Source organism: Zavarzinia aquatilis (assembly GCF_003173035.1).
Lineage (GTDB): Bacteria > Pseudomonadota > Alphaproteobacteria > Zavarziniales > Zavarziniaceae > Zavarzinia > Zavarzinia aquatilis.
On the sequence record NZ_QGLE01000005.1, the window covers coordinates 1 to 54052 of the forward strand.

Consider the following 54052-nt stretch of genomic DNA (forward strand, 5'->3'; position numbering starts at 1 on the left):
CTATAATCGACCATTCCTTGTCCGACAGATCGAAGCGGGCCATGAGCGAACTCCCTTGTATCAGGAAGTTTGAATCACGGCTCCGCTTCTTTGGGAATCCCGTTTATGGGTACAGAACCTAGGGCGACGCCTGCGCCCGCGACATGCGGGCATGACGTTTGGCCGGCTTGTGCCCGCGCTGCCCCGATGGGTTCATGGACCCAAGAACAGATCGGGAGGACGGTGATGACGGATCGGCGAGCGATCGGCCCCGCGGGGCGGCGGCGGTGATGCGGGGCGGCCGGCTGCCCTATCTCGCGACCCTGGTCGCGGCGACCTTCCTGATGGGATCGAGCTTCGTCGCCGGCAAGATCCTGCTGATCCACGGCGTGCCGGCGATCCTGCTGGTCGGCTGGCGCTTCCTGCTGGCGGCTGTCGCCACCCTGCCGCTGCTCGCCCTGTCCGACGGCGGTCTGTGGCAGAACCTGTTTCCCAAGGGGCTGGGCGCGCGGCGCTGGGCGCTGGCGGCCCTGATCGGCGTGTTGCAGACGGCGCTGACCATGGGCCTGCTGTTCCTCGCCATGGAGCATGTCTCGGCCTCGACCGCGGCGATCCTGCTGTTCACCAATCCGGTCTGGGTCGCCCTGCTCGGCCGGGTGTTCCTGGGCGAGCCCCTGCATGGGGTGCGGGTGGTCGGCCTCGTGCTCGGCCTGTGCGGGGCGGCGCTGGCCATCGGGGTCAGCGGCATGGGCGGCGGCGACGATGCCCTGATCGGCGCGCTGATCGGCCTTGGCTCCGCCCTTGCGTGGGCGACCTCGACCATCGTCAACAAGCGCAGCAACCTGCCCATGCCGGCCTGGAGCCTCAGCTTCTGGCAGATGTTCTCGGGTTCGGTCGCGCTGCTGCTCTTCGCTGCTTTGCGCGGACAGGAATGGCCGCCGGGGACGACGCCGGTGCAATGGCTGTGGTTCCTGTGGCTGGCGATTCCGGGGTCCACCGCGTCCTTCGGCCTGTGGTTCATCGCCCTGCGCAAGGGCGGTGCCACGCGGTCGAGCGGTTACCTGTTCCTCGCGCCGCTGTTCGCCACGCTGGTGTCCTGGGCCGTGCTCGATACCGGCATCGGCTGGCTGCAGGGGCTGGGCGGCGTGCTGGTCGGCACCGGCCTGTGGCTGGTCAACCGCGAATTGCCGGCGCGCAGCGACGCCGAACGCTTCCGCGAGGCGCTGGCGGAAGGTCGGCCCTGACCCGGGTCTGATACGCTCGTCGCCCCGGCGCAGGCCGGGGCCTCCTCACGGAGGGGGCGCCTTTGCCGGAGAAAGATGCCGGCCTGCGCCAGCATGACGAGAGAGGGGCATCAGAGACCGAGCCGGACCAAGACCTCGTCGGCGACGGCGAGGCAGGCGGTGAGGCCCGGACTCTCGATCCCGAACAGGGCGACGAGGCCGGGCCGGCCATGCGCTTCCGGCCCGTCGATGCGGAAATCGGCGGCCGGCGCGCCCGGGCCGGTCAGCTTCGGCCTTATGCCGGCGTAATCGGGCACCAGCGATCCGGGCGGCAGGCCGGGAAAATAGCGGCGGATGCCGGCCTCGAAGCCGGCCGCCCGGGCGGGATCGACCCGGTAATCCACCGCGTCCAGCCATTCGACGTCCGGCCCGAAGCGCATCCGACCGCCGAGGTCGAGAGTGACATGGACACCGAGCCCGCCATCGACCGGCGCCGGATAGATCAGGTGCCGGAACACGGGCGCGTGGCCATAGGCGAAATAATGGCCCTTGGCGAGGACGAGGGGCGGGATAAGGGCCGCCGGATACCCCTCGATCGCCCCCGCCAGGGCCTGCGCGCCGAGGCCGGCGGCATTGATCAGGATATCGGCCTCGATCGCGCCCGGCTCGCGCCCGCCGAAGCCGATCAGCCAGCGCCCGTCTTTCCGGCTCGCCCGCTCGATGGGGGTGGCGAGGGCGATGGCGCCGCCCGCGTCCTCGATCTCGCCCTGAAGCGAGAGCATGAGGCCGTGGCTGTCGAGAATGCCGGTCCCGGGACTGAACAGGGCGGCGACGCAGGCCAGCGAAGGCTCCAGCGCGCGGGCTTCCGCCCCGGTCAGCAGGCGCAGCCCTTCGACACCGTTGCAGGTGGCGAGGCCGGCGATGGCCTCGATCTTCGCGATCTCCACGTCATCGGTCGCCACCACCAGCTTGCCGCAGCGCCGGTGGCCGATGCCGTGGTCGGCCAGATAGGGATAGAGCGCGCGGCGTCCCGACATGCAGAGGCGGTGGCGCAGGCTGCCCGTCGGGTAATAGAGCCCGGCGTGGATCACCTCGCTGTTGCGGGCGGAGATGCCGGAGCCGATGGCCGCGGCGGCTTCCGCCACGATGACCTCGATTCCCTTGCGGGCGAGGGCGCGGCCGATGGCGAGGCCGATCACGCCGGCCCCCGCGATCAGTGCCCGCATGGCCTTGCCGTCAGCAGCGCCGCTGGGCGCATCGGTCGCATGTCATCCCTCTCGCCAATGGCGGAAACCGCTTCATTATGCATTCTGGTCCAGCAATAAGAACCCGGGGAGAAGACATGAGCGAAGCCCATCGTCACGAAGTGTCGGTCAGCGAGAGCGGCAACGGCCCCTATGGTCAGGTCGTGACCATCGGTCACCATGTCTTCGGCGCGGACGAGCCGGAAGCCCTGGGCGGCAAGGACACGGGGCCCGATCCGTTCGAGCTGGTGATGGCCGGGCTCGGCGCCTGCACCTGCATGACCCTGCGCATGTATGCCGGGCGCAAGAAGCTTCCCCTCGATCATGTCTCGGTGGTGATCCGCCATGTCGTCGCGGCAAGCGCCGATGGCAAGGGCACGCGCGACCGTTTCGAGCGCCGCATCACCCTGACGGGCGCCCTCGACGAGGCGCAGCGCGCCCAGCTCATTTCCATCGCCGACCGCTGCCCGGTCAGCCGCACCCTGTCGGCCGGCGCCGACGTGACCGCGACCGAAGCGGCCGGGGCCAGCGAGGCCGCCTGATGCCCGACAGCCTGCAGGACATGGTCGGCTTCGGCGGGATGCACCCGGCGCGCCAGCGTCTCGCCGACGAATTGCACGCCCGGCCGACCATGGCCGTCCATGCGCCGGCGCGCATCCTGCATGTGGCGCGCCATGGCGCCGTCGATCCCTCGGCCGACCTTGGCTACCTGATCGGTCTGTGCGACAGCCTCGGCCTGCAGGCGCCCCGGGCGGGGGCGCGGCAATATCGCTTCAGCCTCGACGGCGCCACGGTCAAATGGGAGCGCTACACCGAATGCTGCGCCTGGACCGTGGTCGTGCCCGGGGCGGGCATGGCGCCGGTCGAGCAGCGCATCCGCGACATGATCGCGGGCGCGCCGGGCAGCAATCTCGCCGTGGTCGATTTCGAAGTGCATCAGGGCACGGTCGCGGCGGAAGCGGCGGCCATGGCCCATTTCGATCCGGGCAACCTCGTCGCCAGCAACCTCGGTCAGGGGCGGGCGGAAATCTGGTCGGACTTCCGCCTCGGCATGGATGGCGAGGTGAAGCTGATCATGGGCGTGCGCGAGGATCTGGTGCCGCGCACCATCGGCAATGTCGTGCAGCGTTTCCTCGATATCGAAACCTACCGGATGCTGGCGCTGCTGGCGCTGCCGCTGGCGCAGCGGGTGAACCAGCGCACCACCGTGCTCGACCGGCGGCTGGCGGAGTTGACCGGGGCCTTCACCCCGTCGAAGGCGGAAGGGGAGCGGGCGGATGACGCCGCGCTCCTGACCGAACTCGGCTCCATCGCCGCCGAGGTCGAGAATCTGGTGGCGGAAAGCGCCTGGCGCTTCGGCGCCGCGCGGGCCTATTACGCCCTGGTCGAGGACCGCATCGCCGAGAACCGGGAAACCCCGATCGGCGGGTTCGAGACCGTCGGCTATTTCATGAACCGGCGCCTGACCCCGGCCATGCGCACCTGCGAATCCGCCGCCGCGCGGCAGGAAAGCCTGTCCCAGCGCGTCGCCCGGTCGAGCCAGATCCTGCGCGCCCGGGTCGAGATCGCGCTGCAGGCCCAGAACCAGGAATTGCTGCGCTCGATGGAAAAGCGCGCGGGCCTTCAACTGCGGCTGCAGGAAACGGTCGAGGGCCTGTCGGTCGTCGTCATCAGCTATTACGTCGTCGGGCTGATCAGCTATTTCCTGAAGGGTGTCGAAGAGGTCGTGCCCGGCCTGCCCCACGCGACCCAGGTGGTCGCCTTCGCTTTGCCGCTGGTGCTCGGCGCCGTGTGGATGGGGATGCGCCGGATGAAGCGCCGCCTGCACGGGGAGCATTGAGTTTTTCCCGGCCTGCGCCGGGGTGACGAGTCCCGAGGTCAGGCGCCCAGGACTTTCCAGACCGAATTGGCGGTCGCGACCAGGCGGCTGCCGATGGTGATTTCGCCCCGGACGAAGAGGACGGAGCGGGCCTTCCGCGTCACCGTCGGCCGGCAGATCAGCAGATCGCCGGGGCGCGACGGGGACAGGAATTCCGAGGTCAGGGTCAGGGTGACCGCCGGGCTGCGGTCGACCGCGTCCCAGGCGGCGGAGCCGAGCGAGGCATCGAAAAAGGTCATGATCGCGCCGCCATGGACGATGCCGAGGCCATTGGCGTGACGGGTTTCGGGCCGGAAGGCGAAGATGCGCCTGCCGTCCTCGATCCGGTCGTAGAAGGCGAAGGTGACCGTGCCGCCCTCGGCCCCCGGGCCGCGTTCGCCGAAGACGTCCTTTTCGAACGGGTCGTGGGTGACGATCGGGGCCCAGCCTTCGGGCGTGTCGAGATCGCTCACGCGCCCAGTACCTTCCAGATGCCGGTCGCCTGCATCACGATGGCGCCCCGGCAGGTCAGCACGCCGTTGACGAAGATGAGCGAGCGGGTGGAGCGGGTGATGCGCGCCTCGCCCTCGACGAGGTCGCCCGGCTTGGCCGCCGTCGCGAAATCGCAGTTCAGGGTGATGGTCGAACACGGCTTGTAGCCGATGGATTCCCAGACGACGGTGCCGAGCACGTGGTCGGCGAAGCTCATCAACATGCCGCCGTGGCAAACGCCGCCCGGATTCAGGTGCTGCTCGCCCACGGTGAAGGAGAAGGTCCAGGGCGCCCCTTCCGTCTTCTCGGTGCGGACCGGCCCGATCAGGCCGAGGAAGCCGGGAAAATCGAAGAAAGGCTGGGGCAGGGCCATGGGTTCGCGTCCTCGTGAACATGACAGTTTGTTCATTTTTCTTAGCGATGCCATCCGCCGTTGTGAACCGCCAATTTCGCATTGCCACATGAAGCGGTGCCGACAAATGCCGCCCCGGCCACAGAAATCTGTTTCGGCGGGTTTTGGAGCGCGCTATCAAGGCCCCGCGCATCCAGAGACCCACAAGGGTCCAAGTCATTGAGGAGAGCTCCATCATGAGAGAAGCCGTCATCGTCTCGACCGCCCGCACCCCCATCGGCAAGGCGTTCCGCGGTGCGTTCAACGCGACCCATGGCGCCACCCTGGGCGGTCACGCGATTCAGCACGCCGTCGCCCGCGCCGGCATCGAGGGCGCGGAAATCGACGACGTCTATATTGGCGTCGGCCTGCCGGAAGGCGCGGCCGGTCATAACGTCGCCCGCAATGCGGCGATCCGCGCTGGCCTGCCGGTTTCGGTCCCGGGCGCGACGCTGAACCGTTTCTGTTCGTCGGGCCTCAACGCCATCGCCCTTGCCGCCCAGCAGATCGTGGCCGGCAACGCGGACGTGATGGTTGGCGGCGGGCTCGAGTCCATCTCGCTCGTCCAGAACAACCTGAACGTCAATTACTTCACCGAAGACTGGCTGATGGAGCACAAGCCGTCCCTGTGGATGCCGATGCTCGACACCGCCGATCTCGTCGGCGCACGCTACAATGTCTCGCGCGACGTGCAGGACGAATATTCGCTGTCGAGCCAGCAGCGCACCGCCGCGGCCCAGGCGGCCGGCGCCTTCAACGATGAAATCGTGCCGCTGAAGTCGGTCATGAAGGTGATGGACAAGGCGACCGGCCAGGTTTCCGACGTCGAGACCGAACTGAAGAAGGACGAAGGCAACCGGCCCGAGACCACCCTCGAGGGTCTGCAGAAGCTGCAGCCGGTGAAGGGCGGCGGCGTCGTCACCGCCGGCAATGCCTCGCAGCTGTCGGACGGTGCCTCGGCCTGCGTGCTGATGGAAGCCAAGATCGCCGAGAAGAAGGGCCTGAAGCCGCTCGGCGTGTTCCGCGGTTTCGCCGTCGCCGGCTGCGAGCCGGACGAGATGGGCATCGGCCCGGTGTTCGCCGTGCCGAAGCTGCTCGCCCGTCATGGCCTGAAGGTCGATGACATCGACATCTGGGAGCTGAACGAAGCCTTCGCGGTGCAGGTCGTCTATTGCCGCGACCGTCTCGGCATTCCGATGGAAAAGCTGAACGTCTCGGGCGGCGCGATCTCCATCGGCCATCCCTATGGCATGTCGGGTGCCCGCATGACCGGCCATCTGCTGATCGAGGGCAAGCGCCGCGGCGCCAAATACGGCGTCGTCACCATGTGCATCGGCGGCGGCATGGGCGCGGCCGGCCTGTTCGAAATCCTCTGAGCCCTTTCGGGGAGGCGGTTTTCCGCCTCCCCGTATTTCTTCCGGCGAGGCGATCCCGATGCTCTCCGTTCCGCTGCTCGGCCCCCGGGGCGACGGGCTCGACACCCTGCGCTATGGCCTGTTCGTTCTCTCGCTGGTGACCTCGGTCGTCTATCTCGGCCGGACCGGGGGCGAATGGTATCCGCTGATGCCCTGGCTGAAGGCGGTGCCCATTGGCGCGCTCGTCCTTCTTGTCGCCATTTCCATTCCGGGCGGGCCGCTGCTCGGCATCCTGCTGGTCGCCGCGCTGGCGCTGTCGACCGCGGGCGATGTCTTCCTGGCGCTTCGCGACGAGAAGCGCTGGTTCATCTTCGGGCTGGGCTCCTTCCTGCTCGCCCATCTCGCCTATATCGCCATTTTCGCCTGGGTGATCGGCCATTTCGGCCTGCGGGCCGAGCCTTTGCGCCTCGTCATGCTCGTCGTCTGCGTCGCCCTCGCGTTCGGCCTTTTCGCCAGCCTGCGGCAGGGCCTTGGCGAGATGGTGGTGCCGGTCGCCGTCTATATGTCGGTGATCGTCGTCATGGTGGCGGGGGCTTTGGTCCTGCCGGCGAGCACGGTCTTCGTCGCCCTGGGCGCGCTGCTGTTCATGGGCTCGGACGCGATGATCGCCGTCTCGCGTTTCGGCTCGCCCTTCGCCGGGGTCCATCACCTCATCTGGGCGACTTACTACCTGGGGCAATATTTCCTGATGGTCGGGATTCTGCGAGGCTGACCGCCGCCCCGCCGGCCCGGCCGAGAGCGAGGATCGACAACACGGCCAGCAGCAGGCCGAGGGCGCCGAAGCCGGCCGCCATCGCCCGCGCGCCGCGCTCGTGTCCGCCGACGCGCACGTCCCGTGGCTGGTCCGGCCGATAATAGACGAGGGCGGTGGGTTTGCCCCCCGCCGTCTTCTGCGCGGCTTCGCGCAGGATCGCCACCTGCGCCTCGCCGATGGGGTCGCGCGTCACCGCGTCGACCGGGCCATGGCCCCGGGGCATGAAGCGGACATGCAGGCGAAAGCCGGCGGCGGCATCTTCGGTGATGTCGAGGACCTCGGCGGTCGCGGCCGGCCAGTCCGGCTCCTGCCAGAGCACGGATGCCCGCTCGAAACTGGCCGTCGTCGCCCAGGCCCCGGCTATACCGGCGGCGGCGAGGACAAGGGGGCTGGCGATACGGCCGAGGGGCGACATGGCGGCATGATCCACGGCCGCGCGCCCGCCCGCAACAGATGAAGCCCCCGGCCCTTATTTCGGCCGGGGGGCGTGGGTGCAATTGGCGCCGGGGGTCAGAGGCCGGCGATGAACTCGTCAAGCTTGGCGACCGCCGTCTCGCGGGCGTCCTGCGCTTCGGCGAGGCTGGCCTGCAGTTTCTCGATCGCGGTTTCCTGCTCGTCGAGCTTCTTCAGATAGCGGCGATAAAGGTCGGTGTCCTTGGGCACGCTGGCGAGATTCTCGCGCAGGCGCGCCTGCTCCTCGCCGAGGCGGGCGAGCTTGTCGTTCGCGCCCTCGATCACGGCGTCGCGGCTGCTGATCGCCCGGCGCAACTCCGCCAGCTTGGCGAAAGCGGCCTTGGTCTTGGCGTCGATGGCGCCGCTGGCGCCGTAATAGGCGATCTGGGCATCGTTCAGATTGGCGATGGCGAGTCCAGAGGCGCCTTTACGCTCGGCCACCACCTTCACCTCGACGGTCTTGCCGGCGTCCAGCGTCGCCGGCACGCGCCAGTAGCGGTCGGTCTCCTCCACCCCTGAAGCCGGCGCGACCACCGTGTAGCCGGAGAGTTTCGGCAATTCGAGGATCATGCTGCGGGCTTCGCGCGCCGGGGCGGCGATGCGGTAGGTCATGGTCCGCCGCTCCACCGTCTCGTAGCGGAACACGCCGCCAGCGATGCTGCCCGCGGTCAGGGTCGAATCGCTGGTTTCGGCATGGTCGACGCGCAGTTTCTGGTCGAGGGCGTAGGAGACCATCCGCTCCTCCCCCGCGGGCAGCACGGCGAGGCGGGCGTCGCCGACATAGGCAAAGCCGGTCGGCCCCTGTTCGTAGAGGGTGAGGATGCCCGGCGGCAGGCCGGTCTCGCCGTCGTTGGTCAGACGGACGGCGGCCAGCGGGTGCCGGTCGTGCACGCCGGGCTGATAGAGCGCGAGACGGGCGGCCGGCACGTCGCGGTCGACGATCGGCACCGAGAGCGAGCGGCCGGAGGCGACGGACACCGGCTTTTCCAGACGGAAGACCACCTGGGTCAGGGCTTCGGTCGAGGCGACCTCGGTCGTGCCTTCCGCGAGGCCTGGCCCCGCGCCCGCGGCCATGGGGGCCGGGGCCGCGACCGGCATGGGCGGGGCGGCACCCACGGCGCCGGCGGCGAAGGCCCGGGAACGGTCCTGCAGCTCGTAGTCCTTGGGCGCGGCATCGGCCATCTCGGCCAAGGCGCTGCCGCCCGTGTCGACATTGGGCAGGATGCGGCCCACCACCTCGACCGGGACTTCCGGCCGGTCGACGTAATAGGAGGCATAGAGCGCCTGGCGGAAGGTGACCGGGCTGCCCGAGACGAGGGTCAGCTCGACATTCTTCCAGTCCTGGCCGCTGGTGTTTTCCAGCACCGCCCAGCCCTGAAGATTGGCCTTGGCCGAGGCCGTGTCGGCGGGCAGGGACAGGCGATAGGACGTCTTCCACAGGGGCGTCCCGGTGACATAGGCGACCCGCAGGGTGCGGCTGCCGCTGCCCGTCGCGGTGATGGTCAGCGAGCGGCGGTCGCGCGCGTGAGCCTGCGCGATGCCGGCCAGCGCCTTGTCGACCTGACCTTGCAGGACGGGATCGGCGAATTTGATCGACTCGGCGTCTTCCAGCACCAGTTGCTGGATGCCTTCGCCCGTCAGCAGGGTGATGCGGTTGCGGGTGACGGTGCCCTGATCGCCCGGCAGGTCGCGGGTCTCCGCCTCGACCTTCAACAGGCGGCCGCGCAGCATCCGGCTGCCACCGGTCACGACCTCGCTGCCCTGGAGCGCGTTGAGGAGGGCGACCGGCGATTCCAGCGCCTCCGGCCCGAAGGGCAGATCGCGGAACATCTGGGCGATCGGTTCGCGCCCGGCGAGTTCCACCCCGCCGACCCCGCCCTTGTCGTCGAAGACGACGAGGCTTTTCAGGACGTCGTCGACCTGATCGAGCGGAACGTCGAGCGTGAGGGTGGCGTTACCGCTCACCTTGGCCTCATACTCGAAATAGCCGACGCCGCCGGTCGAGAGCATGACACGGTCGAGTTCGAGGCCGTCGGCGAGGGCGGGCGTGCTCACCCAGACACCATAGCCGGCCGTGGCGGCGAGCATCAGAGAGCGCGTTTTTTTCAGGCGCAGGTTCAGGCGCATGGTCACTTTCCCCCCGGGAACGCTTCATCCCCGGTCTTGTATCGCGCAATCCGGGTGGGATTGCGACATGAGGGTGGCCGGGACAAGGCGAGGGAGCAAGCGTCAGGGAGCGGATTGGTGACGCATCTCACATCGTTTCTGGCGGGCGAAGAGCCCGATACCGCCGGGCGGATGATCGGCGACATCTGGCGCAAGCCCGAAACCTGGCTGGAAAGCCGTCACGATTTCATCCAATGGCTGTTCCCGCTGCCCGAGCCGAGCGGCGCCAACCTCGACGCGCCCTTGCTGACCCCCGACGACGCGGCGCGGATCGCGGCAAGCGTGGCCTTGCGCCAGGCACTGCTGACCTCGACCGATACCATGATGCGGCTTTACGGCATCCGGCGGGTCGGTGACATGTTCAGCCGGGGCGAAGGGTTCCCCGGGCCGTTCAGCGATTGGCTCGGCCCGATCGACCACAATCACCTGCGCTTTACCCGCATGTTGCGCTGCCTCGCACTCTGCGGCCTTGGCGATACTGCGCAGGGCTTGCGGGGGCTGCTGTTCAATATCGCCGCCACGGAAGCCCTCGGCGCCTGGAGCACCGCGCTTCGTTATTGGCGTGACGCGGGATTGGCGCCACCGGGCTGGCCGGTCGGGGCTTGAACCGGCAATAGTAGCGGTGTATGTTTCATAACAACTTTTAGTAGGTTGCTGACATGGGCCGTAGTACCTCCCCCGTGGAGTTGCCTTGCGACGATACGGTAGCCGCGGCCAAGCTGCGGGCGGTTGTCCATGCCATCGCGTCTTCGCTCGGCGATGGCGTGCTGCGCCATCTCCTCGAAGAGGAGTGGCGGCAATCGACCGAGCGTGGCCGAAACCGCCGGCCCATGCCGATCGGCGATCTCGAAGCCATGCTGATCTTCGTCATCGAGCGCATCCGCCGCGATCATGGCATGGAAGCCCTCAATCGTTTGCTGGATGATGCACGGGCACTTGGCGAAATGCGCGAAGCGGTGGACAATTGTCGCGGGCATTGAGCGGGGTGGGGCGCGCGCGTGATCAATCTTCTGGATGTGGCGGACCGGATCGACCGGGCTGAGACTGCGATAGGGGCTTTCGACGTGCTCGCCGGGGTGGCGGGGGTTCACGGCTATGGGCATTCCGCCTGCATGGAAATTCCCAAGACCAACAAACTGCATCCCGAGGCGCTGGCCATCGTCAAAATGCCGGAGGCCTGGGTCGAACATTACGTCACGCGAGAATTCGCCCTGATCGACCCGGTGTTTCGCCGGGCGGCTTCCGATGTGCTGCCCTTCACCTGGGCGGAGGCCTCGGCGCACTCGACGACGGCGCAACGCAAGATCATGAACGAGGCGACGAGTTTTGGCCTGCGCAACGGTCTGACCATCCCGATTCATGGCCCGGCCGGATATTGCGCCGAGGTGACCTTCGCCGGCGGCAAGGTGGATGACGATCCGCGCGTGCTGATGTCGCTGCGCTTTCTCGCCACCGTCGCCCATGACCGTGCCCGGCTGCTGGTGCGCCGGGGTTGGGTCGAGGATATGCCGAACCTGACCAAGCGTGAGCGGGATTGCCTGCATTGGGTCGCCGCCGGCAAGTCCGACTGGGCGATCGCGCAGATCCTGAACATCAGCGAGACCACCGTGCACTGGCATGTCGAGGGCGCGAAGCGGAAATTCGGCGCCTCGACACGTATTCAGGCCATCGTCGCGGCCATTCGCCTCGGGTTGCTCTACCCTTAAGCCCGCTCAGGCGGCGATGGCGGCGTCGGTGAAGCGCAGGCTCAGCACCGGATCGGGCACGCCACGCTGCCGGCGCACGGTTTGCAGCGCGATCTCGTCGATCGGCATGGTGACGCCGACGACACCGATTCCGCCCATCTCGATTTCAGGCCCGAGGACGTTCAGGTGCCAGTCGGCGGCCTGCGCCATGCCGACCATGCGCCGGTCCATGACCGCGGTGATGAAATCGAGTTCGCGCAGCATGGCGTATTCGATCATGCCGCAGGACAGGGCGCCCCAGACCGTGCCCCTGCGGTCGGTTTCGCGCACCCGGCGCGACACACAGCTGCGGCTGCTCTCGAAAATCGCCGGACCGCGCGGGACGGGCCCATTGCACAGCCCGGGGAAGACATCGCCCAGCAGATGCGGCAGCACCGAAGGGATGAGCCGCATCGAACCGGCGATGTCGCCATCGTCCCCGCGACAGACCAGATAGATGGTGCGCGCGGTGTCGAACTGGTCGATTTCCAGGCCGTCCTTCGCCAAGGGCAGCTGCCAGCCCATTTCCTCGACAAAAACCTGATGCCTCAGGCGGAACATCGCCTCAAGCGTGCGCGTGTGGTTCGCCCGATTCCAGGGGCCGATAACCTCGATCATTGCCTGCCTCCAAGTTGTGGTAGGCAATGAAACAATTAAAGGTGTATTAACCGCGCCTGGCTGATCAGAGGGGTATTTTTTGTCCCCGGGTGCGACTAAGCGTGGTAGTGGCGAATGGTCGTGCCCGCGATGGTCTCGACCAGGTCGGCGACCGCATCCCTTGTCGCGACCGAGGTCACGCCGCCAAAGGCCGCGACCAGCCGGCTGGCCAGATGCGACAGGTCGCAGGCATCGCCGATGCTGTTGGAAGCAGCGCCGAGGTTGCTGGCGAATTCGACCAGCCTGCAGAGCAGGGCGGGGTCGATGGCATGAAGCAACTCGCCCAATTCGTCGATCCCGGCTGGCCGGCCGAGGCCCTTCTCGACTTCAACGACCCGTTCGGGGCGAAGGCCCGAACGGGTCGCCAGGTCGTCGACCGTCAGGCCGCGCACGGCGCGCAGCCCATAGAGCCAGCGCCCGATGCGAGGTCCGAAAATGGAAGTGTCCACCGTTGTGCCGATCATCTGCCCCAGCCTGCATTTGCTTGTGTTCTTGCCCACAGGCTGCGCCGAGGCCCCGAATCCGGCACCCCTCTGATCAGAGGGGATTTGGCGGAGATCGGCCCGGCAGGGAGGGATCGGCGCGGGCGGCGCGAAAGGGAATGCACGCAGGGCGGTCGTGACGATACGTCAGTCCCTGTGGCCGTGCGCTTGGCGCCGTCGGGCGATGCAGACGGGAAAGTCGGTCGGTCAGGCCGCGGCCGGGGCGGCGTTACCGGCCATGATCCGCGCCAGGAAGTCCGCGATCGTCCTCTCCAGCTCCGCGCGGGAGAGGTGGGGCGGGCAATGCAATGCCGTCTCGACGATGGACGCCCGGATCATCAGCAGGAGCACATGGTAGGCGGCATCGGGCCGGGTGAAGTGCAGGCGGTCGCGGATCGAGAGCTGGGCGTGGGCCGACATCGTCGCGAGGGTGCGCGGCAGACTGGCGACCGCCGGGATCTGTAACGCGAAGGGGATCACTTCGAGGATGAGGTGGACCTTGTTCCGATGCCGGTCTGCCACCCGAAAAAGCGCCGAAATCACCTCGAAGGCCGCGTCTTCGAGAGGCAGCTGTTCGGATGTCGACAGGGCGTTGCCGACTTCTTCCAGCATGTCCTGCACCCAATAGGTGACGACCCGCGCGACGATCGCCTCCTTGTTCGGGAAATACTGATAGAGCGAGCCGATGCCGACCCCGGCGCGTTCCGCGATCCGGTTGGTGGTGACGCTGTCATAGGGCTGGGTGGCGAGCAACTCGGATGCGGCATCAATCATCGCCTCGACCGTGACTTCGGCGCGGCGCTGACGCGGCATCTTCTTCATCGAAAGATCGACGGTTCTGATCATCCCCCGGGCGCTCCCTATTTCTGCGAGCTTGGGCGCGATTGTGCTCGCGTCGGACAGGCAGGCCAAGCGCAAAGGCGCTGGTCTCTATCGGACGAAAGTCGAGGTATCGGGGGGGGATCTGAACTGGTGCTGCCGGACAGGATTGAACTGTCGACCTCTCCCTTACCAAGGGAGTGCTCTACCACTGAGCTACGGCAGCGCCTGCGTTCAGGGCGCGGAAACTGCCACAGGGCGGCGGGATGTGCAAGCCGTGTGTGGTTTTTTTTCCGCGCGGGCGAAAACGGCTATTTGACCGGCTTCATCCCCGACGGCGCCTGCAGCACGCCGGGCGCGCTGGAGGTCGGGCGCGGCTTCGAGGTTCCCTGCGGCTCCGGCGCGGAATGGGCCGAGGGGCGAGTGCCGACGTCGCCGCCCTGGGCCGGGCTGCTGAGCGAATAGCCGCTGCCATCGGCGGCTGCGGGCGGCGGGGCGCCGGCCGTGCTGCCCGGCTTGGTCGAACCGGTGGGGGTCAGGATCGGCGCGCCGCCCTGGCCCGAATCGGGAATCACCGTGTCCGGCCGGCCGGCGATGATTCGCGTCTCGCCCGCGGCCAGCGATTCGCCCTTCCGGCTCATGTAGCCGAAATAGACAAGCCCGGCGGCCCCGCCCAGAAATGCGGCGGTGATGAGGACAAGGCCCCAGTCCGGCCCGCGCCGGCCGCGCGGCGGTGGTCCGACCACCGGCTCCACCCGGCCGATGTGACCGGGACGCGAGGTTTCCGCGGCGACACCGCGGGTGAGCAGGGGTTCATCGGTCAGGCGGCGTACCATGTCGGAACCAGACACTTCATTTGTGGCGGGAAGATGATGCCGTGAGTCTATCGCATCGCAGCACGGCCTGTCGATGGACGGCCGTGTCATTCCTGCCGCAGGATGGGAGGGAAAAAGAAGGAAATACCCCCTTTGTCGCTGCTTCACCGTATCGAGATCCCGGCCGGGGACGGTCACTTCTCCTGCCTGGCCGGCGGCCCTGAGCTGGGCCGCGCGCCGCTCGTCCATCTTGCCCATGCGACCGGCATGAACGCCGAGACCTATCGGGCGCTGCTGGAAGTGCTGGCCGAGCGCTACACGGTTCGCGCGGTCGACCTGCGCGGCCATGGACTGTCGACGGTGCCGGCGCAGGCGTCGCGCCTCAAGTCCTGGGCCCGCTATGTCCACGATCTGGTGCCCATCCTTCAGGGCTTCGGCCAGAAGGCGATTCTGGTCGGCCATTCCATGGGCGGGGCGGTCAGCGCCGAACTGGCGGCGCTGCATCCCGAACTTGCCGCCGGTCTGTTGCTGATCGACCCGGCGGTCGTGCCGCGCGTCGCCGCGCCGGCCTTCGCCCTGGCCCGGCTCGCTGGCCTTTCGCACCGTCTGCCGCTGGCCGAGCGGGCGTCGAAGCGCAAGGACGTCTGGCCGTCCCGCGCGGTGATGGTGAAGGCCTATGGCGGCAAGGGGGCCTTCAAGACCTGGGGGCCGGGCTTTCTCGAAGCCTATGTCGAGGGCGGCACCTTCGACAATCCGGATGGCAGCGTGCGTTTGTCCTGCAGCCCGGCCTGGGAGGCCAAGACCTTTTCCACCATCGGCCTGTCGTTCTGGCGCCGCGTTGCCCGGGTGAAATGCCCGGTCTCGGTACTTTATGCCGAGCATCAGTCGACCCTGGGGGCCAAGGGCGCCGCCGCCCTGCAGGCCCTGCAGCCGAAAGCCGCGATTGCCCGGGTGCCCGGCTCCAGCCATTTCATCCCGATGGAGTTTCCGGCGGCGGTGATCGAGGCGATCGACGCCCTGCGTGCGCGGGTGGCGACAGAATCCGCTTGACTTCTGTGCGCATTGTGCACATTATGGGTACATAATCACTACATTCCGGAATTGGCGATGATCCAGAGCGATGTCATCGACTGGTTGGCCGTGGAGCGGGAATACCGCCTCGGCCAGCTGTTCCTGTCGGAAATCGCCGCCACCTACGGCCTGACGGACTACGCGCTGCGCAAGCGCGCGGCGGCCGAAGGCTGGGTGCGCGGCGACCCGCGCGAGGACGAAAGGCAATTGGCCGCCCGGCGCGGGCTGGAAGTGGCGCGGGAACACCGCCGCCTGCTCGGCGACCTGCGCGAGACGCTCGGCCTCGTGCAGCAGTCGCTGCGCGATCACCTCTCGGCCGCCGGGCCGCCGGGCGAGGGGCCTTTCGCCGCCGGGGCGGAGACCGTGGCCGGTCTCGTCCGCGCCCTGGGCGGCACGGCGGAGAAGCTGATCAGGCTGGAGCGCCAGGCTTTCGGACTGGACCAACAGGGGATGACGGCGGGCGATGACGAGACCGATGCCGCCGATATCCGCGAGCGGCTTTCGCAGCGCCTCGCTCGCCTCGCTGTCGGCGGAGACGCGGGCGGACTTCCTGAAGGGTCTGAGCCGGCGTGAAGCCGAGGTTCTGTTCCATGACTGGCGCTTCTGGGCACGGACGAGCCAGCTGCCGCCCGAGGGCGACGACTGGCTGGGCTGGTTGGTGCTGGCCGGGCGTGGTTTCGGCAAGACGAGGGCCGGCGCCGAATGGGTCCGGATGGAGGTGGAGGCGGGAAGGGCGCGGCGCATCGCCCTGGTCGGCGCGACGGCCGGTGACGTCCGCCGGGTGATGATCGAGGGCGAATCCGGCCTTCTGGCCATTTCGCCGCCGTCGATGACGCCGTTGTGGGAGCCGTCCAAACGCCTGCTGACCTGGCCGAACGGCGCCATCGCCACCGCCTTCTCGGCGGAGCGGCCGGGCCAGTTGCGCGGGCCGCAGCACGATCTGGCCTGGGCTGACGAATTGTGCAAATGGCGCGACGCCGATGCCTGGGATCAATTGCTGCTTGGCCTGCGCCTCGGCAAGGCCCCGCGCTGGCTGGCGACGACAACGCCGGCGCCGGGGCGCCTGATCCGGGGCCTGCTGCAGGATCCCAAGGTGCGGGTGACGCGCGGCTCCACCTTCGATAATTGGGCCAATCTCGCGCCCGGCTTCCTCGCCGAGGTGGTGCGGCGCTATCAGGGCACGCGCCTCGGCCGGCAGGAATTGCACGCCGAGGTGATCGACGACGTGCCGGGCGCCCTGTGGACCCGCGCCGGCCTCGACCTGTGCCGGCTGGCGGTGGCGCCCGCAGATTTCACCCGCATCGTCGTCGGCATCGACCCCGCGGTCGGCGCCGCCGGGGAGGGCGAGGGGGCGGAGACCGGCGTCATCGTCGCCGGACGGCGCGCCGATGGCAGCGCGGTCGTGCTCGACGACCTGTCGGGCCGGCATCCGCCCATCCAATGGGCGCGGGCCGCCATCGACGCCTTCCGCCGCCACCGGGCCGACCGGCTGGTCGCGGAAATCAATCAGGGCGGCGATCTGGTCGAATCCCTGGTTCGCACCCTCGACCCGGCCGTGCCTTACCGCGCCGTTCGCGCGACACGGGGCAAGGCGGTGCGGGCCGAGCCCATCGCCGCCCTCTACGAACAGGGGCGGGTCCGCCACCTGTCGGGTCTCGCCACCCTCGAGGACCAGATGTGCCGCTTCACCAGCCATGGCCCGGAAGGGCCGTGCGACCGGGTCGATGCCCTGGTCTGGGCCCTGACCGATCTCATGGACGGGCCGATCCCGTCCGCCCCCCGACTGCGGAGACTGTAACGCCATGACCGAACACGCGAACAGGCCGGCGCAAACGCCCGGCCTGATGGCCCGCCTGCGCCGTCTGATCGCCCCGGCGCCCTTGCAGAAGGCGGCGCCGCGGGGCCGGGCGCTGGTCGGCTGGGCCGCGCCATCTGGCACCCGCTGGACCGCCCGGCGTTACGAGACGCTGGCGGACGAAGGCTATGTCCGCAATGTCGTGGTGCACCGCGCGGTCAGCCTGGTGTCCCGCTCGGTCGCCGCCATTCCCTGGATCGCGCGGGATGGGGCCGGGGCCGAGGTGTCCTCGCCCGCTTTTGAGCGGCTGATGCAGCGGCCCAACCCGCGCGACGAGGGCGCCGCCTTCCGCGAGGCGCTGGCGGCGCAACTGCTGATCGCCGGCAATGCCTATGTCGAGGCGGTCGGCCCGCCCGGGCGGCCGCGCGAATTGCACCTGCTGCGTCCCGACCGGGTGGCGGTGCGGCCCGGCCCCGGCGGCATTCCCGCCGGCTTCGATTGCCGCGAGGGGGAAGAGACGCGCTTCGTGCCGGTCGATCCGGTCACCGGCGCCTCGGCCATCCTGCATCTGAAGACATTCCATCCGCTCGACGACTGGCATGGCCTGCCGGCGCTGGAGGCCGCGGCGCAGGCGATCGACCAGCACAATGCCGCGGGCAGCTGGAACAAGGCCCTGCTCGACAATGCGGCGCGGCCCTCCGGCGCGCTTGTCTATCAGCCGAAGGACGGACCGGCGGTACTGGCCGACGAACAGTTCGAGCGCCTGAAGGCGGACATCGCCGAGCAGTTCGAGGGCGCGCGCAACGCTGGCCGTCCCCTGTTGCTCGACGGCGGCCTCGACTGGAAGCCGCTCAGCCTGTCGCCGGCCGAGATGGACTGGATCGAGGGGCGGAACGCGGCGGCGCGGGAAATCGCCCTTGCCTTCGGGGTACCGCCGCAGCTGGTCGGCGTGCCCGACGCGCAGACCTACGCCAATTACGCCGAGGCCCGGCTGGCGCTCTACGAAGACACGGTGGTGCCGCTGGCGCAGAGAATCGCCCGGGCCTTCGCGCGGGCTTTTGGCGCCGGCTTTGGCATCGCCGTGCTCGAGCCCGATCTCGACGAAGTGCCGGCGCTGGAGCCGCGCCGGGCCGAACGCTGGGCCAAGGTCGCGGGCGCCGCCGATCTCACCCCCGACGAGCGCCGCGCCGCCCTCGGTTACGCCCCCCTCGCGACGAAGGAGTAACGCATGGAGATGTTCGAGGTCGGCCGGCCGAGCGGCCGCCAGTTGAAGCGCCTCGCCCCGGACGGCAGTTTCGCCGGCTATGCCAGCGTCTTCGCCGTGACCGACGCGCAGGGCGACCGGGTGCTGCCCGGTGCCTTCGCCGCCAGCCTCGGCGACTGGCGGCGGCGCAAGGCCTTGCCGCCTTTCCTGTGGCAACACGACATGGCTGAACCCATCGGCCGTTTCGACCGCGTCGAGGAAGACGAGACCGGCCTTCTCGTCGAGGGCCGTCTGTCGCTGGAAACCGCGCGCGGGCGGGAGGCGCTGGCGCTCCTGCGCCTTGGCGCGCTCGACGGCCTCTCCATCGGCTATTCGACCGTGGCGGCCGGGGTGGCGGGCGACGGGGCCCGCCTGCTGAAGACGCTCACCCTGCATGAAATCAGTCTCGTCACCCTGCCCGCCAACGAGGCGGCGCGCATCGCCTGGGTCAAGGCCGCCCGGCCCGATGAAGCGGGGCTGAGCCAGGCCATCGTCAGTAACCTCCGCCGCGCGGCGGCGGCCCTTCGGCCCTGAAAGGACCACGCATGACCGATCTTGCCACCATGCACAGCGCCACCGACGACCTCGCCCGGGTCTTCACCGCCTTCCGGGCGGAGAACGACCGCCGTCTCGCCGATATCGAGAAGAAGGGCCGGGCCGATGTCGTGACCATCGAGACCGTCGACCGGCTGAACGCCGAGGTCGGCCGGCTGAGCGATCACGTCACCGCCATCGAAACCGCGCTGGCGCGCCCGGGCAACGGGGCGAAAGCGGGCCGTGGCGCCGCCGAAAGCGCCCATGCCGCGGCCTTTTCCGCCTTCCTGCGCAAGGGCATCGACCACGAACTGCCCGCCCTCGAGAAAAAGGCGATGAGCGTCGCCTCCGATCCCGACGGTGGCTATCTCGTCGCCGCCGAGATGGCGGAGCGGATCGTTGCCCGCCTGCAGGAAACGAGCCCGATCCGCCAGATCGCCTCGGTCATGACCATCACGGCCGACGCGGTCGAGGGGATGCTCGACCTCGGCGAGACCGCGACCGGCTGGGTCGGCGAGAGCGAGGCCCGGGCCGAGACGGCGACGCCGCAGATCGGTCTGTGGCGCATTCCGGTGCACGAGCTTTACGCGGAACCCCGTGTGTCGCAAAAACTGCTGGACGACGCCAGTTTCGACGTCGAGGCCTGGCTGGCCCAGAAACTCGCCGAGAAGATGGGCCGGGCGGAGAACGCGGCCTTCGTCGCCGGCAGCGGTGTTGGCACCCCGCGCGGTTTCATCACCTATGCGACGGCGGCGACGGCCGATGCCTCGCGGCCCTGGGGCACGCTGCAGCATGTCCCGACCGGCACCTCCGGCGCCTTCGCCGCCGCCAATCCGGGCGATGTCCTGATCGGCCTGACCTATGCCCTGAAGGCGGGCTTCCGCGCCGGGGCCCGCTTTGTCATGGCGCGGGCGACCGCGGCCGAGGTGCGCAAGCTGAAGGACACCAGTTCGGGTCAGTATCTGTGGCAGCCGGGCCTTGCCGCCGGCAGCCCGGCCAGCCTGCTCGGCTATCCGGTGGTCGAGGCCGAGGACATGCCGGCCATCGGCGCGAACAGCCTGTCCATCGCCTTCGGCAATTTCCGCGAGGGTTACGCCGTGGTCGACCGTCAGGGCATCCGTACCCTGCGCGATCCCTACACCGCCAAGCCGCAGGTGAAATTCTACACGACCAAGCGCGTCGGCGGCGACGTGCTCGATTTCGACGCCATCAAGCTGCTGAAGTTCGGCGCCTGAGCGGGAGAACAAAACATGACCATCCGCGATCTGAAGACCAATGTCGACGCCAGCCCGTCGCTCGCCCCCGCCGTCCGCAACGCGACCGCGACGGGCAGCGCCATCGACCTGCGCGGCTTCGATGCCGCGAGCGTGATCGTCCATTTCGGCGCCTATACCGACGGGACGCATACCCCCTCCCTCGAAGCCTCGACCGACGGCGTCTCCTATGCCGCGGTCGCGGCGGGTGACATGGCGGGCAGCTTCGCCGCCGTCGCCAGCGGCGCCGGGGCCAACACGGTGCAGCAGGTCGGTTACATCGGCACCGGCCGTTACCTGCGGCCCAAGCTGACGGTGGCCGGCGCGACCACGGGGGCGGCGACGGCCATCGCGGTCCTGCGTGGCCGCGGCGCGCGTCAGGGCGTCTGACCATGGCGGGTCTCGAACGCGTCTCGGCCCCCGCGGTCGAGCCCCTGTCGCTGGCGGAGGCGCGGCTGCACCTCCGCCTCGACACCGATGCCGAGGACGGCCTCGTCGCCGCCCTGATCCTCGCCGCGCGCCAGATGGCGGAGGCGCATCTGGGCCGGGCCCTGATCCGTCAGGGCTTTCGCCTGTGGCTGGACCGCTGGCCGCCCGGGCGACGGGCGGTCGACCTGCCCAGGCCGCCGCTGTTCGAGGTGTCGGCCGTGACGGGCTTCGACGAGGATGACACGCCCCATGTCCTCGACCCCGGCACATGGCTGGCCGACCGTGTGGCGACGCCCGGAAGGCTGGTCCTGCGCGCGGGCACGGCGACGCCGTCGCCCGGGCGCTGCGTCAATGGCCTCGTGGTCGATTACACGGCGGGCTATGGCAATGCCGGTGCCGACGTGCCCGAGCCGATCCGCCGGGGCATGGCCCTGCTGGTCGGCCATCTGTTCGAGAGCCGCGAGGCAGGGGGCGAGGGGCTGCGGCCCCTGCCGCTCGGGGTCGAGGCGTTGTGGGCACCTTACCGCGTGGTGCGGCTGTGATCGGGCGCCTGCGCGAGCGGATCGCCTTCGAGCGGCCGGTGCTGGGCGATGACGGCGCGGGCGGCGGCAGCCTGAGCTGGCTGCCGGTCGATGCGCTGCCCGAGGTCTGGGCCGAGGTCGAGGCCACGACCGGCAGCGAGCCGGTGGAAGCCGACGCCCGCCGGGCCGAGGTGAACTGGCGCATCACCCTGCGCGCCCGCGACGACCTTTCGTCCGACTGGCGCCTGGTCTGGCGGGGCCGGGTGCTCGACATCCTCGCCATCCTGCCGCGGCCGCGCCGCGATTACATGGTGCTGCTGGCACGGGAAGGGGCGGGACAATGAGCTTCGCCGGTCTCATGACCCGGATCGGGGATCGGGCGGCCGCCGTCGTCGAGGCGCGGGCGGAAGCCCTGGCGGGCAAGCTCGGTGGCGAGGTGGAGGGGGCGGGCGAGACCCGCCGCATCACCCTGTCCGCCAGGGCGCTGGCCCGCGAATTCGGCACGGCGGCGCAAGGGGCGCGGCCGCGCCTGTCCGAGGCGATGGCCGGAACAGATCTTGCCGGCGCGATGGCTGCCGCCCTGAAGGAGGCGATCGCCGATGATACCTGACGCCTCGCTCGCCGTGCAGACGGCGCTCTTCGCGCGGCTGGCCGGCCATGCACCCTTGAGCCTTCTGATCGGCGACCGGCTGCACGACCGGAGGCCAGAAGCCGGCGGCTTTCCCCATGTCGTCATCGGCGAGGCGGCAGTGACCGCCGACGACAGCGCCACGAGGGGCGGCCAGCGCCACGAGGTGACGCTACACGTCTGGTCGCGCTATCGCGGCCGGGCCGAGGCGAAGCGCATCCTCGCCGCCCTGGCCGATGCCCTGCACCGCCAGCCGCTGAGCCTCGCGGCGCCGCATCGCTGCGTGATCTTGCGCGTCGCCTTTTCCACCATCCTCGACGACGAGGACGGCGTGACCGCCCATGGTGTCATGCGCCTGCGCGTCGTGACCGAAGCCGTCGATCCCTATTGAACGGAGTCCTTCAATGAGCAAGCAACGCGGCGACCTGTTCCTTCTGCGGGTCGATACCACCGGCGCGGGCGCCTATGTCACCATCGCGGGCCTGCGCTCTACCGGGCTGAAGGCGCGGCTGAAACCGGTCGAGACCACGAACAAGGATTCGGCGGGCCAGCGCGAGTTGCTGGATGGCGCGGGCATCCAGTCCTTCACCTTTTCGGGCGCGGGGGTCTTCGACAGCGGCAGTGCCCACGACACGGCGCGCAGCCTGTTCATGGGCCGCACCCGGCGCAACTGGCGCATCACGCGGGGCGACGGCTCCACCGTCACCGCGCCCTGCCTGATCACCGCTCTTGACTACGCTGGTAATCACGACGGGGAAGAGACCTTCACCATTACCCTCGAATCCGCCGGCGCGGTCACTTTCGCGTGAGGCCACGATGAGCGATTTCGCAAACCCCCATCGGGGCGAGGTGTCGGTCACGCTCGGCGGGCAGGTCTATCGCCTGCGCCCGAGTTTCGCCGCCCTGGCCGAGACCGAGGTCATGGCCGGCTGCGGCCTCGTGCCGCTGGCCCGGCGCTTTCTCGACGGCAGTTACGGTCTTCGCGACGTCGTCGCCGTGCTGGTGCCCGCACTGAAGGCGGCGGGTCAGGGCGGGGAGTCGGTCGGTCAGCTGGTGATCGACACCGGCTTTCTGACTGTCGCGCCCGCTTGCGCCGCCCTGCTCGCGGCGGCGCTGGCGCCGGACCGGGAGGTGCCCAACCCTTTGTGATCGGCGGGGTGGCGGTGGCGGCGGGCCTGTGTACCGCGCTCTTTGGCTGGGGGCCTGACGCCGCCTGGGCCGCCACCCCGCGCGATCTGATCCAGGCAATCGCCGCCCGGGCGCTGATGTCCCGCGCGGGGCGCCCCACGCCCATGCGCCGGGCCGAGTTCGACGAACTGAAATCCCGCCTGACCCTTCAAGGATAATGCCATGCCCGTGATCGAGCGTCTGTCCGTCGAACTGGCGGCCGAACTCAGCCCCTTGCGCGACGCCTTCGCCGAGGCGGAGCGCATGGCGGGTCAGGCTGCGGGCGATCTCGCCACCGCGTTGGCCGGCGAGGCAGGCGGTGGCGGCTTCGACCTGCTGGCCACGGGCGTGGAAACCGTTTCGCGCACCATCCGCAAATCCCTGGTCGATGCGCTGTCGGGGGCGGAGGTCGAATGGGACGACGTCCTGTCGCGCATGGTGCTGCGCCTGTCCGATCTCGCTGTCGACCGTTCGCTGTCGGCGGCGCTGGGCAGTCTGACGGGCGATTCCGGCGGCAGCGCAGGCGGTGGTGCTGGCGGAGCTTGGGGAGGCGATCTGCTGTCGCTGATCGGCGGCCTGTTCGGCGGCTTTCGCGCCAGTGGCGGCCCGGTCGCGGCTGGCCGGGCCTATGTCGTCGGCGAGCAGGGGCCGGAGCTGTTCCTGCCCGAAGGCGCGGGCAGCATCGAGCCGGGCCTCGCATCCGCCGCCGCCGCGATGCCAAGGGTGACAGTCAATATTTCAACCCCCGATATCGAGGGCTTTCGCCGCAGCCAGGGGCAGGTGAGCGCCGCCATCACCCGCGCGCTCGGTGCCGCCCGCCGTTACGCTTGAGGACGCCATGAGCTTTCACGATGTGCGCTTTCCGCTTTCCGTCGCCCTTGGCACGGCCGGCGGACCGATGAGGCGGGTCGACGTGGTGACGCTGGCCAGTGGCCGGGAGGAGCGCAACGCGCTCTGGGCCGGATCGCGGCGCCGCTACGACGCGGGCCTTGGTCTTCGCTCCGACGACGATCTCCATGCCGTCATTGAGTTCTTCGAGGCGCGGGGCGGAAAGCTCCACGCTTTTCGCTTTCGCGACTGGCTGGACTGGAAATCCTGTCCACCCTTGATGGCCCCCGCCATGACTGACCAGATCATCGCCACGGGTGACGGCGCCAGGCTCCAGTTCCCGCTGGTCAAACGCTATGTCTCCGGCCCTTCCGCCCACGTCCGGACAATCGTCAAGCCGGTTGCGGGGACCGTGCTTCTCGCGGTCGACGGCGCGGCCGTGACCGCGCCGGACGCCAGCGTCGATCTTGCAACGGGGATCATTACTTTTTCCGACGCCCCGTCGGCCGGCGCATCTATCACCGCCGGCTTTGAATTCGATACGCCGGTGCGCTTCGACATCGACCAGTTGTCCGTTTCCCTCGCCGATTTCCGGGCGGGGCAGGTGCCCTCCATCCCCTTGATCGAGGTGCTGTCATGAAGGAACTGCCGCCCGGTCTTGCCGACCATATTGCCGGAGGCGTGACCACGCTTGCCCGCTGCTGGCGCCTGACGCGACGGGATGGCGTCACCTTCGGATTCACCGATCATGACCGCGACCTCGTGTTCGACGACATCGTTCACCGGGCCGACAGCGGCTTCACGCCCAGCGCGATGGAAAGCCTGCCGGGTCTCGCCGTCTCCAACCTCGATGTCGAGGGCGCGCTCCGCGCCGACGCGATCACCGAGGCCGATCTGGCCGAGGGGCGCTACGATGACGCGGAATGCCTTCTCTACCTCGTCAACTGGCAGGATGTGACGCAGCGCGTGCTGCTGCGCCGGGGCCATATCGGCGAGGTAAGGCGGGGCAGAGGCGGCTTTTCGGCCGAATTGCGCGGCCTCGCCCACCGGCTCGATCAGAGCTGCGGCCGCAGTTTCGAGCGGGGTTGCGCCTGGACCCTGGGCGATGCCCGCTGCGGTATCGACCTGACGGCGGCTGGACGCCTTGCCGATATCGCCGTGACCATGGTCGCCAGCCGCATGAGCTTCGCGGTTTCCGGCATCGGCGGTTTCGCAGCGGGGGCGTTCGCCAATGGCCGTCTGGTTTGGACCGGCGGTGCCAACGAGGGGCTGAGCGCGGAAATCCTGCGCCATGTCGGCGACGTTCTCACCCTGCTGTTACCGCCAGCGCGGGCAGTGACGGTGGGCGATACGGCGCGGATTACTCTCGGCTGCGACCGGAAGTTCGCGACCTGTCGCGACCGGTTCGTGAATGCGCCCAATTTCGGCGGCTTTCCGCATATTCCGGGCAATGACTTCATCCTGTCCTATCCGGTCAAGGGAGGCGGCAATGACGGCAGCAGCCTGTTCTGAACGCGTGGTCGCGGCGGCGCGGGGCTGGATCGGCACGCCTTATGCCCACCAGGCCAGCCTGAAGGGGATTGGGTGTGATTGCCTCGGTCTCGTCCGGGGCATCTGGCGCGAGCTTTATGGGCGGGAACCGGAAATTCCGCCCGCCTATAGTCCCGACTGGGCCGAGGCAAGCGGGCGTGAAACCCTGGCCGAGGCGGCGGCCCGGCACCTGATCGCCATCGACACCGGCGCGGCAGGTCCGGGCGACGTGCTGCTCTTCGCCTATCAGCCTCACGCTCCGGCGCGTCACTGCGCGGTGAAGGTGGAGGCGCGGCGCATGGTTCACGCCATCAACCTTCATCCGGTCGCCGAAGTGTCGATCGTCCCCTGGTGGCGCGGCCGCTTGCGCTATGCCTTCCGGTTCCCGGCGGAGATGTGAGCCATGGCAACCCTCGTTCTGACCACGGCGGCGAGCGCGCTGACCGCGGGCGGGCCCCAGTGGCTGGTCGCGGCTGCGGCTGTCGCTGCCTCCGTCGCCGGATCCTATGTCGACAGTCAGCTTTTCGGCACGACCGTGAGCCGGGAAGGACCTCGCCTTTCCGAAACGACAATCCAGACGTCGACCGAAGGCGCGCCCCTGCCGGAAATGGCCGGGCGCCTGCGCCTGTCCGGTCAGGTGATCTGGGCCAGCCGGTTCCGCGAGGAGGCCAGCACCGAAAGCAGCGGCGGCGGCAAAGGCGGTGGCGGCACGCGCAGCGAAGTGACCACCTATAGTTACTACGGCAATTTCGCCGTCGGCCTGTGCGAGGGGCCGGTCGACCGGGTCTGGCGCATCTGGGCCGACGGCAAGCCGATGGACCTGACCAATGTCACCTGGCGCGTCTATCCGGGCGACGATACGCAGGATCCTGATCCGCTGATCGAGGGGATCGAGGGCACGGGGCGGGTGCCGGCCTATCGCGGGACTGCCTATGTCGTGTTCGAGGATCTGCCGCTGGCTGCCTATGGCAACCGGCTGCCCCAGCTGGTGTTCGAGGTGTGCCGGCGGGTGCCGCCGGTGACCGGCACGCCGCTCGAATCGTTGATCGAGGCCGTCACCCTGATCCCGGGCAGTGGCGAATTCGCCTACGACACAAGGGTGATCACCACGGGCAGCGCCGACAGCGCGGCGGGCGCGCAGGGGCCGCAGAACCGCAGCGGAGGCGACGCGCGGGCCGACATTCTGCCCGCCCTCGACGATCTCGCGGCGAGCCTGCCTGAAGTGCGCAAGGTCTTCCTCGTCGTCGGCTGGTATGGCGACGACCTGCGCGCCGGGCATTGCCAGATCCGTCCCAAGGTCGACAAGACGGTGAAGGCGACCTTTGCCGGCAGGACCGCCGTTGCCTGGCGGGTCCATACCCTGGGGCGCGCCGCCGCCGCCGTGGTCTCGACCAGTGCTTACGACGGGCGTCTGGCCTATGGCGGCACGCCGTCGGATGAATCCGTCGTCCGCGCGATCCGCGAGCTGAAAGCACGGGGTTACACCGTCGTGCTCTATCCCTTCGTCTTCATGGATGTGCCGGCGGACAATGAGTTGCCCGATCCCTGGTCCGATCATGGTGCGGGCGTGGGGCAACCGGCCTATCCCTGGCGCGGCCGTATCACCGCCTCGATCGCGCCCGGACATGCCGGCACACCCGATGGGACGGCGGCGGTCCTGGCTGAAATCGCCAGCTTTGCCGGCAGCGCGACGCGGGAGCAGGTTTCCGTATCCGTTTCGACCGCCAACATCGTCGTTTGCGGTTACAGCGGGCCGGACGAATGGTCCTTCCGGCGCCTGGTGCTGCATTATGCCCGGTTGGCGGCGGCTGTGAATGCCATCGCGCCGGGTGCCGTGACCGGTTTCGTGATCGGCTCGGAGCTGCGGGGCCTGACCACATTGCGCGATGACGGGGGCAATTACCCTTTCGTCAATGTGCTGCGTGCGCTTGCCAGCGATTGCCGGGCCATTCTCGGGGGCGCTGTCGCGTTGACCTATGCCGCCGACTGGACCGAGTATTTCGGCCATCAACCGGCGGGCGGCGATGTCCGTTTCCATCTCGATCCGCTATGGGCGGACGCGGCCATCGACGCCATCGGCATCGACAATTATCTGCCCCTGTCGGACTGGCGGGATGGGGAGGATCACCTCGACCGGCAGGCTGGGTGGAGCGGACCCTACGATCCCGATTATCTCGACGCGAATATCGAGGGTGGGGAACGCTTCGACTGGTATTACGCCAGCGAGGCGGACCGCGTGGCGCAGCTCCGCTCGCCGATAGCCGACGGCGCATATGGCAAGCCCTGGGTATTCCGGCCGAAGGATATCCGCGCCTGGTGGTCGAACTTTCATCATGAACGGACAGGCGGCATCGAAGCCGCTTCGCCCACCGCTTATGTGCCCATGGCGAAGCCGATCTGGTTCACGGAACTGGGCATTCCCAGCATCGACCGAGGCACCAACCAGCCCAATGTCTTCTACGATCCGAAGTCTTCGGAATCCGCCTTGCCCCATTTCTCGGCCGGTACGCGCGACGATCTCGTCCAGCGGGCCGGCCTCGAAGCCTGGCTGCGTCACTTTGGGCCTGACGTGCCCACCAACCCGCTGTCGCCGGTCTATGGCGGGCGCATGGTGCAGGCGATCGCGGTCTGGACCTGGGATGCGCGGCCCTTTCCGGCCTGGCCGGCACGGGGCGATTTCTGGGGCGACGGCGACCTCTGGCCGCTTGGACACTGGCTGAACGGCAAGGTCGGCCTTGCCGATCTCGGCGGCCTCGTCCTTTCGATCTGCGCCCGGGTCGGGCTTGCGGCGGCAGATGTCGACGTCAGCACCCTGCGTGGGGTCGTGCCCGGTTACCTGCGCGACCGTCCGCTGTCGCCCCGTGCCGAGCTGGAGGCGTTGATGAACGCCTATGGGCTCGATGTCGCCGAAACGGGCGGGCGCCTGCGCTTTCGCCATCGCGGCGACGATGCCGTGCTGACGCTGCAAGCGGGTGACCTCGTGGCCGAAGACGCGGGCGATTTCACGGTCACGCGGGCACAGGAAACCGATCTGCCGTCCGAAGTCGTGGTCGGCTTCGTCGATGTCGCGCGCGATTATCGCCAGACCACCGTCACCTCGCGCCGCCTCGGCGGCGTCGCCCGGGGCCGGCGCGAGATTGCCTTGCCCTTCGTCATGGATGACGCGCAGGCGCGGGATTGCGCCGATCGCCTGTTGTCTGAAGCCTGGATTGGCCGCGACAGCGCCCGTTTCACCCTGCCGCCTTCGGCCCTCGCGCTCGATCCGGGGGATACGGTGGTGCTCGCTCTGCCGCGATCGAGCCACACAGTCGCGCTCGGCCGGATCGCTGACGATGGGGCGCGGCGGCTCGAGGCGACGGCGGTCGAGCCGGCGGCCCATCGGCTGGCGCTTGCTGGCGGCCGTCCGGAGCGGATCGACCGTCTGCCCGATCCGGTCGGGCTGGCCCTGAGCTTTCTCGACCTGCCGGTGATCGACGAGACGGTGGCGGAGCACTTGCCCTATGTGGCGGCTTCGTCGACTCCGGCGGTGACGATTTCGGTCATGGCCTCGGCGACTGGCGAGAGCTTCGCCCCGAACACGCAGCTCGCGGCGTCGGCCACCATCGGCCTGACCACCTACGATCTCTACGACGGTCCGACGGATTACTGGGACGAAGGGAATGTCCTCGGTGTCAATCTGTTCTCGGGCGCGCTGTCGAGCCAGCCGAGGGAAAGCCTGCTGGCCGGCCGCGCCAATGCCATCGCCGTGCAGAATGGTGACGGCGAGTGGGAAATCCTCCAGTTCGCCGTGGCGATGCCGCGTGGCAGCCGGCTCTACGACCTGACGGGGCTGCTGCGCGGGCGTCTCGGGACCGAGCAGGCGATGCGCGCGCCGCTACCCGCCGGGGCGCCGGTGGTCCTGCTCGACCGGGCGCTGCGGCCGCTCGACCTTCCGGCCAGCGCGCGCAACGTGGCCTGGCACTATCGCTTTGGGCCTGCCGGTCTTCCCTACACCGATCCCGCGTGGGACGCTGCCGATTTCATCGCCCGGGCCATCGGGCTGCGTCCGCTCGCTCCCTGTCATGTCACGGGGCGCCGCGACGCCGTGGGCAATCTCTCGCTGACCTGGATACGGCGAACCCGTCGAGGCGGACATTGGGCCGATGGCACCGACACGCCGCTGTCCGAGGAGCGCGAAGCCTATGAAGTCGACATTCTCGACGGCGCCGGCCCCGGCGTGGTTCGCACCATCGCCGCCAGCGCCGCACAGGCGGTCTATACCGCCGCCCAGGCGACCGATGATTTCGGCTGGGTGCCCGCGGCCGTCGTGCTGCGGGTCTTTCAGGTCTCGGCGAGTTACGGCCGCGGCCTCGCGGCGACCGTCACCGTCTGATTTCGCCATCCTTTCCCGATCGTCAAGGAAGCGCCCATGCCGACGCCGCGCCTCGCCCTGCCCTATATCGTCCAGTCGCAAGCCCAAAAGGAGGTGACACATAACGAGGCGCTGAACCTTCTCGATATCGTGGTTCAGACCGCAGTTCTCGATCGCCATCGCACCGAGCCGCCGGCCTCGCCCGCCGCGGGCCAGCGTCATCTGGTGGCCACGGGGGCGACGGGGGCCTGGTCGGGACAAGACGGCTCGATCGCGGCCTGGATCGGCACGGCCTGGCTTTTCGTCGGGCCCTGGCCCGGCTTTCAGGCCTATATCGTCGGCGAGGGCCGGTCCCTGACATGGGATGGCACCGCCTGGGAAGCGCCCTACAGCGGCATCGGAATTGGCGATGTCGGCGGGTTGGCCGATGCCCTCGACGGGAAGCTGGGTGTTGCCGCTATCGGTACGGCCGTGCAGGCTCACGATCCACGGCTCGACGCCTTGACCGCGCTCGATCTCGCCGCCGATCGGCTGATCTACGCCAGCGGCCCCGATACCCTGGCGCTCGCGGACCTGACGGGGCTCGGTCGGGCGCTGGCGGGGGCCGGGAACGATGCGGTTGCGCGCGCCGCGCTTGGCGCCGCCGCGCAACCGGTGTGCCATGTTCCGGCCCGGCGCCATGCGGTATCGACGGCCTGGAGCGCACGGCCGTCCCCGGCCGACAATCAATGGCTCGCCATCTGTTGGGCACCCGAACTCGGGCTGCTGTGCGCTGTCTCCGTCGATGGCGCAGGCAACCGCGTCGCGACTTCGCCCGATGGTCTTCACTGGGCCACGCGGGCGAGCGCGGCCGACAACCTGTGGTCCGGTGTCTGCTGGTCGGCGGACCTGGGTCTTTTCTGCGCCGTTTCGAGCGACGGCAGCGGCAATCGGGTGATGACCTCGCCCGACGGCATTGCCTGGACCGCGCGGGCGAGTGCCGCCGACAATGCCTGGTCCAGCGTCTGCTGGTCGCCTGAACTCGGGCTGTTCTGCGCGGTCGCCACCTCGGGCGCGGGAAATCGGGTGATGACCTCGCCCGACGGCATCGCCTGGACCGCGCGGACGAGCGCCGCCGATCTCAGCTGGTTCAGCGTCTGCTGGTCGCCGGAATGCGGCCTGTTCTGCGCGGTGTCCTATTCGGGCACGGGCCATCGGGTGATGACCTCGCCCGATGGCGTCAACTGGACCCTGAGGGTCAGCGCGGCGGACAACAACTGGCTGTCGGTATGCTGGTCGGCTGACCTCGGCCTGTTTTGCGCGGTGGCCAATTCGGGTACCGGGAACCGGGTGATGACCTCGCCCGACGGTGTGAACTGGACCGCGCGGGCGAGCGCGGCGGACAATACCTGGCGCTCGGTCGCCTGGTCGGCGGAACTGGGCCTGTTCTGCGCGGTGGCCAACTCGGGCGCCGGCAATCGCGTCATGACCTCGCCCGACGGTATCGTCTGGAGCAGCGGGGCCAGCGGCGCCGACAACAATTGGCGTGCGCTGTGCTGGGCCGCTGCCCTTGGCATTTTTGCCGCGACCGGTGTTTCGGGGACCGGCACGCGGATGATGACGTCCGCGGCCTGGCCCGGCCTTCCCGGCCGCCGCCGCATCATTCCCGGATATGCGGCGCGAGGCGACGCCAGTGCCGTGCTGGTGTCGGGGGCGGACCCGGTGTTCCAGCATGTGACGGCCACGCTGACCGCCGACCGCGCATTGACCCTGTCGGCCGCGGGCGCGGTGGCCGGCGATCTGTTCGAGATCCGGCGCAGCGGAGCCGGTGCCTTTGCGCTCGCCATCGCCAATGGCGGGCCGGCGGGCGGCACCCTGCGCAGCGGCGGGGCTGGGGTGGCCTTCACGGGCCGATATGTCTTCGACGGCTCGAACTGGATCGAGCTGTCCTACGTCGCCGCCTGAACGGGAGAAATGTCATGAGTTACGAACCGGGAGACCGCGTGATCCGCCTGGAAGCACGGGAGCGCGCGGGGGCCAGCGTCCTCTCGCGGGAGGGCGACGACTATCTGATCGCCTATGACGAGGGGGGGGAGGGGTGGTGGCCGGCCTTGGCCCTCGCGCCGGCACCGGCGGCCGAGGGAGGCCATGATGAGTGACCTGTCCTCGCGCGCCCCGTTCCGTCGCAGCGAGTTCGAGCGGCAGGCGACGCTCGCCATCGGCAGCCTGCTGACCGCCGGTATCCTGTGGATGGCTGCCGCCATCGGCGACAACACCACCGCGCTTGCCGGCCTCAGGGTCCAGATCGAGGCCCTGCGCGATCAGGTCGCCGAACTGAAGGGCCTGACCAAGGCTGCCCTCCCGGCCGAGGATGCCCGGCGCGAATTGAGCCGGGTCGATGCCCTGATGGTCGATCTCGAGGCGCGTCTGCGCCGGGTGGAGGGACGGCGATGAGCGCGCCCCTGCCGCCCTTTGCCGTGCGGGTCGCGCTGCTGCCCCGGCCGACGGCGGTGGATCGCGACACGCTGGCCCGCACCCTTCATGGCGAAGCCCGGGGCGAGGGGGTGCCCGGCATGGCCGCCGTCTGCGCCGTCATCGTCAACCGCATGGCGGCGACGGCGCGGCGCCTCCAGCTCGGCCAGGCACCGCTGTGGTGGGGTGGGCCGGATGCCCGCTCGGTCTGCCGGGCCCCCTGGCAATTTTCGTGCTGGAATGCCGGCGATCCCAACCGCGCCTTGCTGGAATCGCTCGCCGCCGATGCTGCCGTGCTGCTGCCCGCGCGCACCGTCGCCGATGCCGCCCTCGACGGCCGGCTGGGCGATCCGACGGGCGGCGCGGACCATTATCACGCCCGGGGCAGCCGCCCCGCCTGGGCGCGCGGCCGGCGCCCCACCGTCACCATCGGCCGGCATCTGTTTTATCGCATCGGGCCTTGAGGAGAACAAAACATGATCGAATTCCTGACCCTCCATGGCGAGGAGCTGCTGCTCGTCGCTTCCGGCCTCGTCAGCGCCGCTTCCGCCCTCGCTGCGCTGACGCCGACGCCGAAGGATGACGGCATCGCCCTTCTGCTCCGCCGGCTGCTCGATCTTTTCGCGCTCAATGTCGGCCATGCCGGCCGGCGTCCGGAATGACTTGGCACGGCTTTCGCTAGGGATGGGGCGTGGCAGGCCGCGAAGTTGGGGCGAAATGGGGATTTCCCGCGCGGCCCGCCATGGCACCCGGCAATTTCGACCGGGTTGCCGGGACCGGATTGCCGGGAGGACCGACCAGATGAGCCTGACTTTGCCGACTGAAATCGCCAATGCGACACGCCGCAGCCAGACCTATGCCGGCGTGCCCGACGATGTCCTGCGCGGTATTCAGAACGCCTCGGCCAAGACCGGGGTCGATTTCAAATATCTGGTCGCCCAGGCCCAGATCGAATCCGGTTTCGACGCCGACGCGAAGGCCTCGACCTCCAGCGCCCGGGGGCTTTACCAGTTCATCGACCAGACCTGGCTGAAGATGGTCAAGGACCATGGCGCCGATCACGGCCTCGGCAATCTTGCCGATGCGATCACGCAAGGGGCGGACGGACGGATGAAGGTTTCCGACGCCGCGACCAGGAAGCAGATTCTGGCGCTGCGCGACGATCCCGCCCTTTCGGCCGTCATGGGCGCCGAATTCGCCAACGACAACAAGGCCTATCTGGCGGGCCGGCTGGACCGGGACGTGAATTCGACCGATCTCTACATGGCGCATTTCCTCGGTGCTGGCGGGGCCTCGAAATTCCTGTCGACCATGGACAAGGCACCGGCGACGTCCGCCGCCAGCGTGATGCCCGATGCCGCCGCCGCCAATCGCTCCATCTTCTACGCCAAGGACGGCCGCGCCCTTTCGGTGCGCGAGGTCTATGCCCGCTTCGCCGACAAGATCGAGAATGCGGGGGCGAGCGCCGGGGCGGCCGTTACCGCGCAAGGCAAGGCGACGCTGGGCGCCATCGCCGCCATCGGCGGACGGATCGGCGATGGCTTCGCCGCGGCGGCGGCGCCGGTCGCGCGGATGTTCCTGCCCGCCCTCTCGGGCGATGCGGTGGTCGCCCTCGCCAGCCTGCCGGTGCCCGGCGAAAAGACCGGGCAGGACGGCGTGACCGCCGCCAAGTCCGGCAGCTGAGGCGTCAGGCCTCGACCACCGGTACCCACAGCACGTCGTCGATCCGCGCGGCCCCCGTGGCCAGCATCACCAGCCGGTCGACGCCGAGGGCAATGCCCGCCGAAGCCGGCAGCCCCCATTCGAGGGCGGCGAGGAAATCCTCGTCGATCGGATAGCGGAAGCCGTAGAGCTTTTCCTTCTTCTCGCAATCGGCGACGAAACGCCTTCGCTGTTCCGCCGCATCGGTCAATTCGCCGAAGGCATTGGCGAGTTCGACCGTCCCCGCGTAAAGCTCGAACCGCTCGGCGACGCGCGGGTCTTCCGGATTCGGCCGCGACAGGGCGGCCATGGAAATCGGCCAGTCGGTCAGGAAGGTCGGCTTGGTCTCGCCCAGATGCGGCTCGATCCGGTCGAGGCTGATCTTGAAGAAAATATCTTCCCAGCTGTCGTCCGGCGCGGTGCGGATGCCGATCTCCTCCGCCTCGGCCCGCAGCGCGTGGGGGGAGGGGGCGAGGGGATCGTCGATCGTCGCGAACAGGTCGATGCCGGCGTGCATCAGGAAGGCTTCCTCGACCGACAGGCGCTCGAAATCCCCGTCGATGGGAATGTCCTTGTCGGCCACCCGCAGATGCTCGCGCCCGGCCGCCCGTGCCGCCGCCCGCACCAGCGCCTCGCAATCGTCCATCAGTTCGTCGAGGCTGCCGCCCGCCCGATACCATTCCAGCATGGTGAATTCCGGGTGATGGGTGTCGGAGCGTTCGCGATTGCGCCAGGTCTTGGTGATCTGGAAGATGCGCGGCATTCCGGCGACCAGCAGCTTCTTCATCGCGAATTCGGGCGAAGTGTGCAGGTAAAGCCGCCGCGCCGCGCCGCCGTCCGCGGGTTCGAGGTCGGTGGCGAAAGCCATCAGATGCGGCTCGATCCCCGGGCTGACCTGCAGGGCGGGGGTCTCCACCTCGGCGAAATCGCGCGCGGCGAAGGTCTCGCGCAGGGCGGCGAGGATGCGCGCCCGGGCCAGCAGATGCTCGCGCTTGCGGGCGAAGGCGTCGGGGCGCCACCAGGGAATGGAATCATGGCTCATGACGCATGGCCCTAGCAGTCAAGGCGCCGGTTGTCCATTGCGGGCGCGTCTGATAGGGTCCGCCGCCATTCGGACAGGCAACAGAGTAATTCCCATGCCCAAGGTTAACGCCAACACCATCCGCGTCGGCAACGTCGTTGAAATCAACGGCAAGCTGTTCGCGGTGCTCAAGACCCAGATGGTGCAGCCCGGCAAGGGCGGCGCCTTCGCCCAGTTCGAGCTGCGCGGCATCCGCGACGGCGTGAAGACCCAGGAACGCTACCGCTCGTCCGAGCAGGTCGAGCGCGTCAGCCTCGAGGACCGGGAATACCAGTATCTCTATCCCGAGGGCGACAATTACGCCTTCATGGATATCGAGACCTTCGAGCAGATCCTCGTTCCGGCCGACGTCATCGGCGATCCGGCCGTGTGGCTCCAGGAAGGCATGGTCTGCTACATCCGCACCTATGAAGGCTCGCCCGTCGCGGCCGAGCTGCCGCAGACCGTCACCCTGAAGATCGTCGAGGCCGACCCGGTCGTGAAGGGCCAGACCGCCTCGTCGTCCTTCAAGCCCGCCGTGCTCGAGAACGGCCAGAAGATCCTGGTGCCGCCCCATATCGAGTCGGGCACCCGCGTCGTCGTCGGCACCGCCGAAGGCAACTACATGGAACGCGCCAAGGACTGATCCGGTCCACCGCACCCGCGATCCAGGGGCCTTCGGGCCCCTTTTTCGTTGGCTTGATCTCGAATTGCGAACTGCCCACACTCCCGCCGCCTCGAGAGAATGCGCCGGGAGAAGCCGCCGATGTCCGTGAATGTTGCCGCCGCCCAGGTTCAGGGCATGGATGCCGGGCGTCTGGCACGGGTGCCGGCGGCGCTGCTCGCCGATGTCGAGGCGGCGCGGATCGACGGGGCGGTTGTCCTCGTGGCGCGGCGGGGCGATATCCTGCTGCATCAGGCCATCGGCTTTGCAGAACGCGTGACGGGGCGGGCGATGGCGCTCGACTCGGTGTTCATGTCGATGTCGCTGTCGAAGCAATTCACCAATCTCGCCGTCCTGCAGCGGATCGAGGCCGGCGATATCGCGATTGATACGCCGGTCGCCGCCGTCGTTCCCGAATTCGCCGAACACGGCAAGGGTGGCATCACCATCGGCCATCTGATCACCCACACCAGCGGCCTGCCGCCGGTGATCATGGGCGACCGCAAGCTGAACGGGGCCGACATCGGCTCGGTCACCGCCGCCCTGTCGCGGGCCGAGCCGCTGTGCCCGCCGGGCACCCGCGTGCTCTATTCCCCCGTCCTCGCCCATGGCCTGCTGGCCGAAATCGTGCGCCGGCTCGACGGTGGCACGCGGCGCTTTGCCCGCATTCTCGCCGACGAGGTGTTCGAGCCGATCGGCATGAACGAGAGCCATCTCGGCATTCCCGAGCATGTCCGCCCGCGCTATGTCCCTGTCGTCGTCCGCGATCAGACGCCCGGCCTGTTCCCGCCCGGCGTCCTCGAATCCTCTGACCGGCTGAAGCCCGAGAGCGAGATGCCGGGCGGCGGCTGCGTCATCACCGCGGCCGATGTCTTCGCCTTCGCCGAATGCTGGCGCAGCGGCGGCCGGGCGGTGAAGCGCCGGGTGCTGTCACCCGCGATGGCGCGCTTCGCCCTTGTCGACCGCACCGGGGCGATGCCCAACGAATTCTTCGCGCCGCCGGGCCGGGGGCCGACGCCGTCCCATTTCTCCTATGGTTTCTGGCTGCGCGGGCAGGGCATTCATTCCATGGCCTTCGGCCATCTGGCGAGCCCGGCGACATTCGGCGGCATGGGCGCCGGCTCTCACGTCTTCTGGTGCGACCCGGTGAGCGATGTGACTTTCGTCCTTCTCACCGCCGGGCTTCTGGAGGAAAGTGCCTCGGTCGAGCGCTTCCGCCGCTTGTCCGATCTCGTCCATACCGCCCTCGAGCACTGAGCCGCGCTCCTTTCCGTGATCCCATGTCCGAGCCCCTGCGTCGGCGCTGGCCGGTGGCCTTCCGCATGGCCTTCTTCTATGCGGTGTCCTTTTCGGGGCTGGGGGTCATCGTGCCCTTCCTGCCGGCCTGGATGTCCCATCGCGGGTTGAGCGCGACGCAGATCGCCGTCGTGCTCGCCGTCGGTCAGGTGGTGCGGGTGATCGGCAACACGGGTTTCGGCCGCCTCGCCGACATTCTGGCCGAGCGTCGGCGCATCCTGATGGGCCTGACGGTGGCCAGCCTGCTGTCCTTCATGCTGCTGGTGCCGGCGGAAGGTTTCGTGGCGGTGCTGACCGCCTATCTGATCGCCAGTCTGTTTTACCCGGCGCAGGTCGCCCTGACCGAGAATCTGGGCGTGCTCGCCGCCTATCAGCGCGGCTATGACTATGGCCGGGTGCGGCTCTGGGGCTCGGTCACCTTCGTCGGCGGCACCATGCTGGTCGGCTGGGTGGTGCCCTTCGGCGGCAAGGAAGCCATCCTGTGGCTGATCCTGATCGCCCTCGCGCTGACCGCCGCCACCGCCTGGCTGCTGCCGGTGATCGAGATCGAGCGGCGACCGCGATTTCCGGGCGCGGTCCGGGCCTTCCTGCGCAATCCGGTGTTCCTGCTGTTCCTCGGCGCCAATGCGCTGATCCAGTCCAGCCATTCCGCCTATTACACCTTCAGCACCCTGCACTGGCAGAAGGCGGGCCTCTCCGACCTCACCATCGGCCTGATCTGGTCGGAAGGGGTGATCGCCGAGATTCTGCTTTTCGCCTTCTCGTCGCGCTTCGTCTACCGCCTGCGGCCGACCACGCTGATCCTGATCGGCGCGCTGGGCGGTATCGTCCGCTGGAGCGTGCTGGCCTCGACCACCGACGTCTATGCCCTGCTGGCGGTGAACTGGCTGCACGCCGGCAGTTTCGCCTTCGCCCATCTCGGCGCCATGCATTTCATCCCCCGGGCGATCCGCCCCGGCCTGACCGCGACGGCGCAGGGGCTCTATGCCTCCTTCGGCATTTCCGTCGCCGTCGCCATCGCCACCCTTGCGATCGGCCCGCTTTATGAGGCGGGCGGCGGCATCATTTTCGCCCTGATGGCGGCGTTCTGCGTCGTTGGCGCGGTGCTGGCCTTCCTTCTCAACCGGCGCTGGGACGGCGGCGAAATCGCGCTATGATCGGGCCGATACCGCCATGCGCCTGACCTGCTACAGCCTCGGCGACCACGCGCCGCAGATCAGGGTCGCCCCCGCCAGCCGCGACTGGATGGAGGCGACGCCGCAGGGCTTCGCCTATCGCTGCCTGCCGCTCAACATCGCCAACGCCCATGGCTGGGAACTGCTCTGCCCCAGCCGGATCGAGGCGATCTGGACCGGCGGCCCCGAGCCTTCGGCGGTGCGGGTGACGGGGCCGGGGGCAGGGCAGGTGGCGGTCGGCCATTTCGGCTCCGGCATCCTGACCTTCCACATCCATGCCCTGTTCGTGACCGAGCCGGGCTGGAACCTCTGGGTCGGCGGCTCGCCCAACGATCCGCGCCACGGCATCGCGCCCCTGACCGGCATCATCGAGGCGGACTGGTCGGCCGCGACATTCACCATGAACTGGCGCTTCACCGCGCCGGGCGTGCCCGTCGTCTTCGAGGCGGGCGAGCCCTTCGCCTTCCTGTTCCCCGTTCCCCGCGGCATGGTCGAGACGGTGGAGCCGGAAATCCGCCGCCTCGCCGACGAGCCCGACCTCGCCGCCGCCTTCGCCGCCTGGTCCGAGGGGCGCAGCCGCTTCCTTGCCGAACTGCCGGTCGCGGGCACGGCGGCGAACCGGGTCGGCTGGCAGAAAACCTACTTCCAGGGCCGCAACGCCGAGGGCGAAAAGGCCGTGCCCGACCACCAGACCCGGCTGCGCCTGAAACCCTTCACTCCCCCCCAAAAATGACGGGTCGTTCACTATTGTCGGCGGCATCCGGCTTCGCTAGGGTGTGACACCCATAATATAAAAATATTGGGGAGGGATCATTGTTGCGCCATCACCTTAGGGGCGCCGGCCTTGCCGGATTCGCCGCCCTGTGCCTTCTGACGTCATCCGTTCTGGCCGAGACCACGGGGGGCGGGGCCGCCACCGTCGACGGGGCCCGTATCGTCGCCGCCGACAAGGAGCCGGGCAACTGGCTTTCCACCGGCCGCACCTATGCCGAGCAGCGTTACAGCCCGCTGAACGCGATCACCACCGACAACGTGAAGCAGCTCGGCCTCGCCTGGTCCTATGAGACCGGCGCCAACCGTGGCCATCATGCGACGCCCATCGTCATCGACGGCATCATGTATGTCACGGCGCCCTGGTCGGTCGTTCACGCGCTCGACGCCAAGACCGGCAAGGCGCTCTGGACCTATGACCCGGAAGTGCCCAAGGAATGGGGCAAATTCGCCTGCTGCGACGTCGTCAATCGCGGCGTCGCGGTGTGGGAAGGCAAGGTGATCTTCGGCACGCTCGATGCCCGTCTCGTCGCGGTCGATGCCGCGACCGGCAAGAAGGCGTGGGAAGTCGACACCAAGGAAGGCCCCTGGCCCTATACGATCACCGGCGCGCCCCGCGTCGTGAAGGGCAAGGTGATCATCGGCAATGGCGGCGCCGAATATGGCGTCCGGGGTTACGTCACCGCCTATGACGCGGCGACCGGCAAGCAGGTCTGGCGCTTCTACACCGTGCCCGGCGATCCGGCGAAACCCTTCGAGAATCCGGAACTGGCCGAGGCGGCCAAGACCTGGACCGGCGAATGGTGGAAGATGGGCGGCGGCGGCTCGGTCTGGGATTCGATGGCCTTCGATCCCGAGCTGAACACGCTTTATGTCGGCACCGGCAACGGCTCGCCCTGGGCGCGTCACATCCGCAGCCCGGGTGGCGGCGACAATCTGTTCCTGTCGTCGATCCTCGCCATCGACCCGGATACCGGCCGCCTGAAGTGGCATTACCAGACCACGCCGGGCGATACCTGGGATTACACCGCGACCCAGCACATGATCCTGGCCGAGCTGACCATCGACGGCAAGCCGCGCAAGGTCATCATGCAGGCGCCGAAGAACGGCTTCTTCTACGTGCTCGACCGCGAGACCGGGCAGCTGATCTCGGCCAAGAATTACGTCACCGTCACCTGGGCCAGCGGCATCGACATGGCGACCGGCCGCCCGATCGAGAATCCGGACGCGCGCTGGGCCGACAAGCCGGCGGTGGTCATGCCCTCGCCCATCGGCGGCCACAACTGGCAGCCCATGGCGTTCAACCCGGAGACCGGCCTCGTCTATATCCCGACGCAGGAAATCCCCGGCCTCTACGCCCCGGACGGCAAATTCGCCTATAACCGCAAGCAGTGGAACACGGGGACGGACAACGCCCCAATCGCCGACGTCGATCCCGCCATCGTCTCGGGCGCGCTGATCGCCTGGGATCCGGTCGCCCAGAAGGAAGTCTGGCGCGCCAAGCTGTGGGGGCCGTGGAACGGTGGTGTGCTGACAACCGCCGGCAATCTCGTGTTCCAGGGCACCAGCGACGGCAAGTTCAATGCCTATGACGCCCGCACCGGCGAGCGCCTGTGGACCTCGCCGACCCAGACCGGCGTGCAGGCCGCCCCGGTCACCTTCACAGTGGACGGCGAGCAATATGTCTCGGTCGTCGTCGGTTACGGCGGCGCCTATGCCCTCGCCTATGGCCGGGCGGCGAAGACGCTGGACATTCCCGTCGTCGGCCGGGTGCTGACCTACAAGATCGGTGGCACCGCGCAGCTGCCCAAGCCGGACCTGTCGGCCGCCGTGCCGCCGCCGCCGCCGAACACGGCCCCGGCCGAGGTCGTCGCCAGGGGCGGCGCGCTCTTCGCCCAATACTGCATGGTCTGCCATGGCGCCGGCGCGGTTTCGGGCGGCGTGCTGCCGGACCTGCGCCATTCCGGCCCGGTCATCCATCAGGCCTGGAAGGAAATCGTGCTCGGCGGGATGCTGAAGGACAACGGCATGGTCTCCTTCGCCGATGTCCTGAAAGACGAGGATGCGGACGCGATTCACGCCTATGTGATCTCGCGCGCTCATGAGGGCGACGTGCCCGGCACGCCCGCGAAGTAACGCGGTAAGCCGGCCGCGTCTCCGCGCGGCCGGCCCGCATCTTTGGTTCCCATTCGTCATCCCGGCGCAGGCCGGGATCTCGTGCCGGCAAAGGTGCCCCTCTCGTCCCAAGGCTCCGGCCTTCGCCGGAGCGACGAGTGGTCACATTCAATCGGCCCCTAGAGTCTGGCGATGGCCCCGGTCACGCAGCCGATGCCGAGATCGTAGACACGGTCCTGCCAGTCGGCCTCCCCGGGCGCGAAGGCATCCTTCAGCCGGGCCTTGATCGCCCGGGCGCCGCCGCCGGCCAGCCGGCCCGACCGATGCAACCAGTTGTCATCGCGCAGGGCCGCGATCACGGTCTGGCCATCGCGGGTGCCGACCTCGAGGGCGATGAAGGTCAGCGCCGCCGGGGCGGTCAGCGCCACCAGCCCTTCATCCAGCGATCCGGTCAGATGGGCGGAGAGGGATTCGCCGGTCAGGGTCGATTTCACCTTGTCGCCGAACAGGGCGATGGCCCTGTGGTGGTCGGCGCTGCCGGGCGCGGCGATGGTGATCAGCTCGCCGTCACCATAGGCGCCGAGACCGGAATGGAAATCGACCGCGACGACGTGTTCCGCCCCGGCGAGGTGGGCGCTGGCGACTTCCGTCATCCGGCGCCGGGCCCAGGTCGGGCCGAAACCGCCGAAATAGAGCCCGTCGCCGAAATGATACTGGCCGCGCGTCACCGCCGCCTGCAGCGCCGCGAGGCCGTTGCTGCGGGCGAAATGGCGCAGGGCGGCATCGGCGGCGGCGAGGCAGGCGGGCTCCAGACTCTCGGGCAGCAGGGCGTCGGCGATCCGCTCATAGTCCTTGTGTTCGGGCCGGGGGGCGGAAAAGTCGATCCAGTTGCGGTTCAGGTCGACATTTTCCTCGGTCACGCGGCGCGTCCAGGCGAAGCCCCAGGGATTGACGCCATGGACCATGATGACGGCAAGGCCCGGCGGCAGACGGTCGAGATGGCCGTCGGCGATCAGCCCGTGAATGACCGCGGCGCCGAAATAGCCCTCGACGCCATGGGTTCCGGCCAGCAACAGCAGGCGCCGGGGCGCATCCGCCGGCCCGACACGCACGACGTCGAGGGCGATGGGCTCGCCCGCCGGCCCGCGCAAGGGGTGGCGGTGACTCTCGACCGTCAGTCCGCGCGCGGCGCAGGCCTCGATCAGCCGGCGTCTTGCGGTGGCATAATCGGGGCTGAAATGGTCCTGGCCTCGCCGCATCTCTCTCCTCTCAGCCCCAGAGTTCGGGCGGTGGCGGCTGGATCACCGCGCCCTCGTAGACAAGGGCCGGCTCGCGGTCGAGGTCGAGCAGCAGCGGCCCGTCGAGATCGACGAAATCCGCCCGCCCGGCCAGCAGCAGCGCCGGTGCCATCGCCAGCGAGGTGCCGACCATGCAGCCGACCATCAGCCGCAGGCCGAGCGCCTGCGCCGCCTCGGCGAGGATGATGGCCTCGGTCAGGCCGCCGGTCTTGTCCAGTTTCACGTTCACGTGGGAATAACGCCCGAGGAGGGCGGAAAGCTCCGCCGCGGTGTGACAGGATTCGTCGGCGCAGAGCGGAATCGGGCAATCGAGCCCGAGCAGCGCGTCGTCCGCCCCGGCCGGCAGCGGCTGTTCGATCAGGACGACACCAAGGGGGGCGAGGGCGCGGGCGAGGGGCAGAACCTGATCGGGCGCCCAGGCCTCGTTGGCGTCGACGATCAGCCGGGCCAGGGGCGCGGCGGCATGGACGGCGGCGACACGCGCGATATCGGCGCCATCGCCGCCCAGCTTCAGTTTCAGCAGGGGCTTGGCAGCGGCGCGCGCCGCCTCGGCCATGGCGGCGGGCGTATCGAGGCTGAGGGTATAGGCGGTAACCACCGGGCGCGGCGGCTCGAGACCGGCGAGGGCGGCGACGCTGGTGCCCGCCCGTTTCGCCTCGAGATCCCACAGCGCGCAGTCGAGCGCATTGCGCGCGGCACCCGCGGGCATCAGGGACAGCAGCTGCTTGCGGGTGAAGCCGTCGACCACATGGGGACGAATCGCCTCGATCGCGGCGACGACGCTTTCGAGCGATTCGCCATAGCGGCGGTAGGGCACGGCTTCGCCGCGACCCCGGTGTCCGTTCGCCTCGGCGGTGACGACCACCACTTCCGCCTCGGTCTTGGCGCCGCGCGAGATTCGGAAGACGCCCCTTATGGGCCAGCTTTCGACAGAGACGGAAAAATGCATGGGGGTAAGCTCCGGTCCACGAACGGACCGGAGCTTACCCCCGGAATGTTACTTCGTGGCTTCTTCGAGATAGGCGATGACGTCGTCGCGCTCATCTTCCTTCTTCAGGCCGACGAAGGCCATCTTGGTGCCGGGCACCAGGGCCTTGGGGTCGGTCAGATAGGTGTGCAGCGTCTCGGACGACCAGACGATGCCGGCACCGGCCATGGCCTTCGAATAGGTGAAGCCTTCCTTCGTGCCGGACGTGCGGCCGAACAAGCCGTTGAGGTTGGGGCCGACGCGGTTCGGGCCGCCGGCCTCGACCGTGTGGCAGGTCGCGCATTTCTTGAAGACGACGGCGCCCTTGGCGGCGTCACCGCCGGCCGAAGCCGAGGTCGCGCCAGCGGCGAGGGCGAAAAGCGCAAGAGCTGTGATCCGGATCATTTGCATGATGTTAAGTCCGATCGCGATATTGTCGGCAGGGCCGGTGTTGGTTCAGTATAAATGATCGCGCGCCGGAGTGCCGTCCATGCGTCATGCCGCCGCCCTTGACCTTCGTAGGGTCCGGGGTTCGTCACCTGTCCAGAGGGGAGTGTCCGTCTTGACCGAACAGATCCTGACCATCTCGGATCTCCAGGCGCTGCTCGCCGACCCCTCTGCCGACAATCAGGCGGCGGCCGCGGCCAAGGTCGCGCGGGCCTGGCGCGAAGGCACGCTCGATCCCCATGCGCGCGAGGCGGCGGAAACCCTGTTCCGTACCATCGTGCGCCGGGCCACGGTCACTGTCCGCGCCGCCCTCGCCGAGGCGATGAAGGACGCGGATACGCTGCCGCACGATATCGCGATCAAGCTGGCGTCCGACGTCGACCACGTCGCGCTGCCGGTGCTCGAGGCGTCAAGCGTGTTGACCGACGAGGATCTGGCCGGTCTTGTCCGCATGGTTTCGGCGGCAGGCATGAGTGCCATCGCCGGTCGCCCCTCGGTTTCGGAAAAAGTGTCGGATGCCCTGATCGAGCGGGGCGACGAAGGCGCCATCGCCCGACTGATGGGCAATGCGGCCGCCGCCATCTCCGAGTCGGCGCTGGAAACGGTCGCCGAGCGTCATGGCCGCTCGCCCCGGGTCGCCGGGCCTATGGCGGGGCGTGTCGGCCTGCCCGTCCGGGTCGCCACCAAACTGATGTCCGTGGTCGCCGAACAATTGCGGCGCCATCTTCTGGGGCGCGAAGCCATCGACCCCGATCTGCTCGCGGATCTCATCCTGCAGAGCCGGGAGCGGGCGACCCTCGTCCTCGCCCATGGTGTCGGGCCCGATCTCGAAGGCTTCATCGCCGACCTGAACCGCAGCGGCCGGCTGACCCCGACCCTCGTCATGCGCTCGCTGCTGACCGGCGACTATCTGTTTTTCGAGACGGCGCTGGCAATTCGCGCCGGTATCCCGGCCGCCAACGCCTCGATGCTGGTGCGCGATCCGGGCGGCAGCGGGTTGGCCAAGCTGTTCGCCGTGGCCGGTATGCCCGAATCGCAGCTCGCCCTCGCAAGGGTCGCGCTCTTCGCCGCCGAGGAGACGGAACTGCGCGACGCGCCGGATGCCCGGAGCCATTACCGTTCGCTGGTGATCGAGCGAATCCTGACCGGATTCGGCGACAGGGTCGACACGGCCAGCGTGGACTATATGATCACCAAGATCGGCTATGGGGCGCCGGCGGCCACGGTCGCGACCCGTTGAACCGTCCAATGTTGTGAGTAACGGTCGGGAATGATGCATTCGCCCTCTGCTGCGGCCTCGGGTCTGCTGAGTTTCGTCGAAGACAGCGGACGTCTGCGGGCCCGGCTTCAGGGGCGCTGGGTCGTCGCCAACGCCGAGGTGCTGGACCGTCTGCTCGGCGCTGCGCCGGCGCCGGCCGGCCGCGAACTCGATATCGACTTTTCAGCGATCGAGGCGATCGACACCGTGGGCGCCTGGCTGGTGCACCGGACCGCCGCGCGCTGGCAGCAGGCGGGCGGACAGGCGGTGATCACTGGCGCGACCGGCGAGCACGAGGTGCTGCTCGGCCAGGTCGCCAAGGCCGACCGGCCGGCGCCGCCCGCGCAGAAAAAGCTCGGTCGTTTCGCCGCCATGCTCGACCGCCTGGGGCGGCGCACCGTCTATGTCTGGGAAGACCTGCTGCGTCTCGTCTCCTTCCTCGGCGAGACGGTGACGGCGATGTTCCGCCTCGCCTTCCTCCACCCCGGGCGCTTTCGCCTGACCTCGACCTTCGCCCAGGCGCAGGCGGTCGGTATCGACGCCATGCCCATCGTCGGTCTGATTTCCTTCCTGATCGGCGTCGTCATCGCCTATCAGGGCGTCGATCAGCTGGCCATGTTCGGGGCGCAGATCTTCGTCGTGAACCTCGTCGCCGTTTCGGTGCTGCGCGAGCTGGGCATCCTGCTCACGGCGATCGTGATCGCCGGCCGCTCCGGCTCGTCCTTCACCGCCCAGATCGGCTCGATGAAGCTGAACGAGGAGGTGGACGCCATGCGCACCCTCGGTCTCGACCCGGTCGAGGTGCTGGTGGTGCCGCGCGTGGTCGCGCTGATGGTCATGCTGCCCTGCCTCGCCTTCTTCGCCGACGTCATGGGGCTGCTCGGCGGCATGTTGATGTCCTGGGTCACCCTCGGCATTCCGCCCGACGTGTTCCTGAACCGGCTGGCGGCGGCGGTCACGTGGAAGACCTATTTCGTCGGCGTCGTGAAGGCGCCCTTTTTCGCCGTCACCATCGCGGTGGTCGGCTGTCTCGAAGGCCTGCAGGTCGAGGGCAGCTCCGAATCCGTCGGACGGCGCACCACCCAGTCGGTGGTGAAGGGCATTTTCCTCGTCATCGTGCTCGACGCGGCCTTCTCCATCTTCTTCGCGACGATCGGAATCTGACGTGGCCGGCGACGGACAGGACCAACCCATCATCCGCCTGCGCGGCATCCGCAATGCCTTTGGGCCGCAGGTCATCCACAATAATCTCGATCTCGACGTGCGCCGGGGCGAGATCATCGCCCTCGTCGGGGGATCGGGCACCGGCAAGTCGGTGCTGCTGCGCACGATCGTCGGGTTGAACCGTCCGGCGGCCGGCTCGATCGAGGTCTTCGGCCAGGACATCCTGCATCTGCCCAAGCTCGAGCGGCGCAAGGTCGAGCAGCGCTGGGGCATCCTGTTCCAGAACGGCGCCCTGTTCTCGTCGCTGACCGTCGCCCAGAACATCCAGGTGCCGCTCAAGGAGCATCTCGGCCTCAAGGGGCCGATGCTCGAGGAGATCGCGGCCCTGAAGATCGCGCTCGCCGGATTGCCGCCGGAAGCCGGGGCGAAATATCCGTCCGAGCTTTCGGGCGGGATGAAGAAGCGCGCCGGCCTTGCCCGGGCGCTCGCCCTCGATCCCGAGATCGTCTTTCTCGACGAGCCGACGGCGGGTCTCGACCCGATCGGCGCCGCCGCCTTCGACCAGCTGATCGCCGACCTGCGCGACACGGTCGGCTTCACCGTCTTCCTCGTCACCCATGACCTCGACACGCTGGCGACCGTCTGCGACCGCATCGCCGTGCTCGGCGAAAAGCGTGTTATGGTCGTCGGGACGATGAACGACATGCTCGAACAGACAAATCCGTGGATCGTCGAATATTTCCACGGACCGCGGGGGCGCGCGGCGCTCGACGCCAAGGCGCGCGCCGATGCGCGCCGCCCCGACTGACGGAGTCCGCTTACCATGGAAACCCGGGCCAATTACCTCCTGATCGGCGCCCTGACCCTCGCCCTGCTGATCGGTGGTTTCGCCTTCGCGCTCTGGCTGGCGGGGGCGGGCAGGGCGCCGGCCTTCGACCGCTACCTGATCTATTTCTCGGGCGCCATCGACGGTCTCGGCGAAGGGTCGGACGTCCGCTACAACGGCATCAAGGTCGGCTCGGTCGGCAAGATCACCCTCGACAAGGACGATCCCAGCCGGGTGAAGGTCGAGATCGAGGTGGCGAGCGGCACGCCCGTGCGCAAGGACACGGTGGCCAAGCTGGAATCCCAGGGCATCACCGGCGTCGCCTATGTCCAGATGACCGCCGGCACCGGGGCAAGCCCGCTGCTCGAACCCGGGCCGGGCGGCCTGCCGCCGATCATCCCCAGCCGCACCGGCGGCCTTGCCCAGGTCATCGCCACCCTGCCGGAAGTGCTGCGCAGCAGCGCCGAAATCCTCGACCAGGCGAAGAATTTCGTCGGCCCGGAAAATCAGGCGACGGTCGCCCGCACCCTCGCCAACATCGAGACGGTGACGGCGGCCATCGCCGAGAAATCGGGCGAGATCCAGCAGATCATCGACAATGTGAACGCCGTCTCCGGCTCCATCGCCGAGGCGGCGCGGGCCATTTCCGGCATCACCGCCGATGCGCGGGCGGCGATGGAAAAGATCGGCGCCTTCGCTTCGACCCTCAGCGACCTCGTTGCCAGCAACCGGCGCTCGATCGACGAATTCGCGGCGGAGGGCCTGACCCAGTTCGCCAAATTCATCACCGAGGCGCGCCGCCTGGTCGGCACCCTCGAGCGGGTGGCGGAGCGGCTGGAAAGCGATCCGTCCCGCTTCATTCTCGGTACCCAGCGTCCGGAGTATGCCCCGCAATGAGCCTCGACACTTTCTCGGCCGGTCGTCGGCGCATTCTGACCGGCGCCGCGCTCGGTGCCGCCGGCCTTGCCCTCGGCGGTTGCGGCAGCCTGTTCAAGGCGGCGACCACGACGCCCAGCCTCTATACCCTGGTGTCGGCCAGAGGGTTCGCGGCGGGACCGCAGGTGCCCTGGCAGCTCGTCGTGGAGGAGCCGCTGGCTTCCCGCGCCATCGACACCGATTACATCGCCCTGATGCCCTCGACCACCGAGGTGAAATATTTCGACAATGCGCGCTGGGCCGAACGGGCGCCGCGCATGGTCCAGACCCTGCTGGTCGAATCCTTCGAGAACAGCGGGCGCATCGTCGCGGTCGGCCGACAGGCGGTGGGCCTGCGCGCCGATTACAACTTCGTCTCGGAGTTGCGGGAGTTTCAGGCGGAATATCGCGACGGCCTCGGCAAGCCGCCGGTGATCCGCGTCCGCCTCAGCGTGAAGATGATCCTGCAGCCGCAACAGGTGATCGTCGCGGCCCGCGCCTTCGACGTCAGTCAGACCCTGACCACCAACGACATGCCCGCCATCATCGCCGGTTTCAACGCGGCGCTGGGCGATACCATGAAGCAGGCGGTCGATTGGGCGCTGGCGCAGCGCAACCCGAACGAGGGCAAGCTGCTCTGATCGTCGTCGCTCAGTCGCAGGGCGGATACATGCCCTTGCCGATGGCGCGGGCCCGGCCCTCGATCCGGCTGGCATAGCGATTGACATAGGCCGAGGGTTTCGAGGCCGAGAAGCGGATGGGATTGGGCAGCACGGCGGCCAGCAGGGCCGCCTGCCGGCCCGATAGCTGACCCGCGCCAACGCCGAAATGATAGCGCGCCGCCGCCTCGACGCCATAGACGCCGGGGCCGAATTCGACCGAATTCAGATAGACCTCGACGATGCGGCGCTTGCCCCAGATCGTCTCGATGGCGACGGTGAAACCCGCCTCCAGCCCCTTGCGCAGCCAGGACCGGCCGGGCCACAGGAAGACATTCTTCGCCGTTTGCTGGCTGATGGTCGAGCCGCCGCGCAACCGGCCGCCGTCGTCCGCGTCATCGAGCGCCTCGCTGATCGCGCCCCAGTCGAAGCCCCAGTGGCTGCAGAACTTGCCGTCTTCGGCCGCGATGGCGGAACGCACCATGATCGGCGCGATCTCGTCGTAAGAGACCCAGTCATGGTCGATGCCATAGCCTTCGACGAGGCGGATCAGCATCAGCGGCGTCAGCGGCACCGGCACCACCCGGTACAGCAGCAGAAGCACCAGCGGCAGGGCGACACTGGCGAGGACGGAACCCGCCAGCAGCCGGCGCCACAGGGGCCCCTTCAGCAGCAGGGCGCGCAGTCGCCTCACGCCTTACCTGTCCCGGCCCAGCGCCGCCGCCAGCAGGCGATGCAGCTTGCCGATGTCGGAGGAGCGCAGCGCGGCGGCCAGCACATCCTCGTCGTCGGCGTCGGTCGCGAGGCGCATCAATTCGTCGAACTGGCGCATGTAGCGGTCGACATAGGTACGGAATTCGCCGTCGCCCCGATATTTCGCGGCGATGGTCTCATGGCCATCGCGGTTGCGCTGGCCCAGCAGGCGGCGGGTGAACACGCCCTTTTCGCCGCCGAGATAGCGGCGCCAGACGTCGTCCGGCAAATCGCCGTCCTCCATCGCCCGGGCCAGATCGACGGAAAGGCCGTTCAGCCCCTCGACCACGGCAGCAGAGGCCTTGACCGCATTCTGCCGGCGCTGGCGCCGGTCGGTCTCGTCGAGGGCCTGACGGCGCAGCTCGATCTCGGCCGCGGTCTCGCCCAGGGTCTCGACCTCGGCGGCCATGGCTTTCACCAGGTCGCCCATCAGGCGCCGCGCCTCGTCCGCCCGGCCCGACAGGACCTGGGTCTCGGACGACAGGTTGCGGGCGATCAGCGCCAGCGAGGTCGCCGTCTCGTCGGCGAGGGCCTTCAGTTCGGAACCGCGCTTGGTCGCCATGACGATGGCGGTTTCCAGTTCTTCCCGGCTTTTGGCCGAGGATTCGACCATGGCCTGACGCTCGACCGAGATGGCGCTGCCCATCTCGCGCAGGCGGGCGATGGAATCGGCGGCCTGGGCCGCCAGCGAAGTATCGTCCCGGCCCAATGTCTCGATCAGCAGGTTCAGATTGCCGACGGCGGTCTGGGTCGCGGCGTCCAGCCGGCCGGCAAAGGCGCCGAGCGCCTGCTCCGCTTCCTTCACCTGCTGGCGGGCGGTCAGGATGCGTTCGTCGATGGCGCGACCGATGCCGTCGAGGGTCTGGCCGGCCTTGCCGGTCTCGACCGTCGCCCGGTCGCCGATGGCGGTGATCGTGTCGCCTTGCCGGTGCATGGCGCCGACGGCGGCGTCGATGCGCGCGCTCGCCCGCTCGGCCGCGGATTCGAGGTCGCGGCCCCGCCGCTCGATGGTGTCGGCAGCCTGCTCGACCCGGGCGCCCGCGGTATCGGCGGTCACCGTCAGCTCCCGCGCCCGGCCGTCGAGGGCGCCCGCGCTTTCGCTCAGGCGGCGCTCGGCGGCGGTCGCGCTTTCGGCCAGGGCATCGGCGCGCTGGCGGAAACCGGTGACCACGGTCGCGAGGCGCTGCACGGCATTGTCGGCGGTGGCGATGACTTCCGTGCCCTGCCGGGCGAGGGTCTTTACCGCATTGTCGACGGTGGCGACGGCGCGCACCGTCTCGGCATCGAGGTCGGCGGCCTGGGCGTCGAAGCGGCGGCCCGCTTCCTCGACCGCGCCGGCGGCATGGGCGGCCGCGGTTTCCAGCGTGCGGGCGTGATCGTCGATCGCCGCTTCCATGCCGCGCAACTCGTCCTTCAGCTTCTCGCCGGCCCGGGCCAGTTCGCGCGCGGTCTCGGCCGAGATGCGGGCGGCTTCGCCGCCGCGCGTCTGGGCGTCGTCGACCGCGGTACGCAGCCTGCTGGCCAGCGCGTCGAAGCCGGCGCCGACCTCGCCCAGCTTGCCAAGGGCATTGTCCGCGTTGCTCGACAGGGCGGTGGCGCTGAGGCGCAGGGCGTCCGAGGCGGCATGACTGCGCGAGCCCGCCTCATTGCCGGCGGCGGCGATTTCCTCGGCGACGCGGCGCAGCTGGTCGCGGGCGAGGGTGGCGCGCTGGGTCGCGCTGTTGGTGATTTCCGTGTGTTCGGTCGCGGCCCGGCGCAGGGTCTCGCCCAGCTGGGCGAAATCGGTGACGGCGCGGCCAAGATCGCTCTGGGTCGCGGTGACGAGAGCGCGCAGGTTGCGCTCGGTCTGCTGCAGCTTGGCAAGGGCGGTATCGCTCGCCTCGCTCACCGCCTGACCGGCTCTGGTGGTCGAGCCGGCGGCGAGGGTGATGGCGGCCTGGCTCGCCTCGGCGAGATCCTTGAGGCGGGCGCTCTCGGTCGAGAGGGCGTCGGTCGCGCTGGACAGACGGCGGGCGATGCCATTCGCGGCATCCTCGAGCCCGGTCATGCCGCCCCGCGTCGCCTGGATGCGCTCGTCCAGCGATTCATTGACCGTCGCGACCCGGGCAAGGGCCGCTTCCATGGCGCCGACGCGGCCGTCCTGCTTCTCGAACGCCTGATCGGCGGCCTGCACCACCCGGGTCGAGGCAAGGTCGAGGTCGGTGCCGAGCTGGCGCAGGCGCGCGGTCGCGCCATCGGTCTTCTCGGCGGCGGCATCGCCCGCGGCCAGCAGGGCATCGGCCTGACGCTGCAGGTCGGCGGAAGCGGCGGCCGAGGCGGAGGCGGCCGCGCGGGCGGCGTCGTTCAGCCGGACGAGGCGCTGATCGACCTGCTGCTCGATGGCGGCGACGGCGCCGGACAGCGTGTCGGCGGTCGAACGGGTCGCGCTCGACAGGGCGTCGAGGGCACCGCCGATGGCACCGCGCACTTCCTTCGCCTCCTGCATCACCCGGCGCAGGTCCTCGATGCGGTTGCCGATCATGGAGACGAGATCGCGCGTCGCTTCCCGCGCTTCCATGGTGGCGAGGCGGATCTGGTCGACCTCGGCCTTCAGGCGGGCGCTGGTCTCGGGGTGCGGCGCGGCGGCAAGGGCGGCGCCGGCGAAATCGAAGGGGCGCGGGGCCGCCGGCCGCGATCCGCCGAGGGTCCGCAGCACCGCCGCCCGCTGGTCCAGCATCAGGGCGACCAGCCACAGCAGGGCCACGGGGCCGAACACGCCGGTCAGGATCGCCGCCAGCTCGTGCGGCGCGAGGGTGCCCAGCGCCGCGAAGCCGACCAGCGTGGCGAGATAGTAGAATGCGGCCGTGAGCCAGCCGACCGACAGGGCGAAGACGAAGGCCCAGCCGACCAGACCCGCCAGCGAGCCCTCCGGGGGGCGTGAATCCCGGGGACGCCCGCTGGGGCTTTCGGTCGGCACGGGCAGTCTGTTGTCGCGCGGGTTCGGCATGGTTTTCTCGTCGGGCGAATCAGGCCGGTATCAGTTGCGGCAAGACTAGCATCACCCGGCGAAATGCGCCGTCCCACCGGCCGAGGGATCGAGGCGGACCAGCCGGTGATTGTCGCTTTCAACGACGATGAAACCGCCGCCGACCGCCGGGCACAGGCCGCGCGGCGCCCCCGGCGGCAGGCAGACATCGTCGAGGCAAGTGCTTCCGACCGTGCTCAACCGACCGGCGGCGAGGTCGAGGCGGCGGATCGTGCCGTTGAAGGTATCGGCGATCATCAGGGCATCCGCGCCGTCGAAGGCGACGGCTTCCGGGTGCTGCAACAGGGCCTCGGCGGCCGTCCCGTCCCGGTCGCCGAAATCGAACAGGCCCTGTCCGGCGACGGTGGAAACCGCCCCGCTCGCGGTATCGAGCAGGCGGACGGCGGAGGATTCGGCATCGACGAAGGCGAGGCGCCCGCCGGTTCCGCAGTCGAGGCCCATCGGCTGGGCCAGCACCGCCCCGGTGCCCGCGCCGTCGTAAAGCCCTTCCGCGCCGCTGCCGGCGATGGGCTGAATCATGCCGAACGACAGGTCATAGGCCAGGATCTGGTGGCTGCCCGCATTGGCGATGAAGACTCGGCGCCCGTCGGTCGCGACATCGGCGGGGGAGGCGAGGGCGGCCAGCGGGCCGGGCAGGGCATCGCGCAAAATGGGGCCGCGCCGGCCGAAACCGGCGACCGTGGTCACCGTCAGGCTGCCCAGGTCGACCCGGCGCAGCAGGTGGTTGCCGGTATCGGCGACCCAGAGCGCGCCCGCGTCGGCGCAGACCCCCTGCGGCGCGTTGAACCGCGCCCCGCCCCAGGGACCGTCGCCCGGCCCCGCGATGCCGCTGCCGATCCGCGCGACCTCCGCGCCGTCGGCGGCGAGGAGGACGATCTGGTGGTGCCCGGTATCGGCAAGGGCATAGACGGCGCGGCCGAGCGGCAGGGGCAGGCGGCGGATTTTCGCCGGGAAATGGAAACGCGCCGTCCCTGTCGCCGGTGCCATCGGCGGCGCTTCGGGCGCGGGCACCTCGCCGCCCAGCGCGGCCGAGATAAGGGCCGCCCATTCGTCCTCTCGCGGCTCGCCCGACGCGGCATGGACCAGCCGTCCGTCCGGCGCGATCAGAACGAGGGTCGGCCAGGCTTTCACCGCATATTGGCGCCACAGCGCCAGCTCGGGATCATGCAGTACCGGGTGGCGGATGTTCAGCCGGGCGAGGGCGGCGGTGACATGGGCGGGGTTCTTTTCCGTCGGGAATTTCGGGCTGTGGATGCCGATCACCTGCAGGTGAGCGCCGAAGCGCGCCGTCAGCTGGTCCAGCACTGGCAGGGTGTGATGGCAGTTCACGCAGGACGTGGTCCAGAAATCGAGCAAAGCCGCCCGCCCGCGCAAATCCGCGAGGGCAGGGGGCGGGTCTGCGTTCAGCCAGACCCCGCCGGGCGCGACCAGCGCGGGCGCCCGCGTCACGCCGAAACGGAAGGGTCCGGCCATGGCCTCAGCGCCGGAACACCGGGCCGCCGTCGCCGAGGTGCCAATGGCTCAGGCCGCGGTCCATGTGGCGCATCCGCCAGCTCAGCATCCGGCCGGCACAGGCGGCGAGGCGGGGCGCCGCTGCCGGATCGGCGGCGAGGTCGCGGAATTCGCCCGGGTCTTCCACGCGGTCGAACAGCAAGGGCGGAAGTCCGGCGAAATGGACGTATTTC

At 69.0% G+C, this 54052-nt stretch carries 60 protein-coding genes and 1 tRNA gene (1 of these 61 cut by a window edge); 43 read left to right on the forward strand and 18 right to left on the reverse strand.

The window, feature by feature from the left end; genetic code table 11:
- The first annotated feature begins 194 nt into the window (after positions 1-194).
- A complete protein-coding gene (locus tag DKG74_RS09805; RefSeq protein WP_207779307.1) occupies positions 195-1223 on the forward strand; it encodes a DMT family transporter in 1029 nt (342 codons plus the stop codon).
- A gap of 110 nt (positions 1224-1333) precedes the next feature.
- Here the strand turns inward: DKG74_RS09805 and DKG74_RS09810 are convergent, their stop codons facing one another.
- Entirely contained in the window at positions 1334-2428 is a 1095-nt protein-coding gene (locus tag DKG74_RS09810; RefSeq protein ID WP_109905219.1) for an NAD(P)/FAD-dependent oxidoreductase, read from the reverse strand.
- Positions 2429-2544: 116 nt separating this feature from the next.
- Between DKG74_RS09810 and DKG74_RS09815 the strand changes: the two genes are divergently transcribed.
- Positions 2545-2988 carry an OsmC family protein gene (locus DKG74_RS09815; RefSeq protein WP_109905221.1) on the forward strand — a complete coding sequence of 148 codons (444 nt, stop codon included), beginning with the start codon at positions 2545-2547 and terminating at the stop codon, positions 2986-2988.
- Positions 2988-4286 (forward strand): DUF3422 family protein, encoded by a 1299-nt coding sequence (locus tag DKG74_RS09820; protein WP_109905223.1) that lies wholly within the window; start codon positions 2988-2990, stop codon positions 4284-4286. Before DKG74_RS09815 ends, DKG74_RS09820 begins: the two co-directional genes overlap by 1 nt.
- Before the next feature lie 38 nt (positions 4287-4324).
- On the opposite strand, the gene DKG74_RS09825 is transcribed toward DKG74_RS09820, so the two are convergent.
- Together DKG74_RS09825 and DKG74_RS09830 are read right to left on the reverse strand one after the other, a co-directional pair.
- Positions 4325-4777: a PaaI family thioesterase gene (locus tag DKG74_RS09825; protein WP_109905225.1), complete on the reverse strand. Its 453-nt coding sequence runs from the start codon at positions 4775-4777 to the stop codon at positions 4325-4327.
- Entirely contained in the window at positions 4774-5169 is a 396-nt protein-coding gene (locus tag DKG74_RS09830; protein WP_165837619.1) for a PaaI family thioesterase, read from the reverse strand. Before DKG74_RS09830 ends, DKG74_RS09825 begins: the two co-directional genes overlap by 4 nt.
- Before the next feature lie 215 nt (positions 5170-5384).
- Between DKG74_RS09830 and DKG74_RS09835 the strand changes: the two genes are divergently transcribed.
- A complete protein-coding gene (locus DKG74_RS09835; protein ID WP_109905230.1) occupies positions 5385-6563 on the forward strand; it encodes an acetyl-CoA C-acyltransferase in 1179 nt (392 codons plus the stop codon).
- Positions 6564-6621: 58 nt separating this feature from the next.
- The gene (locus DKG74_RS09840; RefSeq protein ID WP_109905232.1) at positions 6622-7314 is read left to right on the forward strand and encodes a lysoplasmalogenase; all 693 of its coding nucleotides are present in this window, start codon (positions 6622-6624) and stop codon (positions 7312-7314) included.
- On the opposite strand, the gene DKG74_RS09845 is transcribed toward DKG74_RS09840, so the two are convergent.
- Together DKG74_RS09845 and DKG74_RS09850 are read right to left on the reverse strand one after the other, a co-directional pair.
- Entirely contained in the window at positions 7253-7786 is a 534-nt protein-coding gene (locus DKG74_RS09845) for a DUF3592 domain-containing protein (RefSeq protein ID WP_109905234.1), read from the reverse strand. The two genes, DKG74_RS09840 and DKG74_RS09845, sit on opposite strands and share 62 nt — an antisense overlap.
- 80 nt (positions 7787-7866) lie before the next feature.
- Positions 7867-9936: a DUF4139 domain-containing protein gene (locus tag DKG74_RS09850; protein ID WP_109905236.1), complete on the reverse strand. Its 2070-nt coding sequence runs from the start codon at positions 9934-9936 to the stop codon at positions 7867-7869.
- Positions 9937-10053: 117 nt separating this feature from the next.
- Here DKG74_RS09850 and DKG74_RS09855 point away from each other — a divergent pair, with 117 nt between their 5' ends.
- Genes DKG74_RS09855 through DKG74_RS09865 form a run of 3 tightly spaced genes read left to right on the forward strand, consistent with a single transcriptional unit; the run spans position 10054 to position 11681 of the window.
- On the forward strand, positions 10054-10581 hold the full coding sequence (locus DKG74_RS09855; RefSeq protein ID WP_133251553.1) for an opioid growth factor receptor-related protein: 528 nt from the start codon (positions 10054-10056) through the stop codon (positions 10579-10581).
- Positions 10582-10634: 53 nt separating this feature from the next.
- The gene (locus DKG74_RS09860) at positions 10635-10955 is read left to right on the forward strand and encodes a hypothetical protein (RefSeq protein WP_133251554.1); all 321 of its coding nucleotides are present in this window, start codon (positions 10635-10637) and stop codon (positions 10953-10955) included.
- An 18-nt stretch (positions 10956-10973) separates the two neighbouring features.
- Positions 10974-11681 carry a helix-turn-helix transcriptional regulator gene (locus DKG74_RS09865; RefSeq protein ID WP_109905242.1) on the forward strand — a complete coding sequence of 236 codons (708 nt, stop codon included), beginning with the start codon at positions 10974-10976 and terminating at the stop codon, positions 11679-11681.
- A 6-nt stretch (positions 11682-11687) separates the two neighbouring features.
- Here DKG74_RS09865 and DKG74_RS09870 read toward each other — a convergent pair whose 3' ends face one another.
- From DKG74_RS09870 to DKG74_RS09890, 5 genes are all read right to left on the reverse strand, one after another.
- Entirely contained in the window at positions 11688-12317 is a 630-nt protein-coding gene (locus DKG74_RS09870; RefSeq protein WP_109905244.1) for an acyl-homoserine-lactone synthase, read from the reverse strand.
- 95 nt (positions 12318-12412) lie between these two features.
- Positions 12413-12820 (reverse strand): helix-turn-helix domain-containing protein, encoded by a 408-nt coding sequence (locus DKG74_RS09875; RefSeq protein ID WP_109905246.1) that lies wholly within the window; start codon positions 12818-12820, stop codon positions 12413-12415.
- A 225-nt stretch (positions 12821-13045) separates the two neighbouring features.
- Positions 13046-13684: a TetR/AcrR family transcriptional regulator gene (locus DKG74_RS09880; RefSeq protein WP_109905248.1), complete on the reverse strand. Its 639-nt coding sequence runs from the start codon at positions 13682-13684 to the stop codon at positions 13046-13048.
- A gap of 124 nt (positions 13685-13808) precedes the next feature.
- Positions 13809-13883, reverse strand: a tRNA-Thr gene (locus DKG74_RS09885).
- 85 nt (positions 13884-13968) lie between these two features.
- Positions 13969-14493 carry a hypothetical protein gene (locus DKG74_RS09890; RefSeq protein WP_109905250.1) on the reverse strand — a complete coding sequence of 175 codons (525 nt, stop codon included), beginning with the start codon at positions 14491-14493 and terminating at the stop codon, positions 13969-13971.
- Positions 14494-14625: 132 nt separating this feature from the next.
- Between DKG74_RS09890 and DKG74_RS09895 the strand changes: the two genes are divergently transcribed.
- The 25 genes from DKG74_RS09895 to DKG74_RS10015 all read left to right on the forward strand — a co-directional run bounded on the left by DKG74_RS09895 (position 14626) and on the right by DKG74_RS10015 (position 33956).
- On the forward strand, positions 14626-15522 hold the full coding sequence (locus DKG74_RS09895; protein ID WP_165837620.1) for an alpha/beta fold hydrolase: 897 nt from the start codon (positions 14626-14628) through the stop codon (positions 15520-15522).
- Positions 15523-15579: 57 nt separating this feature from the next.
- Positions 15580-16116 carry a hypothetical protein gene (locus DKG74_RS09900; protein ID WP_109905254.1) on the forward strand — a complete coding sequence of 179 codons (537 nt, stop codon included), beginning with the start codon at positions 15580-15582 and terminating at the stop codon, positions 16114-16116.
- Positions 16019-17341, forward strand: coding sequence for a DNA-packaging protein (locus tag DKG74_RS09905; protein WP_109905256.1), 1323 nt, complete (start codon positions 16019-16021; stop codon positions 17339-17341). The genes DKG74_RS09900 and DKG74_RS09905 overlap by 98 nt, the downstream gene beginning before the upstream one ends.
- A gap of 4 nt (positions 17342-17345) precedes the next feature.
- Positions 17346-18563, forward strand: a complete 1218-nt coding sequence (locus tag DKG74_RS09910) for a phage portal protein (protein ID WP_109905258.1) — start codon at positions 17346-17348, stop codon at positions 18561-18563.
- 3 nt (positions 18564-18566) lie between these two features.
- Complete coding sequence (locus DKG74_RS09915) at positions 18567-19115, forward strand: HK97 family phage prohead protease (protein WP_109905260.1); 549 nt, start codon at positions 18567-18569, stop codon at positions 19113-19115.
- A gap of 11 nt (positions 19116-19126) precedes the next feature.
- Positions 19127-20350, forward strand: coding sequence for a phage major capsid protein (locus tag DKG74_RS09920; protein ID WP_207779308.1), 1224 nt, complete (start codon positions 19127-19129; stop codon positions 20348-20350).
- A 15-nt stretch (positions 20351-20365) separates the two neighbouring features.
- Positions 20366-20758 carry a hypothetical protein gene (locus DKG74_RS09925; protein ID WP_109905262.1) on the forward strand — a complete coding sequence of 131 codons (393 nt, stop codon included), beginning with the start codon at positions 20366-20368 and terminating at the stop codon, positions 20756-20758.
- 2 nt (positions 20759-20760) lie between these two features.
- Positions 20761-21339 (forward strand): head-tail connector protein, encoded by a 579-nt coding sequence (locus DKG74_RS09930; protein ID WP_109905264.1) that lies wholly within the window; start codon positions 20761-20763, stop codon positions 21337-21339.
- On the forward strand, positions 21336-21662 hold the full coding sequence (locus DKG74_RS09935) for a phage head closure protein (protein ID WP_165837621.1): 327 nt from the start codon (positions 21336-21338) through the stop codon (positions 21660-21662). Before DKG74_RS09930 ends, DKG74_RS09935 begins: the two co-directional genes overlap by 4 nt.
- Positions 21659-21928 (forward strand): hypothetical protein, encoded by a 270-nt coding sequence (locus tag DKG74_RS09940; RefSeq protein WP_109905268.1) that lies wholly within the window; start codon positions 21659-21661, stop codon positions 21926-21928. The genes DKG74_RS09935 and DKG74_RS09940 overlap by 4 nt, the downstream gene beginning before the upstream one ends.
- Complete coding sequence (locus DKG74_RS09945; protein WP_109905270.1) at positions 21918-22337, forward strand: DUF3168 domain-containing protein; 420 nt, start codon at positions 21918-21920, stop codon at positions 22335-22337. The genes DKG74_RS09940 and DKG74_RS09945 overlap by 11 nt, the downstream gene beginning before the upstream one ends.
- 13 nt (positions 22338-22350) lie before the next feature.
- Complete coding sequence (locus tag DKG74_RS09950) at positions 22351-22755, forward strand: phage tail tube protein (RefSeq protein WP_109905272.1); 405 nt, start codon at positions 22351-22353, stop codon at positions 22753-22755.
- Positions 22756-22762: 7 nt separating this feature from the next.
- Positions 22763-23095: a gene transfer agent family protein gene (locus tag DKG74_RS09955; protein ID WP_109905274.1), complete on the forward strand. Its 333-nt coding sequence runs from the start codon at positions 22763-22765 to the stop codon at positions 23093-23095.
- Positions 23092-23292: a phage tail assembly chaperone gene (locus DKG74_RS09960; protein WP_165837622.1), complete on the forward strand. Its 201-nt coding sequence runs from the start codon at positions 23092-23094 to the stop codon at positions 23290-23292. Before DKG74_RS09955 ends, DKG74_RS09960 begins: the two co-directional genes overlap by 4 nt.
- 4 nt (positions 23293-23296) lie before the next feature.
- Complete coding sequence (locus tag DKG74_RS09965; protein ID WP_109905278.1) at positions 23297-23944, forward strand: tail tape measure protein; 648 nt, start codon at positions 23297-23299, stop codon at positions 23942-23944.
- 7 nt (positions 23945-23951) lie between these two features.
- Positions 23952-24581 (forward strand): DUF2460 domain-containing protein, encoded by a 630-nt coding sequence (locus tag DKG74_RS09970; protein ID WP_109905742.1) that lies wholly within the window; start codon positions 23952-23954, stop codon positions 24579-24581.
- A complete protein-coding gene (locus DKG74_RS09975) occupies positions 24578-25453 on the forward strand; it encodes a DUF2163 domain-containing protein (protein WP_109905280.1) in 876 nt (291 codons plus the stop codon). The genes DKG74_RS09970 and DKG74_RS09975 overlap by 4 nt, the downstream gene beginning before the upstream one ends.
- On the forward strand, positions 25431-25871 hold the full coding sequence (locus DKG74_RS09980; RefSeq protein WP_109905282.1) for an NlpC/P60 family protein: 441 nt from the start codon (positions 25431-25433) through the stop codon (positions 25869-25871). Before DKG74_RS09975 ends, DKG74_RS09980 begins: the two co-directional genes overlap by 23 nt.
- A gap of 3 nt (positions 25872-25874) precedes the next feature.
- On the forward strand, positions 25875-29843 hold the full coding sequence (locus DKG74_RS09985) for a baseplate multidomain protein megatron (protein ID WP_109905284.1): 3969 nt from the start codon (positions 25875-25877) through the stop codon (positions 29841-29843).
- Positions 29844-29879: 36 nt separating this feature from the next.
- Entirely contained in the window at positions 29880-31766 is a 1887-nt protein-coding gene (locus tag DKG74_RS09990; protein ID WP_109905286.1) for a DUF2793 domain-containing protein, read from the forward strand.
- A gap of 14 nt (positions 31767-31780) precedes the next feature.
- Complete coding sequence (locus DKG74_RS09995) at positions 31781-31960, forward strand: hypothetical protein (RefSeq protein ID WP_109905288.1); 180 nt, start codon at positions 31781-31783, stop codon at positions 31958-31960.
- Entirely contained in the window at positions 31953-32255 is a 303-nt protein-coding gene (locus DKG74_RS10000; protein WP_109905290.1) for a hypothetical protein, read from the forward strand. The genes DKG74_RS09995 and DKG74_RS10000 overlap by 8 nt, the downstream gene beginning before the upstream one ends.
- The gene (locus DKG74_RS10005) at positions 32252-32737 is read left to right on the forward strand and encodes a cell wall hydrolase (protein WP_109905292.1); all 486 of its coding nucleotides are present in this window, start codon (positions 32252-32254) and stop codon (positions 32735-32737) included. Before DKG74_RS10000 ends, DKG74_RS10005 begins: the two co-directional genes overlap by 4 nt.
- A gap of 12 nt (positions 32738-32749) precedes the next feature.
- Entirely contained in the window at positions 32750-32935 is a 186-nt protein-coding gene (locus DKG74_RS10010) for a hypothetical protein (RefSeq protein WP_109905294.1), read from the forward strand.
- A gap of 139 nt (positions 32936-33074) precedes the next feature.
- Positions 33075-33956 (forward strand): transglycosylase SLT domain-containing protein, encoded by an 882-nt coding sequence (locus tag DKG74_RS10015; RefSeq protein WP_207779310.1) that lies wholly within the window; start codon positions 33075-33077, stop codon positions 33954-33956.
- A gap of 4 nt (positions 33957-33960) precedes the next feature.
- Here the strand turns inward: DKG74_RS10015 and epmA are convergent, their stop codons facing one another.
- Complete coding sequence (gene epmA, locus DKG74_RS10020; RefSeq protein ID WP_109905296.1) at positions 33961-35016, reverse strand: EF-P lysine aminoacylase EpmA; 1056 nt, start codon at positions 35014-35016, stop codon at positions 33961-33963.
- A gap of 94 nt (positions 35017-35110) precedes the next feature.
- On the opposite strand from epmA, the gene efp reads away from it, so the two are divergent.
- The 5 genes from efp to DKG74_RS10045 all read left to right on the forward strand — a co-directional run bounded on the left by efp (position 35111) and on the right by DKG74_RS10045 (position 41076).
- Positions 35111-35680: an elongation factor P gene (gene efp / locus DKG74_RS10025; RefSeq protein ID WP_109905298.1), complete on the forward strand. Its 570-nt coding sequence runs from the start codon at positions 35111-35113 to the stop codon at positions 35678-35680.
- Between the two features lie 120 nt (positions 35681-35800).
- Positions 35801-36955, forward strand: coding sequence for a serine hydrolase domain-containing protein (locus tag DKG74_RS10030; RefSeq protein WP_165837623.1), 1155 nt, complete (start codon positions 35801-35803; stop codon positions 36953-36955).
- 23 nt (positions 36956-36978) lie between these two features.
- Entirely contained in the window at positions 36979-38151 is a 1173-nt protein-coding gene (locus DKG74_RS10035; protein ID WP_109905302.1) for an MFS transporter, read from the forward strand.
- Between the two features lie 16 nt (positions 38152-38167).
- Complete coding sequence (locus DKG74_RS10040; RefSeq protein ID WP_109905304.1) at positions 38168-38902, forward strand: DUF6065 family protein; 735 nt, start codon at positions 38168-38170, stop codon at positions 38900-38902.
- A gap of 83 nt (positions 38903-38985) precedes the next feature.
- Complete coding sequence (locus DKG74_RS10045) at positions 38986-41076, forward strand: PQQ-dependent dehydrogenase, methanol/ethanol family (protein WP_207779311.1); 2091 nt, start codon at positions 38986-38988, stop codon at positions 41074-41076.
- A gap of 158 nt (positions 41077-41234) precedes the next feature.
- On the opposite strand, the gene DKG74_RS10050 is transcribed toward DKG74_RS10045, so the two are convergent.
- Genes DKG74_RS10050 through DKG74_RS10060 form a run of 3 tightly spaced genes read right to left on the reverse strand, consistent with a single transcriptional unit; the run spans position 41235 to position 43725 of the window.
- Positions 41235-42314, reverse strand: coding sequence for a M14 family metallopeptidase (locus DKG74_RS10050; RefSeq protein ID WP_109905306.1), 1080 nt, complete (start codon positions 42312-42314; stop codon positions 41235-41237).
- A 10-nt stretch (positions 42315-42324) separates the two neighbouring features.
- Positions 42325-43302: an N-acetyl-D-Glu racemase DgcA gene (dgcA, locus tag DKG74_RS10055; protein ID WP_109905308.1), complete on the reverse strand. Its 978-nt coding sequence runs from the start codon at positions 43300-43302 to the stop codon at positions 42325-42327.
- A gap of 48 nt (positions 43303-43350) precedes the next feature.
- Positions 43351-43725 carry a c-type cytochrome gene (locus DKG74_RS10060; protein ID WP_207779312.1) on the reverse strand — a complete coding sequence of 125 codons (375 nt, stop codon included), beginning with the start codon at positions 43723-43725 and terminating at the stop codon, positions 43351-43353.
- A 157-nt stretch (positions 43726-43882) separates the two neighbouring features.
- Between DKG74_RS10060 and DKG74_RS10065 the strand changes: the two genes are divergently transcribed.
- From DKG74_RS10065 to DKG74_RS10085, 5 genes are read left to right on the forward strand one after another with little or no spacing between them, the layout of a single operon-like run.
- Positions 43883-45007, forward strand: coding sequence for a DUF2336 domain-containing protein (locus DKG74_RS10065; RefSeq protein ID WP_165837624.1), 1125 nt, complete (start codon positions 43883-43885; stop codon positions 45005-45007).
- Positions 45008-45037: 30 nt separating this feature from the next.
- Positions 45038-46189 (forward strand): ABC transporter permease, encoded by a 1152-nt coding sequence (locus DKG74_RS10070; protein WP_207779313.1) that lies wholly within the window; start codon positions 45038-45040, stop codon positions 46187-46189.
- A 1-nt stretch (position 46190) separates the two neighbouring features.
- Complete coding sequence (locus tag DKG74_RS10075; RefSeq protein WP_109905314.1) at positions 46191-46997, forward strand: ABC transporter ATP-binding protein; 807 nt, start codon at positions 46191-46193, stop codon at positions 46995-46997.
- Between the two features lie 15 nt (positions 46998-47012).
- Positions 47013-47912: an MlaD family protein gene (locus DKG74_RS10080; protein WP_109905316.1), complete on the forward strand. Its 900-nt coding sequence runs from the start codon at positions 47013-47015 to the stop codon at positions 47910-47912.
- Positions 47909-48571, forward strand: coding sequence for an ABC-type transport auxiliary lipoprotein family protein (locus DKG74_RS10085; protein ID WP_109905318.1), 663 nt, complete (start codon positions 47909-47911; stop codon positions 48569-48571). Before DKG74_RS10080 ends, DKG74_RS10085 begins: the two co-directional genes overlap by 4 nt.
- A 10-nt stretch (positions 48572-48581) precedes the next feature.
- Here DKG74_RS10085 and mtgA read toward each other — a convergent pair whose 3' ends face one another.
- The 4 genes in view from mtgA to DKG74_RS10105 are tightly spaced (at most 51 nt apart) and all read right to left on the reverse strand, a layout consistent with a single transcriptional unit that may run on beyond the window.
- Positions 48582-49283 carry a monofunctional biosynthetic peptidoglycan transglycosylase gene (gene mtgA, locus DKG74_RS10090; RefSeq protein ID WP_243404093.1) on the reverse strand — a complete coding sequence of 234 codons (702 nt, stop codon included), beginning with the start codon at positions 49281-49283 and terminating at the stop codon, positions 48582-48584.
- 3 nt (positions 49284-49286) lie between these two features.
- On the reverse strand, positions 49287-52328 hold the full coding sequence (locus DKG74_RS10095) for a coiled-coil domain-containing protein (protein ID WP_109905320.1): 3042 nt from the start codon (positions 52326-52328) through the stop codon (positions 49287-49289).
- Positions 52329-52379: 51 nt separating this feature from the next.
- Positions 52380-53840: a thioredoxin-like domain-containing protein gene (locus tag DKG74_RS10100; RefSeq protein WP_109905322.1), complete on the reverse strand. Its 1461-nt coding sequence runs from the start codon at positions 53838-53840 to the stop codon at positions 52380-52382.
- A gap of 4 nt (positions 53841-53844) precedes the next feature.
- Positions 53845-54052, reverse strand: partial view of an alkaline phosphatase family protein gene (locus DKG74_RS10105; protein WP_109905324.1) — the final stretch only. 1310 nt of this gene lie beyond the right edge of the window; 208 of the gene's 1518 nt are visible here — the last part of the coding sequence; the start codon falls outside the window, past its right edge — the gene reads right to left on this strand; it ends in the stop codon at positions 53845-53847.

Bases quoted from the DNA above. Each gene is read 5' to 3' on its own strand.
- DKG74_RS09875 (WP_109905246.1), bottom strand. From the start codon at position 12,820: ATGATCGGCACAACGGTGGACACTTCCATTTTCGGACCTCGCATCGGG.
- DKG74_RS09965 (WP_109905278.1), top strand. From the start codon at position 23,297: ATGCCCGTGATCGAGCGTCTGTCCGTCGAACTGGCGGCCGAACTCAGC.
- DKG74_RS09990 (WP_109905286.1), top strand. From the start codon at position 29,880: ATGCCGACGCCGCGCCTCGCCCTGCCCTATATCGTCCAGTCGCAAGCC.
- DKG74_RS09970 (WP_109905742.1), top strand. From the start codon at position 23,952: ATGAGCTTTCACGATGTGCGCTTTCCGCTTTCCGTCGCCCTTGGCACG.
- DKG74_RS09905 (WP_109905256.1), top strand. From the start codon at position 16,019: ATGCCGCCGATATCCGCGAGCGGCTTTCGCAGCGCCTCGCTCGCCTCG.
- DKG74_RS10035 (WP_109905302.1), top strand. From the start codon at position 36,979: ATGTCCGAGCCCCTGCGTCGGCGCTGGCCGGTGGCCTTCCGCATGGCC.
- DKG74_RS10060 (WP_207779312.1), bottom strand. From the start codon at position 43,725: ATGATCCGGATCACAGCTCTTGCGCTTTTCGCCCTCGCCGCTGGCGCG.
- DKG74_RS09820 (WP_109905223.1), top strand. From the start codon at position 2,988: ATGCCCGACAGCCTGCAGGACATGGTCGGCTTCGGCGGGATGCACCCG.
- DKG74_RS10070 (WP_207779313.1), top strand. From the start codon at position 45,038: ATGATGCATTCGCCCTCTGCTGCGGCCTCGGGTCTGCTGAGTTTCGTC.
- DKG74_RS09815 (WP_109905221.1), top strand. From the start codon at position 2,545: ATGAGCGAAGCCCATCGTCACGAAGTGTCGGTCAGCGAGAGCGGCAAC.
- efp (WP_109905298.1), top strand. From the start codon at position 35,111: ATGCCCAAGGTTAACGCCAACACCATCCGCGTCGGCAACGTCGTTGAA.
- DKG74_RS09995 (WP_109905288.1), top strand. From the start codon at position 31,781: ATGAGTTACGAACCGGGAGACCGCGTGATCCGCCTGGAAGCACGGGAG.
- DKG74_RS09985 (WP_109905284.1), top strand. From the start codon at position 25,875: ATGGCAACCCTCGTTCTGACCACGGCGGCGAGCGCGCTGACCGCGGGC.
- DKG74_RS10000 (WP_109905290.1), top strand. From the start codon at position 31,953: ATGAGTGACCTGTCCTCGCGCGCCCCGTTCCGTCGCAGCGAGTTCGAG.
- DKG74_RS09830 (WP_165837619.1), bottom strand. From the start codon at position 5,169: ATGGCCCTGCCCCAGCCTTTCTTCGATTTTCCCGGCTTCCTCGGCCTG.
- epmA (WP_109905296.1), bottom strand. From the start codon at position 35,016: ATGAGCCATGATTCCATTCCCTGGTGGCGCCCCGACGCCTTCGCCCGC.
- DKG74_RS10095 (WP_109905320.1), bottom strand. From the start codon at position 52,328: ATGCCGAACCCGCGCGACAACAGACTGCCCGTGCCGACCGAAAGCCCC.
- DKG74_RS10030 (WP_165837623.1), top strand. From the start codon at position 35,801: ATGTCCGTGAATGTTGCCGCCGCCCAGGTTCAGGGCATGGATGCCGGG.
- DKG74_RS09950 (WP_109905272.1), top strand. From the start codon at position 22,351: ATGAGCAAGCAACGCGGCGACCTGTTCCTTCTGCGGGTCGATACCACC.
- DKG74_RS10080 (WP_109905316.1), top strand. From the start codon at position 47,013: ATGGAAACCCGGGCCAATTACCTCCTGATCGGCGCCCTGACCCTCGCC.
- DKG74_RS09940 (WP_109905268.1), top strand. From the start codon at position 21,659: ATGAGCTTCGCCGGTCTCATGACCCGGATCGGGGATCGGGCGGCCGCC.
- DKG74_RS09860 (WP_133251554.1), top strand. From the start codon at position 10,635: ATGGGCCGTAGTACCTCCCCCGTGGAGTTGCCTTGCGACGATACGGTA.
- DKG74_RS09805 (WP_207779307.1), top strand. From the start codon at position 195: ATGGACCCAAGAACAGATCGGGAGGACGGTGATGACGGATCGGCGAGC.
- DKG74_RS09915 (WP_109905260.1), top strand. From the start codon at position 18,567: ATGGAGATGTTCGAGGTCGGCCGGCCGAGCGGCCGCCAGTTGAAGCGC.
- DKG74_RS10100 (WP_109905322.1), bottom strand. From the start codon at position 53,840: ATGGCCGGACCCTTCCGTTTCGGCGTGACGCGGGCGCCCGCGCTGGTC.
- DKG74_RS09850 (WP_109905236.1), bottom strand. From the start codon at position 9,936: ATGCGCCTGAACCTGCGCCTGAAAAAAACGCGCTCTCTGATGCTCGCC.
- DKG74_RS09900 (WP_109905254.1), top strand. From the start codon at position 15,580: ATGATCCAGAGCGATGTCATCGACTGGTTGGCCGTGGAGCGGGAATAC.
- DKG74_RS09975 (WP_109905280.1), top strand. From the start codon at position 24,578: ATGAAGGAACTGCCGCCCGGTCTTGCCGACCATATTGCCGGAGGCGTG.
- DKG74_RS09840 (WP_109905232.1), top strand. From the start codon at position 6,622: ATGCTCTCCGTTCCGCTGCTCGGCCCCCGGGGCGACGGGCTCGACACC.
- DKG74_RS09870 (WP_109905244.1), bottom strand. From the start codon at position 12,317: ATGATCGAGGTTATCGGCCCCTGGAATCGGGCGAACCACACGCGCACG.
- DKG74_RS09910 (WP_109905258.1), top strand. From the start codon at position 17,346: ATGACCGAACACGCGAACAGGCCGGCGCAAACGCCCGGCCTGATGGCC.
- DKG74_RS10010 (WP_109905294.1), top strand. From the start codon at position 32,750: ATGATCGAATTCCTGACCCTCCATGGCGAGGAGCTGCTGCTCGTCGCT.
- DKG74_RS10040 (WP_109905304.1), top strand. From the start codon at position 38,168: ATGCGCCTGACCTGCTACAGCCTCGGCGACCACGCGCCGCAGATCAGG.
- DKG74_RS09925 (WP_109905262.1), top strand. From the start codon at position 20,366: ATGACCATCCGCGATCTGAAGACCAATGTCGACGCCAGCCCGTCGCTC.
- DKG74_RS09930 (WP_109905264.1), top strand. From the start codon at position 20,761: ATGGCGGGTCTCGAACGCGTCTCGGCCCCCGCGGTCGAGCCCCTGTCG.
- DKG74_RS09955 (WP_109905274.1), top strand. From the start codon at position 22,763: ATGAGCGATTTCGCAAACCCCCATCGGGGCGAGGTGTCGGTCACGCTC.
- DKG74_RS09880 (WP_109905248.1), bottom strand. From the start codon at position 13,684: ATGATCAGAACCGTCGATCTTTCGATGAAGAAGATGCCGCGTCAGCGC.
- DKG74_RS09890 (WP_109905250.1), bottom strand. From the start codon at position 14,493: ATGGTACGCCGCCTGACCGATGAACCCCTGCTCACCCGCGGTGTCGCC.
- DKG74_RS09835 (WP_109905230.1), top strand. From the start codon at position 5,385: ATGAGAGAAGCCGTCATCGTCTCGACCGCCCGCACCCCCATCGGCAAG.
- DKG74_RS10005 (WP_109905292.1), top strand. From the start codon at position 32,252: ATGAGCGCGCCCCTGCCGCCCTTTGCCGTGCGGGTCGCGCTGCTGCCC.
- DKG74_RS09810 (WP_109905219.1), bottom strand. From the start codon at position 2,428: ATGCGGGCACTGATCGCGGGGGCCGGCGTGATCGGCCTCGCCATCGGC.
- DKG74_RS10015 (WP_207779310.1), top strand. From the start codon at position 33,075: ATGAGCCTGACTTTGCCGACTGAAATCGCCAATGCGACACGCCGCAGC.
- DKG74_RS10085 (WP_109905318.1), top strand. From the start codon at position 47,909: ATGAGCCTCGACACTTTCTCGGCCGGTCGTCGGCGCATTCTGACCGGC.
- dgcA (WP_109905308.1), bottom strand. From the start codon at position 43,302: ATGCATTTTTCCGTCTCTGTCGAAAGCTGGCCCATAAGGGGCGTCTTC.
- DKG74_RS10050 (WP_109905306.1), bottom strand. From the start codon at position 42,314: ATGCGGCGAGGCCAGGACCATTTCAGCCCCGATTATGCCACCGCAAGA.
- DKG74_RS09945 (WP_109905270.1), top strand. From the start codon at position 21,918: ATGATACCTGACGCCTCGCTCGCCGTGCAGACGGCGCTCTTCGCGCGG.
- DKG74_RS09980 (WP_109905282.1), top strand. From the start codon at position 25,431: ATGACGGCAGCAGCCTGTTCTGAACGCGTGGTCGCGGCGGCGCGGGGC.
- DKG74_RS09920 (WP_207779308.1), top strand. From the start codon at position 19,127: ATGACCGATCTTGCCACCATGCACAGCGCCACCGACGACCTCGCCCGG.